Here is a 57,671-nt window from a genome sequence, read left to right as displayed (position 1 = left end):
CGCAGAGGGCGCCGGCCGGGATCATGGCCAGGCAGAGCAGCCACCAGTGTGATCCGCCGAGCCCGACCGGGATGGTGCAGAGGCTCAGCGCGGCCATGAGGGCGAGCGGCGAGAACGGGCGGTGCACCGCACCGTACGCGAAGCCGCCGACCAGCGAGGCGACCGCCCATATGGCGAGGACGGCGCCGGTCCAGCCGGCCTCGCCGCTCTCCCGGAGCACCGCGACCACCGCGACGTCGGTGCCGCCGAGCACCAGGGTGGCGGCGAGGCTGACCGCCAGCACGGCCAGCAGCCGGGGCGTCACCCATTCGTGCCGGGGCACCCGGCGGGGCGGCGCCGACGCGTCCGGTACACCACCGGTGGGCGGGTTGAGCAGCCAGAACGCGATTCCGGCGGCGACGATGCCCGCGCCGACCAGGTAGAGGGTGGTCCGGGCCGAGATCGCGGTGACCAGCGCCACCGCCAGCGCCGGGCCGACCATGAACGACAGCTCCACCGACATCGAGTCGAGGGCGTACGCCGGCCGGCGCCGCTGCTCGGGCACCAGCGCGGCGACGGACTGGCGGACCACCGAGAAGATCGGCAGGGCGAGCGAGCCGGCGACGAAGGCGGCCGGCAGCAGCAGCAGGTACGGCAGCGACGGCGCGGTGGACCAGAACACCGCCTCGGCGACGCCGGTCAGCACGAGCACCGGCCGCAGCCCGCGGCGGTCGACCAGCCGGCCGAGCAGCGGGCCGCCGATCGCCGCGCCGACCGTGATCGCGGCGCCGACCAGCCCGGCGGCGGCGTAGCCACGGCCGAGATCCTGGACCACGTAGAAGGTCAGGGTCACCCCGGTCGCGGTGAGCGGGATGCGCGCGAGCACCGCCACCAGCAGCAGCGACCGTAGACCGGGCAGGGCGAGCGCCTCCCGGTAAGGCTTCAGGTTCACGATGGTCCGTACCTCCGGCGCCATCCTCGGCGTCGGGTACGACAGCCGCCAACCAATTACCGCGTCATGCGGCCCTGATCACAGGCTCCCCACGCAGGGTGACCCCGGCGCCCTCCATGGCCCGCATCGCCAGGTCGGTGGTGTCCGGGGCGACCCCGGCGGTCAGGTCCAGCAGGACGCTGGTGTCGAAGCCCTCCCGCGCCGCGTCCAGCGCGGTCGCCCGGACGCAGTGGTCGGTGGCGATGCCGACCAGTTCGACCCGGTCCACCCCGTGCCGGCGCAGCCAGTCGGCGAGGCACTCGCCGTCCGCGGCGTGCCCCTCGAAGCCGGAGTACGCGGCCGCGTGCTCGCCCTTGTGGAAGATCTCCTCGACCCGTCCGGTCTCCAGGTCGGGGTGGAACTCGGAGCCGGCGGTGCCGACCACGCAGTGCCGGGGCCAGGTGTCCACGAAGTTCGGCTGGTCGGCGAAGTGCCCACCCGGGTCGACGTGGTAGTCCTTGGTCGCCACCACGTGGTCCCAGCGGCCCGGCTCGGCGGCGAGCAGCCGTGAGATGCCGGCGGCGACGCCGGCCCCGCCGCCGACGGCCAGCGAGCCCCCCTCGCAGAAGTCGTTCTGCACGTCGACGATGATCAGCGCGTTGCCCACCGGTTCTCCCTTCCTGACGCCTCGGCCCGGGTCGGGCCACCCTCAGTCCGCGGGTACGACGGTGACCGGGATCGCCGGGTCGCCCGCGGACAGCTTCAACCCCTCCCAGGGGATGGAGATCAGGCACTGCCGCAGGTGCTCCCGCGACTCGTCCAGCGTGGGCAGCTCGACCGCCTCGCCGCCCACCAGGTACGACCGCTGGAGCATCCGGTCGTTGGGCTGCCGGTCCGGCACGCCCTGCGGGACGATGACCTCCTCGGTGGCCGTCCCGGTCGGCTTGTGCCGCCGCACGGCGACCTTGCGGCCGCCGATGGTGGCCTTCTGCTCCGAGCGCTTCACCACCGGCCGGCCGTCCACCTCGACGAGCTTGTAGACCAGCCCGACGGTGGGCGCGCCGGAGCCGGTGACGACGGCGGTGCCCGCGCCGTACATGTCCACCGGCTCGGCCGCGAGGGCGGCGATGGCGTACTCGTCCAGGTCACCCGAGACGATGATCTTCGTCTCGGTGGCGCCGAGCGAGTCGAGCAGCTCCCGGGACTGCTGGGCGATGACCGCCAGGTCGCCGGAGTCGATCCGGATCGCCCGCAGGTCCGTCCCGGCCACCGCGATCGCGTTGCGGATGCCCTGGCTGATGTCGTACGTGTCGACCAGCAGCGTCGTGTCCTTGCCGAGCGTGGCGACCTGCGAGGCGAACGCGGCCCGCTCGTCGTCGTGCAGCAGCGTGAACGCGTGCGCGGCGGTGCCCGCGGTGGGGACGCCGTAGCGCCGGCCGGCTTCGAGGTTGGAGGTGAACCGGAAGCCGGCCAGGTAGGCGGCGCGGGCGGCGGCCACCGCGGCCCCCTCGTGCGCGCGACGGGAGCCCATCTCGATGAGCGTACGGCCGCGGGCGGCGGTCACCATCCGGGCGGCGGCCGCGGCGACCGCGCTGTCGTGGTTGAGGACGGAGAGCACCAGCGTCTCCAGCACCACGCACTCGGCGAACGTGCCGCAGACGGTGAGGATCGGCGAGTTGGGGAAGAAGAGCTCGCCCTCGGCGTACCCGTCGATGTCACCGGTGAAGCGGTAGTTGCGCAGCCACTCGGCGGCCGGCTCGTCCACCACGCCGGTGCGGCGCAGGAAGTCCACCTCGGCCTCGTCGAACCGGAAGTCGCGGATCAGCTCCATCAGGCGCACCGTGCCGGCGACCACCCCGTACCGGCGGCCGGCCGGCAGCCGGCGGCTGAACACCTCGAAGACGCAGCGGCGGTCGGCGGTGCCGTCCCGCAGGGCCGCGCTGACCATGGTCAGCTCGTAGTGGTCGGTCAGCAGCGCGGGGCGAAGGGTGCTCACCGCCCCAGCCTAGGGTTTAGCCGGCGTCGCCGCCTTCGTGGCCCGGGATCGCCCGCAGCGCGGCGCCCAGGTCGGCCCGGTTGGTGACGCCGAGCTTGGCGTAGATCCGCTGGAGGTGGTTCTCCACCGTGCGGGCGGAGAGGTAGAGCCGCTCCGCGATGGCCCTGCTGGTCGCCCCGTCGGCCGCGAGCCGGGCCACCTGCCACTCCCGCTCGGTCAGCACCGGGGCCCCGGCCCGCAGCGCCGGCGTACGGATCACGTCGCAGCGCGCGAGCAGCGTGGCGAGGCGTTCGCGGGCCTCGGCCGCGGCGGCCGGCCGTTCCCGGCGCAGCCGGTGGAGGGCCGTGGCGGTCGCCTCGGCGGCGAACACGTGCAGTTCCAGCTCGCTGAAGTCGTCGGCCACGGCGAGCAGGTCGGCCGGCGTGCCGGCCATCGCGGCCCGGGCGTGCCGGGCCAGCAGCGGCGGCAGGTCCCCGTCGACCCGTTCGGAGAGCTCGGCGAGGCGCTGGGCGACCGTGCGGCGGCTGCCGTCGGAACAGGTCGGGCCGACCGGAGCGGACGCCTGGTCCAGCCGCACCAGGTCGTGCAGGACGTGTACCTCGTGGCCGGCGAAGCCGTCCGCCCGCAGCCGGTCGACCAGCTCGGTCAGCTGCTTGACCGCCCCCGGCAGGTCGCCCGCCGCGGCGAGCACCGCACCGCGGGCCTGTTCCAGCCAGGGGTAGAGCACGGCCATGCCCGGCGCCTGGGTGCGGTCCGCCTCGGCCATCGCCTCGGCGGCCTGCGCCGCGTCGCCGCGCAGGGCGGCGGCCTGGGCCCGTTCCGCCTGCGCCAGCCCGGCGTACACCCTGCTGGTGGCCAGCACGGCGCACGCGCCGAGGCTGGTCCGCAGGGCGGCGTCGCTCTGGCCGCGCAGTCGGGCGGCGTACGCCTGGAGGATGGCGAGGTAGCCGGTGCCGAGCCGGAAGTCCCCGGCGCCGGCGAGGTCGGCGAACTCGTCGGCCACGATGGCATCGATGCCGGCGAGGTCGCCGGCGAGGGTGAGCCGGGTGCCGCGGGCCAGCTCCAGGGCGAGTTGCAGGTACGGCATGTCGGCCCGCCACCGGGCGGCCTCGGAGTGGACCTGGGCGATCGCGGTGTCGCTGCGGCGCAGCTGCCCCTGGGCGGCCTGGAGGTAGGCGATGGTGCAGCGGGCCAGCTCGCGGGCGGCGATGCTGGCCGCCGGGCGGTCCAGCACGCCCTGGCTGAGGCGCAGCGCGGTGGGGGTGTCGAGCCGGTGCAGCCGCATGATCGCCTCGAACGCGCGGACCCTTGCCTGGTCGGCCGAGTCGGTCAGGTCGGTGGCCCGCGCCGCGATCTCCTCCACGGTGGACTCCTGGCTGAGCCCCCAGTAGGTGACCATCCCGCGTACGGTCAGCCACCGGCTGAGCCGCTGGCCGTCGCCGGAGCCGGGGGAGACCGCGTCGAGCACCTCGATCGCCTCCTCGGGCCGGTCGGCGAACATCAGGATGGTGGCCAGCAGCTCGGCCGCGTCGAAGCCGCCGCCGGCGTCGAGCGCCGCCCGGGCCAGCCGGGTCGCCAACGGCACGTCGTAGCGGCTGAACGCCTGCACGGCCGCGTCGAGCAGCAGCGCCGCGTCCTGCGCGGTGCCCGAGTCGAGTCGCCACACCGCCACCCGGAGCAGGTCGTCGCGGCGTCGCTTGCCGACGCTCTCCAGCAGCTCGGCGAGTTGGGCCTGCAGCCGGCGGGTCCGGCTGACCGGGCAGCGGCGGCGCATGACCTCGCCGTAGAGGGGGTGCGCGAGCCGGACGTTGGTCCGCCGGTCGTGCTGGATCACCGAGATCAGGCCGCGTTCCTCGGCCGTCTCCACGTCGGCGCGGTCCATCGCCTGGTTGAGCAGGTGCAGGCCGAGCGGCTCGCCGAAGGCGACCAGCTCGACCACCGACCGGACGCCGGGGGTGAGCTGGCCGATGCGGGTGTCGATCAGGTCGGTCAGGTTCGGCGCCAGCTCGAGCCGGCCGGTCCACTTCCAGATGCCGTATCTGCGGGTCAGCTCCTCGCTGCCGGAGGCGGCGTGCACCAGCTCGCGGAGCAGCAGCGGGTTGCCGGCGGAGAGCCGGCCGAGCCGGTCGGCGGAGCCGGCGTCGACCGGGCCGTCGAGGATGGCGGCGAGCAGCCCGGCGGTCTCCGCGGGCGCCATCGGGCTCAGCTCGGCGTGGTCGACCAGGTCGTCGGTCCAGAGTGCCCGGATCGGCAGCGGGATCTGCTCGCCGTTGCGGAACGTGCCGATCACGGTGGCGTTGTCGGCGCGGGCCACGAGGTGCACGAGCGCGGCCGACGGCGGGTCGAGCAGGTGCGCGTCGTCGATGGCGAGCACGATGCGCCGCCCGACCGCCTGCTGCTGGAGCACGTCGAGCGCCCAGCGCAGGATGCCGGCCGGCGACAGGCCCTGCGGCTGCTCGGCCGGGAGCACCTGCACCAGGCCGCCGAACGGCAGCGCGGCGGTGGTGGCGCTCGCCGCGATCGACCAGATCGCGTAGCGGTCGGTCGGCAGCGCCGACACACCCTCACGCAGCAGCCGGCTCTTCCCGATGCCGGCGTTTCCGCTGAAGAAGAGCCCTCTGCCCTCGGTGCCGGTCACCGCCGACAACAGACGGTTGAGCTCATCCGTACGGCCGACGAACTTCCACCGACTCATCCAGGCAGCATATCCATCGAAATCGGTCCGCGCGCATACCGTCACGCAGCGAAGTTGAGTAATCTCGCGATTACTGGTGAGTATCCGATGTGTTCCGCCAGGGTCCCGGGTCGCTCGTAGTCTTCCGGCATCCGGGTTACTTCACCGGAGTTGTCACGCGGCCGGCGCCTGCCGGTCCCTGCCACGGGAGGCTGCCCTGATGAAACCGGGTCCTCTCCCCTCGGTCGACGTTCCCGACGATCTGCCCGGGCCGGGCGACCTGCCGCGGGGCGCGCCCCTGCCCACGCGGCTCGGGGTGAGCCACCCCGGCTCGGAGGAGTCGCTCGGTGTGCTCACCGTCGGCCCGGCCGGCGCCGGCCGCCGGGACGTGCTCGCCACCCTGCTCGGGCTCGACCCCGCCCTCCTCGGCGTGCCGGACGGCAGCTGGCTGGTGCTCCGCCACGCCACGCGGCCCACGCGGGCGGCGTACGTGCCGGGCTACCGCCAGCCGCACGCCTACGGGGCGGACCGCACCGCCGCCGGTCCCGCGCTGGCCCGCCCGCCGCGTCGGGTCGAGCTCGCCATGCCTGAGCCGCTGCTGCGACATTTCAACCTGGTCGACACGCCGGACACCGGAGCGCTCGGCGTCGCCGGGGCCCGCGTGCTGATCGAGGCGGCCGGCCGGGCCGGCTGCCTGCTCTTCGTGATCGCCGCCGACCAGGCGTTCACCGCCGCGGAGCTCAGCCTGCTCGCCGAGGTCGCCCAGACCCCGGTCGCGGTCTGCTTCGCGGTCACCCCGGGCCCGACCGGCTGGGCCGGACCCGACAGCACGGCGCGGACGGAGGACGCGGGGGCGTCCGTCCCGCCGTCCGGGGCCGGGTCCCCCTCACCCGGCCCCACGGTGGACCCCGTCGTCGTCACCGTGGAGGCGCACCGCGCGGCCCTGCTCGCCGCCGTCCCGGCGCTGGCCGCGGCGCGCTGGTTCGCGCCGCACCGCGTCGAGGAGGCGGCCGACCTGCGGCGCGCCCTGGTCGGCTGGGCCGCCGACGAGGGGCTGCGCCGGGCCAGCTCCGACCCGCCGGTGCTCCCCGGCGAACACGGCCGGGTGAACGTGGTGGCCGAGCCGGGCGACTGGTCCGAACGGCTCGACCGGTTGACCCGCTCCTGCGCCCGGCGGATCCGCCAGCACCTCGCGCTGGAGTTGGCGAACACCCATCTCCGGGTGGTCCAGGAGATCGTCTTCGGGGTCGGCTGCGCCGGCCTGCCGCAGCTGCTCGACGGCGAGATGGAGGCGCTGTCCCTGCTGGCCACCGCCCAGTGCGACCAGGCCGTGCGGGGGATCATCGAGGAGACCACCGCCCAGGTCGTCGGCTCGCCGCTCCCCGAGGGCGTGCACCGCCGGGTCTCCCACGCCATCCGCTGGTCGCTGACGGAGGACCGGGCCGGCCGGGAGCTGGACCGGGTGCTCCTGGTCACCAGCACCGCCGGGGTGGCCGGGCTGACCGGCGACGGGGCGCTCGACGCGCTCGCCGGCTACCCCAGCACCGCCCGCACCGAGGTGCTCCCACCGGTCGCGGTCGCCCTCTCCGGTGGCTGCTGGCAGCACTGGCGCAGCCCGGGCAACGACGATCCCAACGGCGCGCGGGCCTGGGCCCAGCGTGCGCTGCGGGAGGTCGAGCTGGAGCTGTCCCGGGAGATCTCCCGGCGGTTCGAGGTGATCCGCCTCTCCCTGGGCGCGGTGCTTTCCGATGCGGTCGACCACGGCATCCTGCTCGCCTGAGGGCGCCCCCGCCGCCCGACCCGCCGGGCCCGCCCGCCCACCCCTCGGGCGCGGTCCCGGCGGGTCCGGGCCGCCCGCCGGCCGCGATCCGGGCGCGGACGGCGTTCCGGTTCCTCGGTTCCCGGAAACCGGTGGCACGATGGGGGGCATGGCGGCTCCGCAGGTTGCACCGGTCGAGACGCCGGCCACCGAAGAGGTGCCGGTCTCGGACCGGCAATGGGTGACGATCGTGTGGGACGATCCGGTCAACCTGATGACGTATGTGACCTGGGTCTTCCAGAAGCTCTTCGGCTACAGCCGGGAGAAGGCCGAGAAGCTGATGCTCGACGTGCACCACAAGGGCCGCGCCGTTGTGTCCACCGGCGCCCGGGAGCGGATGGAGCACGACGCGTCGCAGCTGCACGCGTACGGCCTGTGGGCGACGGTGGACCGCTCGTGAGCATGTTCCGCCGCCAGGGCGCCCGCTACGTCGCCACGTTCGCCGTCGACGAGGCGCGGGTGCTGCGTAAGGTCGCCGGAGAGGTGGTCGGCCTGCTCACCGACGGGTTCGACCACTCCGACCCGGTGGTCGGCCGGCTCTTTCCCGAGGTCTACCCGGACGACCCGACCGGCGCCGCCGAGTTCCGCCGTTACACCGAGGGCGACCTCAAGACCGCGAAGATCGACCAGGCCGGCGCCATCCTGGCCGCGCTGCCGGACGAGGCCGGCGGCGAGGTGCGGCTGGACGCCGAGGCCGCCGAGGCGTGGCTGCGGGCGCTGAACGATGCCCGGCTCGCGATGGGCGTGCGGCTGGAGATCAAGGACGGCACCGACCTCGGCGAGGAGCTGGACGACGCGGTGGCCGAGGACCCGACCTCCAGCCGGGTGTTCCAACTGTCGGTCTACGCATATCTCGGCTATCTCCAGGAGTCGCTGCTCAACGCCCTGATCGACGAGGCGTGACCGCGGCCACTTCGCCAGCTCAGCCCGCCAGGCGTTAGGCTGGAGCGCGTGCTGAGCATCGACCGGTCGATCGTCGACGCGATCGTGGCCCACGCCCGCCGGGACCACCCGGACGAGGCGTGCGGCGTGGTCGCCGGCCCCGCCGGCAGCGACGCCCCGACCCGGCACATCCCGATGGACAACGCCGCCCGGTCGATGACGTTCTACGAGTTCGACTCGATGGAACAGCTACGGGTGTGGCGCGAGATGGACGACCGGGACGAGGAGCCCGTCGTCATCTACCACTCGCACACCGCGACCGAGGCCTACCCGTCCCGCACGGACGTCGCCTTCGCCGGCGAGCCGGGCGCGCACTACCTGCTCGTCTCCACCCGGGAGCCCGACACCGAGGAGATCCGCTCCTTCCGGATCCAGGACGGCGTGGTGACCGAGGAACCGGTCCGGATCGTGGACGCGGCGGTCGACCCGCACGCCGTCCAGTCCTACATGTTCGGGCAGAGCCCCGCGACGGTCGACTACGAGTGTTCCGGCCGCTGATCCCCAGGCCGTAACACCCGTCCACGTCCCGTCACCGAGGCACACCCGACAAGGAGCACGACATCATGGCCATCGAGGTTCGCATCCCCACCATCCTGCGCAGCTACACCGGCGGCGCGAAGGTCGTCGAAGGCGCCGGCGACACCCTGAGCGACCTGCTCACCGACCTGGACTCCCGGCACAGCGGCCTGCGGGCCCGGCTGGTCACCGAGGCGGGCACGCTGCACCGCTTCGTCAACGTCTACGTCAACGACGAGGACGTCCGCTTCCTCGGCGCGCTGGACGCCAAGCTCAGCGACGGCGACAGCGTCACGATCCTGCCGGCGGTCGCCGGCGGCGCGTTCGGCTTCGCGGCGGCAGCCGCGATTGCCTCCGCCGCCCGCTGAGGCGGCCGCCATGGCGCGGTACGACAGCCTGCTCGACGCCTGCGGCGGCACGCCTCTGGTGGGCCTGCCCCGGCTCTCGCCGACGGTGCCCGAGGGGGCGCCGCCGGTGCGGCTGTGGGCGAAGCTGGAGGACCGGAACCCGACCGGCAGCATCAAGGACCGGGCGGCGCTGTTCATGGTGCGGGCGGCCGAGGAGGCCGGCCGGCTCCGGGCGGGTGACACGATCCTCGAACCGACCAGCGGCAACACCGGCATCTCGCTGGCCATGGTGGCGAAGCTGCGCGGCTACCGGCTGGTCTGCGTGATGCCGGAGAACGTGTCGACCGAGCGCGTCCAGCTCCTGCGGATGTACGGCGCGGAGATCATCTTCTCGCCGGCGGCCGGTGGCTCGAACCAGGCGGTGGCCACGGCCAAGCAGATCGCCGTCGAGCATCCCGACTGGGTGATGCTCTTCCAGTACGGCAACGAGGCGAACGCCCGGGCGCACTACGAGACGACCGGGCCGGAGCTGCTGCACGACCTGCCCACGATCACCCACTTCGTGGCCGGCCTGGGCACCACGGGCACGCTCATGGGCACCGGGCGCTACCTGCGGGAAAAGGTCGAGGGCATCCAGGTCGTCGCCGCGGAGCCGCGCTACGGCGAGCTGGTCTACGGGCTGCGCAACATCGACGAGGGCTACGTCCCGGAACTCTACGACGCGACCGTGCTCTCCCGGCGGTTCTCGGTGGGCACCCGGGACGCGGTGCTGCGTACGCGGCAACTCGTCGAGGTGGAGGGGATCTTCGCCGGCTTCTCCACCGGGGCGATCCTGCACGCCGCACTCGCGGTGGCGCACGAGGCGGTCCGCGACGGCCGCCGCGCCGACGTGGCCTTCGTGGTCGCCGACGGCGGCTGGAAGTACCTCTCCACCGGGGCGTACGGCGGCACGCTGGCCGACGCCGAGGACGCCCTGGAGGGGCAGCTCTGGGCCTGAGCCCGAGCGGCGGACGGTCGGACGGGTCGGAGTCGTCGGCGGCTCCGGCCCGTTTCCGTGTCCGCCCTCACGCTGCGCGACGGGTGCCGGCCCTGGGGCGCTCCGCCCCGACCGGTGGGCGCGGTGTCACGTTGGTGACAACTTCCCGTGGATGATTCTTGCCTTCCCGTACGCCAGCGTAGGCTGCGCAGCGTGACGTACGCGTCGGTGGAGATCATGTGCCGAGCGACGACCGGCGTGGCGACTACGCACCGTGACGGCGAGACAACCCGATGCGACTGACCGTCCTGGGCTGCGCGGGTAGTTTCCCCGGACCGGAGTCGCCCTGCTCGGCCTACCTGGTCGAGGCCGACGGTTTCCGGCTGCTGGTCGACTTCGGTTCCGGCTCGCTGTCCAGCCTCCAGCGCTACGCGGGTCTGCACGCCCCGGACGCGATCCTCCTGACCCACCTGCACTGCGACCACATCCTCGACGCCGTGACGTACGTCGTGGTCCGCCGGTACGCCCCGGACGGCCCCTACCCGGCCCTGCCGGTCTACGCCCCGTCCGGCGCGCCGGACCGCCTGTCCGCCGCGTACGGCGACGACGGCACGATGGACGACGTCTACCAGTTCTACGGCCTGCAGCCCGGCACCTTCCCGATCGGCCCGTTCACCGTCACCGTCGACCGGGTCAACCACCCCGTCGAGACGTACGGGGTGCGGCTGGAGCACGGCGGCCGGGTGCTCTGCTACTCGTCCGACACCGCGCCGTGCGACGCGCTGCTGCGGCTCGCCCAGGACGCGGACGTCTTCCTCTGCGAGGCGAGCTACCTCGACGGCGTGGAGAACCCGCCGGACCTGCACCTGACCGGCCGGGAGGCCGGCGAGACGGCCACCAAGGCGGGCGCCGGCCGGCTGCTGCTCACCCACCTGGTGACGGCCTGGGGCAGCGAGGCGCACACCGTCGAGTCGGCCGCCTCCGCGTACGCCGGGCCGCTCGAGGTGGTCCGGGCCGGCGCCAGCTACGAGGTCTGACCCGCCCCGGCGCGGTGCGCGTCCGCTCTTGCCGCATTGTTCGCCAACCGGTCAGCGGCCGGTCGTCTGATGCACCCGTGGCACCCGCACGGTGTGGGCATGCGGATCGCCATCGTGACCGAGTCGTTCCCGCCGGACGTGAACGGCGTCGCGCACTCCGTCGTCCGGACGGCCGAACACCTGGTCGCCCGGGGCCACCACCCGCTCGTCATCGCGCCGGCGCCGCCCGGCGCCGCCCGGCACGACACCGGCGCGTTCCCGTACCCGGTGGTGCGGATCCCCAGCGTGCCGCTGCCCCGCTACCAGGGCTTCCGGCTCGGCGTGCCGACCACCACCCGGCTGGCCGGTGAGCTGCTGGCCCACGCGCCGGACGTGGTCCACCTGGCCAGCCCGTTCATCCTCGGCGGCCGGGCCGCCACGCTCGCCGCGCGGCACGGCCTGCCGACGGTGGCCGTCTACCAGACCGACGTCGCGTCGTACGCGCGCGCCTACCGGGTCGGCTGGGGCGAGGCGGCCGCCTGGCGGCGGCTGCGCGAGATCCACAACTCGGCGGGGCGGACCCTCGCCCCGTCCACCCGCGCCGCCGCCGACCTGATCGCCAACGGCATCCAGCGGATCTGGCTGTGGGGGCGTGGCGTGGACGCGGAACGGTTCCAGCCGGCGAAGCGGTCCGCGGAGCTGCGGGCCCGCCTGGCTCCGAACGGTGAACTGCTGGTCGGCTACGTCGGCCGGCTGGCCCCCGAGAAGCGCGTCGACCTGCTCGCGGCGACGTCCCGGCTGCCCGGCGTCCGGGTCGTGGTGGCCGGCGACGGCCCGGCCCGCCGCCAGCTGGCGCGGGCGCTGCCCGACGTGACCTTCCTCGGCGTGCAGCACGGCGAGGAGCTGGCCCGGCTCTACGCCAGCCTGGACCTGTTCGTGCACACCGGCCCGCACGAGACCTTCGGCCAGACCGTGCAGGAGGCGCTGGCCAGTGGCGTTCCGGTGGTGGCGCCCGCCGCCGGCGGGCCGATGGACCTCGTGGACTCCGGGGTGACCGGCCTGCTGGTGCCTCCGGCGGACGAGGGCGCGCTGGCCGAGGCGGTGGCCGAACTGGGCGCCGACGAGGCGCGCCGCATCGCGTACGGGCAGGCGGCCCGGGCCGCCGTGCACCGGCGCAGCTGGGCCGCGGTCGGCGACGAGCTGATCGGCCACTACCGGGCGGTCCGCGCCGGAGTCGCCGCCCTCGACCTCCCCGCCGCGTCGTGACCGCACCCGTACCGGGCGGCGGACAGCGGATCGTCCGCCTCGCCAACTTCGTGACCCCCCGCTCCGGCGGGCTGCGCACCGCGCTGCACCATCTCGGCGAGGGCTACGCCGCCGCCGGGCACGAACCGGTCATGGTCATCCCCGGCCGGCGGGACGGCGACGAGCGGCACCCGTGGGGACGGGTGATCACGCTCGCCGGTCCGGAACTGCCGCGCAGCGGCGGCTACCGGCTGCTGACCGCGCGACGCCGGCTGGCCCGCCTGCTGACCGACCTCGCGCCGGACCGGCTGGAGGTCAACGACCGGTTCACGATGCGCTGGACCGGCGCCTGGGCGCGGGCCCACGGCGTGCCCTCGGTGATGGTCTCGCACGAGTCCCTGACCGGCCTGCTCGGCCAGTGGGGCGTGCCGGACCGGCTGCGCCGCCCGGTCGCCGACCGGTTCAACCGGGGCAGCGCCCGGGCGTACGACCGGATCGTCTGCACCACCACGTGGGCCGCGGAGGAGTTCCACCGGATCGGCGCGCGCAACGTCGACCTGGTGCCGCTCGGGGTCGACCTCGACACCTTCGGACCGGGCCGGGCCGACCCGGCACTGCGCGAGCGGTACGCCGACCACACCGAGCTGCTGCTGGTGCACTGTGCGCGGCTGTCCCCGGAGAAGCGGCCGGAGCTGGCCATCGAGGCGCTCGCCGCGCTCCGCCGGGCGGGCGTGCCGGCGGTGTTGGTGATGGCCGGGGACGGCCCGTTGCGGCCCGCGCTGGTCCGCCGGGCCGCCGGGCTGCCGGTCACCTTCACCGGCTTCCTGCCCGACCGGCTCACCGTCGCCGCGCTGCTGGCCAGCGCGGACGTGGTGCTCGCGCCGGGCCCGGTGGAGACCTTCGGCCTGGCCGGCCTGGAGGCGCTGGCCAGCGGCACGCCCGTGGTCGTCAACGCCGCCAGCGCGCTGCCCGAGGTGGTCGGCTCGGCCGGGTTGGCCGCGTACGGCTCGGGAGCCGCCATCGCCGCGGCGGTGACCCGGCTGGTCGCGCGACCGGAGGCGGAGCGACGTCGGGCGGCCCGGGCGCGCGCGGAGGAGTTCGGCTGGCCCGCGGCGGTGGCCGGGTTCCTCCGGGTGCACGACGCCGACCCGGTACGGCCGTCCGCGACGACCTGACCACGCCGGCGGGTCGGGGCACCCCGGCGCGGTTGGATCACCCCACCGCATAGGGTGCAGGCATGGCACGACCCGACGGGCGAGGGCCCGACCAACTCCGACCGGTGACCCTGACCCGGGGCTGGAGCACCCATCCGGAGGGCTCGGTGCTCGTCGAGTTCGGCGCGACCCGGGTGCTCTGCACGGCGAGCGTGACCGAGGGGGTGCCCCGCTGGCGCAAGGGCTCCGGCCTCGGCTGGGTCACCGCCGAGTACGCGATGCTGCCCCGCGCCACCAACACCCGCTCCGACCGGGAGAGCGTCAAGGGGCGCGTCGGCGGGCGTACGCACGAGATCTCCCGGCTGATCGGCCGCAGCCTGCGCGCCTGCGTCGACCTCAAGGCGCTCGGCGAGAACTCGATCGTGCTCGACTGCGACGTGCTGCAGGCCGACGGCGGCACCCGGACCGCCGCCATCACCGGCGCCTACGTGGCGCTGTACGACGCGGTGACCTGGCTGGCGCAGCGCAAGGCGCTGGCCGGTAAGCCGGAGGCGGTGATGCACCGGTCGGTGGCCGCGGTGAGCGTCGGCGTCATCGCGGGCGAGCCGCGACTGGACCTCTGCTACGAAGAGGACGTGGCCGCCGAGGTCGACATGAACGTGGTCTGCACCGGGACGGGCGAGTTCGTCGAGGTGCAGGGCACCGGTGAGGCGGGCGTGTTCGCCCGCGAGCAGCTCGACGCCCTGCTCGACCTCGGCGTCCTGGGCTGCGCGGACCTGGCCGAAGCCCAGCGGAAGGCGCTCTCATGAACAAGGTGCTGCTCGCCACCCGGAACCGCAAGAAGCTGGTGGAGCTCCAGCGCATCCTGGACGGCGCGCTCGGCGCGCACCGGATCGCCCTGCTCGGCCTAGACGACGTCGAGGAGTACCCGGAGCTGCCGGAGACCGGCCTCACCTTCGGGGAGAACGCGCTGATCAAGGCGCGCGAGGGGTTCCGCCGCACCGGCCTGCCGACGATCGCCGACGACTCCGGGCTGGCCGTCGACGCGCTGAACGGCATGCCCGGCGTGTTCAGCGCCCGGTGGGCCGGGCGGCACGGCGACGACCAGGCCAACTTCCAGCTGGTGCTGGACCAGATCGCCGACCTGCCGGATGACAACCGGGGTGCCTCGTTCGTCTGCACGGTCGCCCTGGTGCTGCCCGGTGGCAAGGAGCACCTGGTGGACGGGCGGCAGTCCGGCCGGCTGCTGCGCGGCCCGCGCGGCGACGGCGGCTTCGGCTACGACCCGATCTTCCTCGGCGACGGGCAGACCCGGACCAACGCCGAGCTGACGCCGGAGGAGAAGGACGCGGTCAGCCACCGCGGCAAGGCGCTGCGTGAGCTGGCCAAGCTGGTCGCCAAGGTCCTGCCGCCCGCCGCCTGATCCACCCGCGCGTCCACGCGAAGGAGCGGCCGTCCCCTGCGGGACGGCCGCTCCTTTTCCACGGAAGCGGGTGGGTCAGCCGAGCGGGCCGATCTCCCGCTCGATCGCGGTGCGCAGGTCGGGGCCGCGCAGCACCTCCCGGGCCGCCTCCATCAGCGGCGCGAGGTAGACGTCCGGGCCCGGCTCGCCGGCGATCCCGCCGAGGGCCGCGACCGCGGCCCGGCCGGCCGGCGACGGGGTCAGCGGGGCGCGCAGCTGCAGGCCGCGCACCGCGGCCAGCAGCTCGACCGCGAGCACGCTCGTCAGGTTGTCCAGCACCGTACGCAGCTTCTTCGTCGCCGCCCAGCCCATCGAGACGTGGTCCTCCTGCATGCCGCTGGTGGGCAGCGAGTCCACCGAGGCGGGCGCGGCGAGCCGGCGGTTCTCCGCGACGATCCCGGCTGCGGTGTACTGGGCGATCATCAGCCCGGAGTTGACCCCGGCGTCGGGGGAGAGGAATGCCGGCAGGTCCCGGGACCGGGTGACGTCCAGCAGCCGGTCCACCCGCCGCTCGGCGATCGCCCCCACCTCGGCGGCGGCGATGGCCAGGAAGTCGGCGGCGAAACCGAGCGGCGCGCCGTGGAAGTTGCCCGTCGACTCGACCCGGCCGTCCGGCAGCACCACCGGGTTGTCCACCACCGAGACCAGCTCGCGGGACGCCACCGTCCGGGCGAACTCCAGCGTGTCCCGGGCCGCGCCGGCGACCTGCGGCGCGCAGCGCATCGAGTACGCGTCCTGCACGGCGTGCGCCAGGTCGTCGCGGTGCGAGTCCATCACCCGCGAGTCCTGCAGCAGGCGGTGGATGTTCGATGCCGAGGTGGCCTGTCCCGGGTGCGGCCGGATGGCGTGCAGCTCGGGCAGGAACGGCCGTTCTGAGCCGAGCATCGCCTCGATGGCCAGCGCGGCGGTCACGTCGGCCATGGCGAACAGGTGGGCGGCGTCCTGCAGCGCGAGCAGCAGCATGCCCAGCATGCCGTCGGTGCCGTTGATCAGCGCCAGCCCCTCCTTGGCGGCCAGCTCGATCGGCTTCAACCCGACGCGACGCAACGCGTCGGCCGCCTCGATGCGCTCGCCGGCCGGGCCGAGCACCCAGCCCTCGCCGAGCAGCACCAGGGCGCAGTGCGCCAGCGGCGCCAGGTCACCGGACGCGCCGAGCGAGCCGTGCTCCGGCACCCACGGGGTGATCTCGTGGTTGAGCAGGTCGACCAGGGCCTCGGCGACCAGCGGCCGGACCCCGGAGCGGCCGAGCGCCAGCGAGCGGACCCGCAGCAGCATCATCGCCCGGACCACCTCGCGGGGCATCGGCGCGCCTACCCCGGCGGCGTGCGACCGGATCAGCGCGTGCTGCAGCTCGGCGCGGCGCTCCGGCGCGACGAACGTGTTGGCGAGGGCGCCGAAGCCGGTGGAGACGCCGTAGACCGGGCGGCCGGCGGCCTCGATGCCGTCGACGATCGCCCGGCTCGTCGCCATGGCGTCCACCGCGGCCGGGTCGAGCACGACCTTGGCGGTGCCGCGGGCGACGGCGAGCACGTCGGCGGGGGAGATCCCGCTGGGCAGGATGGTGACGCTCATTGCACTACTCCGTTATGCAGGACCTGGCGGATCAGTGGCACACCGGGCCGGTAGGCCAGGTGCAGGTGGGACGGGGCGTCGAGGACGATCAGGTCGGCCCGGGCCCCGGGGCGCAGCACCCCGATGTCGTCGCGGCGCAGCGCCCGCGCGCCGCCGGCGGTGGCGGCCCAGACCGCCTCCGCCGGGGTCATCCGCATCTCGCGGACGGCCAGGGCGATACAGAACGGCATCGACGAGGTGTACGACGAGCCGGGGTTGCAGTCCGTGGCCAGCGCCACGGTGACGCCGGCGTCGAGCAGCCGACGCGCGTCTGGATACGGCGACCGGGTGGAGAACTCGGCGCCCGGCAACAGGGTGGCGACGGTGGTCGATTCCGGCCCGGAGAGCCAGTCCATCGTCGTGGACGCCAGCGCGTCGACGTCGGCGTCGCTGAGGTGGGTGCAGTGGTCGACGCTGGCCGCGCCCAGCTCCACCCCGAGTTGGACGCCCGGGCCGGGGCCGAGCTGGTTGGCGTGCACCCGGACGCCCAGCCCGGCCGCCTGGCCGCAGGCGAGGATCGCCCGCGCGTGGTCGACGTCGAACGCGCCCCGCTCGCAGAACACGTCGACCCAGCGCGCGTACGGCGCCGCGGCGGCCAGCATCGGCCCGCAGACCAGGCCGACGTAGTCGTCGGGGCGGTCGGCGTACTCGGGCGGGACGACGTGCGCGCCGAGGAAGGTGGTCTCGGTGGTGACCTCGGCGGCGATCCGCAGCGAGCGGGCCTCGTCGGCGACGGTGAGCCCGTACCCGCTCTTGATCTCGATGGTGGTGGTGCCCTGCCGCAGCGCCTCGCCGCGCAGCCGGCGCACGGTGGCGCGCAGCTCGTCGTCCGTGGCGGCGCGGGTGGCGCCGACCGTGGTGCGGATGCCACCGCCGGTGTACGGCTGTCCGGCCATCCGGGCGGCGAACTCGGCGGCGCGGTCGCCGGCGAAGACCAGGTGGGCATGGCTGTCCACGAAGCCGGGGAGGACCGCGGCGCCCTCGGCGTCGATCCGCCGGTCGGCGGCCGGCGCGTCCCGCGACGGGCCGATCCAGGCCACCTCGCCGGCCTCCACCAGCACCGCGACCCGCCGGCGCAGGCCCAGCGGACCACCCTCGCCGGCACCGGACACGTTGGTGACCAGTTCGCCGATGTTGTCGACCAGCAGACTCACGATGTCACCGCTCCAATCGCGGCGCGCAGGTCGCGCGCCACGTCGACCCTCAGGTGCCGGCCGTCGGCGACGACCGTCCGGCCGTCCACCACCACGTGGCGGACATCCGCGGCGGTCGCCGCGAAGAACACCCCCGCCGCGGGCACCCCGGCCGTGCGGACCCCGTCCCAGGCGACGGTGACCAGGTCGGCGCGGGCGCCGGCGGCGAGCCGGCCGGCGTCGGTCCAGCCGAGCGCGGTGTGGCCGGCGGCCGACGCCGCGCCGAGCAGGTCCGACCCGGTGAAGTTGCCGCGCCGGCGGGTGCGCAGCCGCTCGTCCAGCTCCATCGCCCGGGCCTCCTCGAAGAGGTCGACCACCGCGTTGCTGTCGCTGCCCAGACTGAGCGGGATGCCCGCGTCGGCCATCCGGCGGGCCGGTCCGAGGCCGTCCGCCAGGTCCCGTTCCGTGGTCGGGCAGAGGCAGACGCCGGTGCGGCTGTCCCCGAGAAGTGTCAGGTCGGCGCTGGTGGGGTGGGTGGCGTGCACGGCGGTGGTGGCCGGGCCGAGCACCTCGCGGTCGGCGAGCAGCCGGGTGGGGGTGCAGCCGTGCGTCGCCCGGCAGGCGTCGTTCTCCGCGGGCTGCTCGGACAGGTGCACGTGCAGCGGCGCGTCGCGGTCCCGGGCCCACCGCGCCACCGTGCTGAGCTGCTCGGCGGGTACGGCCCGCACGGAGTGCACCGCCGCACCCACGCGGGCGTGCGCGCCGGCCGGGTGGAACGCGTCCGCCCGGTCGGCCCACCGCACGGCGTCCCCGTCGCCGAAGCGCAGCTGCGGGCCGACCAGCGGCCGGCCGTCCACGGACGCGGTGAGGTAGCACGTGTCCAGCAGGGTGATCCGGATGCCGGCCTCGGCGGCGGCCTCGACCAGCGCGGCGCTCATCGCGTTGGGCTCGTCGTACGGCGTCCCGCCCGGCCCGTGGTGCAGATAGTGGAACTCGCCCACGCAGGTGATCCCGGCCAGCGCCATCTCGGCGTACGCGGCCCGGGCCAGGGCCAGGTACGAGTCCGGGTCGAGGCGGCCCGCGACGGCGTACATCTGGTCGCGCCAGGTCCAGAAGTCGCCCCGGCCGCCGTGGGTGCGCCCGCGCAGCGCCCGGTGGAAGGCGTGCGAGTGCGCGTTGGCCAGCCCCGGCAGGGTCAGCCCGGGCAGCCGTACCGCGTCGGCGAGCACCTCGACCCCGGCGTCGGGGGCACCGCCGCCGATCAGCGGGGTGACCGTAGTGAACCGGCCGTCCTCCGCCTCGATCAGCACGTCGGCGGTGGGCTCGTCGTGGTCGGGCAGCCACGCGTACTCGGCCAGCCAGCGGGTCGCGGTCATGCCCCGCGCTCCCTTTCGAGCTGAGTCGTCTGCGTCATCACCCGATCATCGCGGCATCGGGTCGCCGGTCGCGTCACGCCGGCCGGTGCGGCGGCGGTCAGCACGCCAGCTCCTCGAGCACCCGGGCCAGCGCGGCCACCCCGGCGGCGCAGTCGTCGTCGGTCGCCGACTCGGCCGGGGAGTGCGACACCCCGGTCGGGTTGCGGACGAAGAGCATCGCCGTCGGGAGGTACGCGGCCAGCACACCAGCGTCGTGCCCGGCGCCCGTCGGCAGCACCGGCGCGTCCAGCAGCTCGGCCAGCCGGCCGGCCAGCCCGCCGTCGAAGGCGACCAACGGGGTGGCCGACTCCTCGGTCAGCGTCACCCCCGTGCCGTCGCGCCGGGCCCGCTCGACCGTCTTGTCCCGTACCGCCTCGACCAGGCCGGCCAGCGTGTCCGGCTCGGCCGCCCGGGCGTCCAGCCAGCCGGTCACCCGCGACGGGATCGCGTTGGTGGCGTTCGGCTCCACCGACACCCGGCCCACGGTCGCGTGCGCGCCGCGCAGCCGGGCCTCCTTGTTCGCCGCCAGCACGGTGAACGCGTACGTCAGCATGGGGTCGTGGCGGTCGGCCATCCGGGTAGTGCCCGCGTGGTTGCCCTCGCCGGTGAAGTCGAAGCGCCACCGCCCGTGCGGCCAGATCGCGCTGGCCACGGCGACCGGCGCGGCGGTGTCGGCCAGGGCGCGGCCCTGCTCGACGTGCAGCTCCACGAAGCACCGGAACCGCCCGAGCAGCTCCGGGCGGGCGCCCGCCGGCGGGTGGCCCAACGCCTCGGCGAAGCCGACGCCGTCGGCGTCGCGCAGCGCCGCCGCCCGCTCCGGCGTCAGCGCCCCGGTGAGCAGCCGCGACCCCAGGCACGGTACGCCGAACCGGGCACCCTCCTCCTCGACGAACGCCCCGAGCACCACCGGCCGGGCCGGGGTGACGCCCGCGGCCCGCAGCTCGTCGACGGCGAGGAACGCGCTGACGATGCCGAGCGGCCCGTCGTACGCCCCGCCGTGCGGCACCGAGTCGAAGTGGCTGCCGGTCAGCACGGCGTCGCCGGCGTCCGGGTCGCCCCACCAGGCGAACAGGTTGCCGTTGCCGTCCTCGGTCACCGGCAGGCCCCGGCGCCCGGCCTGCTCCCGGTACCAGTCGCGCAGACGCAGCTCCGGCTCGGTCAGCGCGTACCGCAGGTAGCCACCGCTGCCCGCGTCCCGCCCGACCGGCGCGATCTCGTCCCAGAGCGCGCGGAACCGCTCGGCGAGGTCCCCGGCCACCGTCAGCCCTCCGCCATCGGGACCCGGACGCCGGTCCGCTCCGCGACCTCGCGGGCCGCGTCGTAGCCGGCGTCGACGTGCCGGATGACGCCCATCGCCGGGTCGTTGGTCAGCACCCGCTCGATCTTCTGCCCGGCGAGGGCGCTGCCGTCGGCGACGCAGACCTGACCGGCGTGGATCGAGCGGCCCATGCCCACCCCACCGCCGTGGTGGATCGACACCCAGGACGCTCCGCTGGCCGTGTTGACCAGGGCGTTGAGCAGCGGCCAGTCGGCGATGGCGTCGGAGCCGTCGGCCATCCCCTCGGTCTCCCGGTACGGGCTGGCCACGCTGCCGGTGTCGAGGTGGTCGCGGCCGATCACCACCGGGGCGGACAGCTCGCCGGAGGCGACCATCTCGTTGAACCGCACGCCGGCCTTGTCCCGCTCGCCGTAGCCGAGCCAGCAGATCCGGGCCGGCAGGCCCTGGAAGGCGACCCGCTCGCCGGCCAGCCGGATCCACCGCGCGAGCGACTCGTTCTCCGGGAACAGGTCGAGGATCGCCCGGTCGGTGGCGGCGATGTCGGCCGGGTCGCCGGAGAGCGCCGCCCACCGGAACGGGCCCTTGCCCTCGCAGAACAACGGCCGGATGTACGCCGGCACGAAGCCGGGGAAGTCGAAGGCCCGCTCGAAGCCACCCAACTTGGCCTCACCGCGGATCGAGTTGCCGTAGTCGAAGACCTCCGCCCCCGCGTCCAGGAAGCCGACCATCGCCTCGACGTGCTTCGCCATCGACGCCCGGGCCCGGTCAGTGAACTCGGCCGGCTTCGCCGCCGCGTAGTCCCGCGCGTCGGCCAGCTCCACCCCCTCCGGCAGGTACGACAGCGGGTCGTGCGCGCTGGTCTGGTCGGTGACGATGTCGATGGCGACGCCCCGGCGCAGCAACTCCGGGAAGACGGTGGCGGCGTTGCCGACGACGCCGACGCTCAGCGCCCGGCCCTCCCGCTTCGCGGCGAGGGCCCGCTCCACGGCGTCGTCCAGCGAGTCGGCGACCTCGTCCAGGTAGCGGTCGTGCACCCGGCGGTCCAGGCGGGTGCGGTCCACGTCCACGATCAGGCAGGCGCCGCCGTTCATGGTGACCGCGAGCGGCTGCGCCCCGCCCATCCCGCCGCACCCGGCGGTCAGCGTCAACGTGCCCGCCAGGGTGCCATTGAACCGCTTCGCCGCCACCGCGGCGAACGTCTCGTACGTGCCCTGGAGGATGCCCTGGGTGCCGATGTAAATCCACGAACCCGCGGTCATCTGCCCGTACATCGTCAGGCCGAGCTGCTCCAGCCGGCGGAACTCCGGCCAGGTTGCCCAGTCGCCGACCAGGTTGGAGTTGGCCAGCAGCACCCGCGGCGCCCACTCGTGCGTCCGCATCACCCCGACCGGGCGGCCGGACTGCACCAGCATCGTCTCGTCGTCGCGCAGGTCGGTGAGGGTACGCACCAGCGCGTGGTACGACGGCCAGTCCCGGGCGGCCTTGCCGGTGCCGCCGTAGACCACCAGGTCGTCGGGGCGCTCGGCCACCTCCGGGTCGAGGTTGTTCATCAGCATCCGCAGCGCGGCCTCCTGCGGCCAGCCGCGGGCGGTGCGTTCGGCGCCACGGGCGGCGCGGACCGGGTGGGACATCTCGGTTCTCCTCTCAGCCGAGGAACAACTGTCGGCGGGCGGCGGACGCCTCGAACGCTTCCAGCCGGCGCTGGGTGTCGGCCGGGGCGGCGTCACAGATGGCCTGGAGCAGCACCATGGCCAGCGTCATCGGGGCGGTGTGCAGGTCGAACACCAGGTCGGTGCCGACGGCGGCGGGGAGCAGCACGTCGGCGTGCTCGGTGGCCGGGCTGACCGGGGAGTCGGTGATCGCCACGACGGTGAGCCCGGCGGCCCGGGCCTCGCGCAGCGTGTCCAGGGTCTCCCGGGGATAGCGGGGGAGCACGAAGGCGAGCAGGGCGCCCGCCCCGGCCGCGGCGGCCTGCTCCAGGCGGTCGGTGAGCAGGCTGCCACCGTCGTCGAGCACCCGGACATCTGGGTGCACCTTGGCGGCGAAGTAGGCGAAGTACGCGGCCAGCGGCGCGGCGGCGCGCAGGCCGAGCACCGGCAGCGGACGGCTGGCGGCGAGCAGCTGCCCGACCTCGGCGATCCGGTCCCGGTCGGCGAGCTGGCCGGCCAGCCGGTCCAGGTTGCCCATCTCGGCGCGTACCGCCTGCTGGAGCTCGTTGCCGGCGTCGGCCGGACCGTCCGGCGCGCCTGCGGTCAGCTCGCGCAGCCGGCGGCGCAGCGCGGGGTAGCCGTCGTGGCCGAGCGCGACGGCGAACCGGGTCACCGAGGGCTGGCTGACCCCGGCCAGATCGGCCACCTCGGCCGCGGACAGGTACGCCACGGTGGGACCGTGCTGCACCAGGCAGTGCGCGATCCGGCGCTGGGTGGGGGTGAGCCGGACCCCGTGGAACAGGTCGAGCACCCGCTCGGCGGGCGCGGCGACAGCTCCTTCATTCACGCCGCGACTCTATGCATGAAAACTTTCAGGGGCAAGACCTGCGCGCTTCGTCATGCCCCACTGACCCCTTGTGAAAAGTGGCCGATGTCTATACGGTCCATCTGCCTTGTCTCGCTGCCACGGGGGTTGTCTTGACCGCGCTGTCGCCGCATGCCGTCTTCCTACGGACCGAACGGCTCGTTCGCACCTCGCTGCGACGGATCGCCAGCGCGGTGGTGATCGTGCTGGTGGGGACGCTGCTGTATCCCGCGGCACCCGCCTCCGCGGACCTCGGCGCCGACCGCAAACGCGCCGTCTCGTACATCCTGATGGGTGGCCCATCGGTCCGGCGAGCGGCCGAAGTGGCGTTGCTCGGCACCGATGCTGACGTCCGCGCCTTCCTCGAATCTGGCCGGCTGGAGGCCCAGCAGGCCGACGAGCGGGCCGCAGCGCGAGTCCTGGCCAGCATGGACGGCCCGGCGATGCGCGCGGCCGCGCTGCAGGCGTTGGCCGGCTCGGCAGAGGATGTACGCACCTTCGTGAACGGCGGTTGGGAGTCCGCCTGGACGTCGGACGAGCGGGTGCGGGCGTACCGGTTGGTGGAGTCCGGTGGCCCGACGATGAAGTCCGCGGTCCAGCAGGCCCTGGCGGGGACGCCCGAGCAGTTGACGGAATTCCTGGCCAACGGCCGCGACGCGGCGGCGGCGGCTGACGACCGGCTGCTGGCGACGCGCATGTTGACTGGCGGGTCGAGCAACAGCGGCCCGGTGCTGGACACGGCGGCGTCGCAGGCGCTGGCCGGCTCCCCGGAACAGTTGCGGGAGTTCATCGAGTCCGGCCAGTTCGTGGCCCGGGCTCGGGACAAGGAGCTGGCCTCGATCCGGAGCCTGACCGAGCAGGCGAAGGAGGCCAGCGAGACGACCTCGCGGGAGGCGCTGGCGGCGACCGAGGCGTCGAACCGGGCGATCGCTGCCGCGGAGGAAGCGAAGAAGGCGGCCCAGGAGGCGGCGGCGGAAACCGCAGCCGCAGGCGGTGCGGCGGCGAAGGCGTCGGCGGCAGCGGCTCGGGCGGCGGATGCCGCCGAGGGCGCGGCCAACGCGGCGCGCGAGGCCCTCGGTGCGTCGAACGCGGCGATGCGGGCGGCCCGGGTAGCCGCGGACGCGGCACGGAAGGCGACGACGGCGGCGTCGTTGACGGCGCAGGCGGCCTCGCGGGCGCAGCGGGCGGCGGCGGACGCGCGGACGGACGCGGGTAAGGCGGCGGCAGCACGGCAGGCGGCGCAGGCGGCACGGGACGCGGCGGCGAAGGCGCGGGAGTTGAACGCGGTCAAAGCCGAGCGGGACCGGGCTCTCGCGCAGGCCAAGGCGGCGTCGAACGCAGCGAAGAGCGCGAGCGTGAATGCCGACGAGGCGGCGGCCGCCGCCAACAGCGCCAGCAATCACGCCGGCGTGTCAGCGGCGGAGGCGCAGCGGGCGCGCGATGCGGCGGCGAGAGCGCAGCGGTTGGCGGCGGCGGCGTCGCGGGCCGCGGATCGGGCGTACGCGTTGGCGCAGGCGGCGGCGAAGGCGTCGGATGAGGCGTTCGCGTTCGCGCGGCGGGCGGCGGATCATGCGGAGGCTGCCGCTGCGGCGGCGGAGGCGGCGGCTGCGGCGGCGGGTGTAGCCGCGGCGGCGGCGGCTGAGTCGGCGAAGCACGCGGCGGCAGCGGTGGAGGCGGCGAACACCGCGGTGGAGGCAGCCAACCAGGCCGTCGAGTTGGAGCGCCTCGCGCGTGAGGAAGACGCTGCCCGGCTGGCCGAGGCCACCGAGCAGAGTGTCCAGGCGGCACAGGACGCCTTGGCGGAGGAACAGGCGGCCAACGCCGACGCCGGTGCGATCGCCACGTGGAACCGGAAGTTGCTGTGGGACACCGCCGAGGAAGACCGCGTCCAGCCGGCCACCCGGCAGCTGCTCAACGAGGCCACCGCCCCGGGCGCCGCACCGGAGGTCGTACTGGACAAGGGTCGGCGCGCCGCGGCGGCGCTGCTCGGCACCGGCGGCGAGTGGACCCGGGAAGCGGCAGGTGATGCCCTGGCCGGTGGTGAGGTAGAGCTGCGGTCGTGGTTGGCCGATGGTCGGCGGGTCGCAGTGGGGCAGGACGACCGGGCGCGCGTGTGGCATCTGGTCGATACGCTGCCGGACGGGAACGAGAGGACCGCGGCGCAGGCGGCGCTGGCCGGGGATGACGCTGCAGTGCAGCAGTTCCTGCGCACGCGCAACCATGCGGGTAAGTTCGCGTCGGATCGGCAGGCGATCTACCGGATTCTGGAGACGGCGGGGCCGACGCTGAAACTGGCGGCGGAGAAGGCGCTGGCCGGCACTGGTGCGGACATGCACAAGTTCCTGCGGGAGGGGCAGTACCCGGCCCGGACGGCGGATGACCGGCTCGAGGTCTACCGGGCGATGGACGCCGGCGGGCCGCAGGTGAAGGCCGCCGGGCAGGTCGCTCTGGCGGGGCCGGCGTCGTACATCTCCTACTTCCTGGCGGCGTCGCGGTATCAGGCGGCGCAGCGGGACAATGAGCAGGCCGCTCACGTCAACGCGGTGCGGACGCTGATCGCGGAGGCGCAGCAGTACGCGCAGAGCGCACTGGCGGACGCGGCGGAGGCGAAGCGGGTCGCGGCGGTCGCGGCAGGCAAGGCCGCCGAAGCGCAGACGTACGCGCAGCAGGCGGCGGCGTCGGCCCAACGGGCCGCCGAACACGCGGCGAGCGCCCAGCAGTCCGCCACCGCCGCCAAGGCCTCCGCCGACCAGGCTGCACAGTCCGCCGTGACCGCGCGCAACGCCGCGAACTCGGCGCAGGCCAGTGCCAGCGCGGCCGCTCGGTCCGCGGCCACCGCCACCGCGGCCGCCGGCCGTGCCGCAGACGATGCCGCGGCCGCCCACCAAGCGAAGCAGGAGGCACGTGCGGCCGCTGTCGCGGCAGGTAAGGACGCCATCGCCGCTGACCTTGCCGCCAAGGAAGCGGTGACGATCTACAACACCAAGCTCAAGGAGTGGGAGGCGCAACGGCGTAGCAACGCGCCCGGAAGCGGGCCTGGCGGCACCGGCTCGGCTCTCGACGACCACAAGACCTGGGGGTGCCTGGGAGGCGTCCCGGACACCTCGGCCCGGTGTCTGTACGTCTACAAGGACTTCGTCCATGCGATGGTCGACAAGGAGAAGTGTGGGGCGCCCGCGAACAGTGGTGGCCCGGGCTGCGAGATGCTCGACGACCTCAAACAGTTCGTGGTCGAAAACCCGAATCTCGTCATGGACATGCTGCAGTTCGTCCTCGGGCTCTGCGGGCTCGTTCCCGGCCTTGGCGAGGCGTGTGACCTCGCCGATGCGGGGATTTCCTTCGCCCGGGGCGACTGGGTCGGCGGCTTCCTGTCGCTGGGCGCCTCCCTGCCCGGCATCGGCTACCTGGCGAGCGGGCCGAAGCTGGCCCGTTCAGGCGACAAGATGCGCAAGGTCTTCATCGTCATCGAGACGCTCGGCAAGGCCTGCAAGAAGGCGGGGGCCAGCTTCGTCCCCGGCACCAGGGTCGTCCTGGCCGACGGCGAACGTGTCGCCATCGAAGACGTGCGCGCCGGGGATTTCGTCCTCGCGGCGGACCCGATCACCCAGCACGTGGTCGCCAAGCGTGTGTTGGCGACGATCTCCGGTCAGGGACTGAAGAGCCTGGTCGACATCACCCTCGACATCGACGGCGACGAGGGCTCCTCCACGGGCACCGTGACCGCGACCTTCAACCATCCCTTCTGGTCAGTCGAAGCCGGTGCGTGGACACATGCCGAAAAGCTCACCGTGGGACAGCACGTGCAGGATGCGCAGGGCAGACCGGTGCGGGTCGAGGCGGTCGCCCGGCGGTCCACGGAGGCAGTCGTCCGCAACCTCACGGTCGACGGTTACCAGACCTACTACATCGACGTCACCGGCGTCACCGTCCTCGTCCACAACGCGGGTTGCGACGAATGGGCTGCCGAATTCCAAGCCAGGGTCGGCGGCGAAATCAGGACGATCAATCCCCCGGAGGGCGTAAACTTCCTCGGCGATTACAAGCTGGAGCCTCGCGAGAGTTGGGGACACCACACGTTCGTCGTGAAGGACGGCAGGGTCTACGACCAGTACACCGAGGCGATGGGCGGTATGCCGATCGAGGAATGGAAGCGTCAGTGGACCTATTGGGAATACATCGACTTCGGGTTCTGACGGTCCATGGCTGATTCTCTCCGCACCGTCGTCGAGCAGCTTGAGCGGCACCCCAAGATGCTGGTGGTCGGGGGCACGTACGCCGAGGTGTGTGCCTTTCTGCAGGGTTGGGACAGGGGTGGCGGCACGGTACTGATACCCGGCTTTCGGGAATGGCTGGTCCGCCGGGGAGCGCCGCGTCCCGAACTGGCCTGGCCGCTGATCGTGCTGTGCGATCTCTATCCACAAGGCCGACTTCCTCTGTTGTCCGAGTTGACGGGCGAGGAAAACCGCCGAGCGATTGGCATTCTGGCGGAACTGCTCAGGACGTATCTCGACGACGACGGGTCGGGCCACCGCCGAGATTGCGGCCGGCATCCGAACGGGGGCGGTGCCGACGCATAGCGGGGCCCCATGACGACCCACGGTTCCGGTACGGTGGCCCCGCCGGTGCATTCATATCGATGGCCGCCTTCCGAGGTGGCGCGAGTCGCCCTGCTCCGTCAACGTCCGCCGGGCGTTGGGTGTTCATGAGATGGGAGTACGAATGAAGGTCATGGCAGGAGTCGGCGCGGCGGTCGTGCTGACCGGTGCGGCCGTGTTCGTGGCGAACTCGGGTTCGTTCGCCGCTGACACCCCACCATCGATCGAGGAGGACTTCAGCCACCCGGGCGCCGAGCGCATCCTGCTGGAGCACGGCTTGAAGGTGTTCAAGGGTGACGGTCACATCTGGTTCGACACCTCGCGTTCCTACGAGACGGGCGAGCAGTGCCCGGTCGGTCAGATCCAGGTCGAGAAGCACCTCGACGTGGAGCCGTACGGCGTCTGGTACTGCTTCAAGACCAAGGGCACGCAGGGCTACCTGACTCTGGAGGTCCCCGGGACGTTCGGCGTCCGTGGTGGGAGCGAGCCGCTGGAGGCGACCGCGAACCTGCCGGAGGGCCCGAAGACCTACCAGATCGAGCCGAACAAGCCCGTGGCGATCAGCCCCGGCACCGGTGGCGATTTGCCGGAGGCCATCCTCGTCGAGCTCCGGCTCGCCGGAGCCGCGTCCTAACAGGACAGCAACGAAGGGGGAGCGGGTCCGGCAGTCGCCGGCCGCTCCCCCTTCGCGTGGTGCCTGAAGCCCCGCCGGGGCAGCGGACCCGCTCGATGTTTGACAGACTGTCCCCTGCCGCTCATCGGTAGAAGTGTGTCGATGTGGGCCGGCGTTGCTGGCTGCAATCTGTGTCGTTGAGCCGTCTTTCTCATACGGGGGTTCCGTGATCCGTCGCGTCCTTGATCCGGTGCTGCGCCGCCCGAGGCGGCTGTCCCGTCCGTCGCGGCGCGTGGCGACTGTCGTCGCGCTCGTCATGGTCGGGCCGTTCCTTCAATCGGCGCCGGCGTCCGCCGAGGAGAGCGATCTCCGGGCCTATCGCCAGACCGCGGCCGATTACATGGTCTCCGGCGGCCCGTCCGTGCGCCGGGCGGCCGAGGCTGCCCTGCTGGGCTCCGATCAGGACCTCCAGGCGTTCTTCGACTCCGGGCGCCAGGTGGCGCAGGAGGCTGACGAGCGAGCCGCGGCGCAGGTGCTCACGTCGATGGACGGTCCGGCGGTGCGGGCCGCGGGGCTCAGAGCGCTGGAGGGCTCGGCCGCGGAGGTGCGCGCGTTCGTCAACGGTGGCTGGCAGGAGGCATGGCCGGCCGACGAGCGCCTGCGGGTCTACCGCGCCCTGGAGTCCGGCGGACCGACGACGAAGGCGGCGGCGCAGCAGGCGCTCGACGGCTCAGCGCAGGACGTCGCAGACTTCCTGGCCTCGGGCCGGGACGCGGCGGCCTTCGCCGACGACCGGCTGGCCGCGACGCGCATGCTCACCGGCGGACCGAACAACAGCGGCCCGGTCCTCAACACCGCGGCGCAGCAGGCGTTGTCGGGATCGCCGGAGGAGCTCGCCGAGTTCCTGGTGAGCGGACAGTTCGTGGCCCGGGCGCGGGACGCGGAGCTGGCCTCGATCCGGGCGTTGACCGAGCAGGCCAGGCAGGCCGGTGAGGCGACCGCCAAGGAGTCGCTCGCCGCGGAGGAGTTCTCGGCGCGGGCAGCGAACGCCGCGGACGAGGCGAAGAAGGCAGCCCAGAAGGCGCAGGCGGAGGCGCAGGCGGCTGGTGGCGCGGCGGCGAAGGCCTCGGCCGCGGCCGGGCGGGCGGCGGATGCCGCGGCCGGTGCGGCGGACGCCGCCCGGGTGGCGGTAGCGGCGTCGAACGCGGCGATGCGGGCGGCGAGGACCGCCGCGGACGCCTCACGCCGGGCGGTGACGGCGGCGTCGTTGACGGCCCAGGCGGCGGCGCGGGCGCAGCGCGCCGCAGCGGCGGCCCGGGCGAACGCCGGCGATGCCCGGGCGGCCCGGGAGGCGGCGGAGGCAGCCCGGGACGCGGCGGCGAGGGCACGCGAGCTGCTGATGGCGAAGGTCGAGCGTGACCGCGCCCTGGCGCAGGCCGAGGCGGCCTCGGTGGCGGCGAAGGCCGCGGGCCGGAACGCGGATGACGCCGCGAACGCCGCCGACGCGGCGAGCCGACAGTCGGGCGTGTCGGCGCAGCAGGCGCAGCGGGCGCGAGACGCGGCGGCGAGAGCCCGGGCGGCGGCGGCGACGGCGTCGCGCGCGGCGGCTCGGGCCGAATCGCTGGCGCGGTCGGCGGCGCAGGCCGCGGCGGATGCCTTCCGGTTCGCGGAGCAGGCAGCAGTGCACGCGGAGAACGCCGAGAGGTCGGCGTTGGCCGCCGCGATCGCGGCGGAGAACGCGCAGTATTCGGCGGCCGAGTCGGCCAAGGCCGCGGCCGCGGCCGTGGAGTCGGCGAACGTCGCGGTAGCCGCGGCCACCAGGGCGGGGGAGCTGGAGACGCTCGCCCGTCAGGAGGACGAGGCGCGGTTGGCGGAGGCCACCGAGCAGGGCGTGCTGGCCGCGCAGGAGGCCCTGGCCCAGGAACAGCAGACCAAGGCCGCTGGCGGGGTCCTGGCGGCGTGGAACCGCAGCCTGCAGTGGGACACCGCTGAGGAGCTCCGGGTCGATGCAACGACCCGCGCCCTGCTGAACGAGGCTGCCGCACCGGGTGTTCCGGCCGGCGAGATGGTGGACAAGGGCCGCCGCGCAGCTGCCGCACTGACCACCACCGGCGGCGAATGGACCAAGTCCGCGGCGCTCGACGTCCTGGCCGGCGGCGAAGTGGAGATGCGGACGTGGCTGGCCACCGGCCGCAGGGCCGCGAGCGGTCAGGACGACCGGTCCAGGGTGTGGCACCTGATCGACACCCTGGCCGACGGGCCGGAGAAGACGGCCGCGCAGACCGCCCTGGCCGGTGACGACGCCGCGGTGGATGCGTTCCTGCGCACGCGCAACTACAGCGGGAAGGTCTTCAAGGACCGGCAGGCGATCTACCAGATCCTCGAGACCGCCACCGCCGCCGGCCACGTGAACCTGAAGGCAGCCGCGGAGCAGGCTCTCGCGAGTGGCGGGGCCGCCGCACACGAGTTCCTCCGCACCGGGCAGCACACCGCGCGCACTGCCGACGAGCGGCTCGAGGTGTACCGCGCGATGGACACCGGAGGGCCGGAGGTCAAGGCGGCCGGGCAGGTCGCACTCTCCGGGCCGCCGTCCTACATCTCCTACTTTCTGGCCACGTCCCGTTACCAGGCGGCGCAGCGGGATCTGGAGCAGGCCGCCCATGTGGCGACCGTGCGCAAGCTGATCCTCGAAGCGCAGCAGTACGCACAGAAGGCGCTGGAGGACGCCGCCCGCGCTCAGGAAGCAGCACTCGACGCCGCGGGCTCGGCTGCCGAGGCGGATGCCGCCGCCAAGCGGGCCGACGACGCGGCCAAGCTGGCCGAGACGCACAGGAACAACGCGCGGCTGTCGGCCGAGGCGGCCCAGAGATCCGCCGATCAGGCGGCGCAGTCCGCGCAGACGGCTCGCAACGCGGCCAACTCGGCGCAGGCGAGCGCCAACAACGCCGCCATCTCGGCAGCGACGGCGAGCGCGGCCTCCCGCCGTGCGAGCGCGGACGCCGCGGCCGCGTCGGCGGACGCCAGGGATGCACGCGCCGCGGCCACGGCCGCCGGCAAGGACGCCGCGGCCGCCGACGCCGCCGCCAAGGAAGCCTCGGCCATCTACGCCACCAAGTTGAAGGAGTGGGAGGCACAGCAGCGCAGCACGGCAGCGGGGAGCGGCCCTGGCGGCAACGGGACCGCGGCGGACAGCCACAAGACCTGGGGCTGCCTGGTGCCGGAGTCGGCCATGTCGCCGCAGTGCGTCAACGTCTACAAGGACCTGGCCGGAACGCTGACGAACCCGGCCAAGTGCAGTGCGCCGGCGAACGCGGGCACGCCCGGCTGCTCCATGCTCAACGACCTCAAGGCCTTCGTCGACGAGAACCCCGGGCTGATGTTGGACATGCTCCAGTTCGTGCTGGGCATGTGCGGCCTCGTCCCGGGGGCCGGCGAGGTCTGCGACGCCGCCGACGCGGCGATCTCCTTCGGCCGCGGCGATGCGGTCGGTGGCCTGCTGTCGCTCGGCGCCATGGTCCCCGTGGTCGGGTGGCTCGCCTCCGGCGCCAAGGCGTTGAAGAACGCCGACAAGCTGCGCGCCGTCAAGAACATCGTCGAGCAGCTCATCAAGTGCGGGAGCAGCTTCACCCCCGGCACGGCGGTGCTGCTGGCCGACGGTACCCGCCGGCCGATCCAGCAGGTCCAGGTCGGCGACAAGGTTCTGGCCACCGACCCGGTCAGCGGGGTGACGGCGGCGAAGGCGGTCACGGCGCTCATCGGTAGCGCCGGCCTCAAGCAACTCGTCGACGTCACGATCGACACGGACGGGGCCGCGGGTGACGCGACAGGGACTGTCACGGCGACGCACAACCACCCCTTCTGGGTGCGCGATCTCGACTCATGGGTCAGGGCGGAATCCCTGCGGCCGGGGCAGTCGATCCGTACGTCCGCAGGCACCTGGGTGCAAATCGAGACCGTCGCGGAACGGACCGAGGACTCCCGGGTCCACAACCTGTCCATCGCCGACCTGCAGACCTACTACGTCGTTGCCGGTGACACACCCGTGCTGGTGCACAACGCCGGATGCCCGCCCGCGATCGGCTTCAGCGCGGACACCGTCGCCACCGCCTACGAGGGAATGCGGGGCGAAGGCGGACACGCGATGCGTCGGCTCGTCGGCGACATCATCCCCAACACAGGGAGCAACGAAGCGAAGAGGCAGGCGTTCGAAAACCTGACCTCGTCGATCCTGACCAACCCGCAGAAGACCTTCGACTGGACCCTCGGTGGCACCGGTGGCATCCGGAACAAGGGCTTCATCGGTGAGGTCAACGGCAAGACCGTCGTCCTGTTCGTGGCGAAGGAGGGCCAGTACGCAGGTAGGGTCACGTCCTCGAAGGTCGTCACTCCCGAGGACCTGAGGCTGTGGGGTATCTGTGGCTGCTGACCTGGCATCCGGGCTGCGTTTCGCCGCGCAGCCGGTGGTCAGCGTCTTCGTGCCGGGCACTCCCGCCGTGTCGCCGAACTTCGAGTTCGGCGGCACGGCACCGGCCGAGGTGCAGACGTATTCACTTGAGCGGGACGACCCGGGTCCGTTCCCGTACACCTGCGTCACCGAATACGACCTGGTCTTCGACGAGCTGCCGGCCGACCTCCACACCTATCTGACGCACTGCCTGCGCGCGGCGTGCACTGCCGGGGACACGGTGGTCTGGCTCGGATTCGAGGGTTCGTTCCACTTCGACGACATCCTCACCGATGCGATAGCGCCGCAGATCTACGGCGTGTGCGCGCCCGGCGTCGAGCCGGTCGTGGCCCCGGACCTGGAAGCCCTCAGGACGCCGTCGTGGCGGTCGGTGATCGGTTCGTTCCGGAGCCGCCTTCAACCGCGATGAGCACGCGATCTGTCCGACCTGAACGGACCGGCCCGGCGGTGGCCACAGCGGCCCCCGCCGGGTCCTGCCGTCGTGGCCACGAGAGGCTCCCGGCCCGGGTGGCGGAAGGGGCGGGCGACTGCCGGCCGTCGTCCGCCGCACATCTGGCCCCGTGGGCAGGTGATCGACCAGCCGGTTCACCGACCTGTCGGTCGGCCGACCGGCGGGCCGCTGCAATGGCGGCGGCTCTGTAGGATCCGCAAGGCGGTTGAGCGGAGGAGTGGCATGCAACCGGAGAGCCCTTACAGGTACACCCACATGCTGGGCTCATGCCAGGTCGGTAAGGCCTGGGCCGCCGTGGACGGGCAGGGCCGGTTCGCGACGGTGGCGGTCCTGGACGGGGTGGCGGCCTCCGACCAGCGTTGGCGGGAAGCCTTCGCCAACGCGGCGAATGCCCTGGCTGACGCCGAGGACGGCCACGCCTTCGCCAGCGCCGACTTCTCGGCGGCCCACCCGTGGGTGGCCTACCCGGCGGCGGAGGGGGACGCCCCGCGGCGTCTCTTCCAGAGCCTCGGTCTGGACTACCAACCAGTGCCCGACACGCCGGTGTCGGCGCCGCCCACGTCCGCCGCCCCCGCGGTGTCGGCGCCACCGGTGTCGGGCGCGCCGAATCAGGTCAGCGGCCCGCCGCAGCCGGTCTCCGGTGCTCCCGAGTTGGTGTCCGAGATGCCGCAACTACCGTGGGCGGTGCACGCGACCCCGGTCTCCGGGCAGCCGGTGTCCCCGTCCCCGCAGCCGGTGTCGGCCGCGCCGACGTCACCCGCGACGCCGGCCGCCGAGGCACCCGCGCCCGTACCCGCGCCGCGGTCGCCGGTCGCCCAGACCAACACGGCTGCCTCCTTCCAGGACCCGTTCGCCACCCCCACTCGCCGCATCAAGCCCTCCGAGCCCCGCCGCAGCCGGACCGGGCTCTGGGTGGGGGTCGCCGCACTGGTCCTGGTGCTGGTCGCCGGCGGCGGGGTGGCCGTCTGGGCGGTGTCGGGCAACGACACCGAGACGCCGCAGAGCGCCCCCACGACCAGCACCCTGCCGCCGGCGTTGCCGACGACGCCGCCGCAGTCGCCCGGCCTCGAACCGCCGAAGGCCGGCAGCTGGCCGACCCAGTGGCCGCGCTTCAACGAACGGGACACCGTCCGGACGCTGACCGAGCTCGACGGCCTGGGCTTCCCGGTGAAGGTTCCCACCACCTGGCAGTGCACGCTGGCCGGGCGGACCGAGGGGTTCGTCAAGTACCAGTGCGGCACCGCCGCCACCGGTAACCAGGCCGTCGGCGGCGAGGTGATCGTGCGGGACTGCCCGCAGCCGTGCAACGACCAGTGGCAGAACGCCATGCGCGGTGTCGAGGAGGCGTGGGGCGCACAGTGGATTCGCAGCGGCCAGTACGCCAGCTACGCCGAGCAGATCATCGAGATCGACGGCCAGCAGCGGCACGGCTTGGTGGTCGTCGCCTACTTCCGTAGTGGAGAGTCCGGCGCGCTCGACCGTCAGGTCGTGATCCGGATGACCTCGCCGGTGCCGGAGGCGTACCAACTGCGTCGCTTCGCCAGCTACATCCGGGACGTGGTCGTCTTTTGAGTGCACTGCAGGACGGGACGCCGACGCGCGTCGCCGCGCCCGACGCCGCGCTCCGGCCCCTCGCCGACCACTCCGTCGCGCTGATCCACGAGTGGTTCGGGGCGACCGGCGGATCCGAGCAGGTCTTCCTCAGCATGGCCGAGGTCGTGCCGCACGCGGATCGGTTCGTCCTCTGGAAGGACCACGACGCGACGGTGGACCAGGAGATCCACGAGTCCTGGCTGGCGAAGACCCCGTTACGGCGCAGCAAGGCCCTGGCGCTCCCGGTCATGCCGCTCACCTGGCGGACCCTGACCCGCAAGGTGTACGACGTCGTCCTGTCGTCCAGTCACGCCTTCGCCCACACCGTGAAGATCGGCGACCCGGACCGGACCCGCCACCTGAGCTACGTGCACTCACCGGCCCGCTACGTCTGGAGCCCGGAGCTGGACCAGCGGGGAGCCAATGCCGTGCTCGGGCCGATGCGCGCCGTGCTGCAGGCCGGCGACCGGCGGTTGAGCCGCCACGTCCACAGCTACGCGGCGAACTCCCGGGAGGTGCAGGCCCGGATCCGCCGGTACTGGGGGCGGGACGCCCGGGTCATCAACCCGCCGGTGGAGGTGGACTACTTCGGGTCGGCTCCGCCGGAGGTACGCGACCGGGACCGCCGCTATCTGCTGGGCGTCGGCCGGTGGATCCCGTACAAGAACTTCGATCTGATGATCGAGATCGCCGCCGCGGCGGGCCTGCCGCTGGTCATCGCGGGCAGCGGGCCCGAGGAGGAGAACCTTCGCCGGCTCGCCGCCCGCGTCGACGTGCCGGTCGAGTTCGAGGTCCGGCCGACGAGGGAACGGCTCCGCGAGCTGTACTGGGGCGCCGCGGCGCTGCTCTACCCGGCGCTGGAGGACTTCGGGATGATCCCGGTGGAGGCGCAGGCCTGCGGCACGCCCGTGGTGGGCTGGGCCCGGGGCGGGCTGCTGGAGACGGTGGTGACGGGTGAGACCGGATTCCTCCTCGACGCCACCGACCCGGCCGACTACGTGGACCCGATCCGGCGCGCGTCCCGGTTGTCCGCGTCGGCGGCGATGACCAACGCCCGACGGTTCACGCCGCAGGTGTTCCAGGCGAACATGGCCGCCTGGTTGACCGAGCAGGCGTAGCCGGGCCGGCTATTGGCTTCGGCCAGGTCCTCACATACTCTTGCCGAGCTCAGGGCACTGCGAGCTGGAGATGACTTCATGGTGACGGCGTCCGTGCCGGAGCACACCCGACTCGGCGAGGGGCCGCCGGCCAATGTGCTGATGTTGGGCACCGCGGAATGGGACTCTCCGATCGCGACGAACCAGCACTACGTCGCCCGTGAACTCGCGCGGACCACGAACGTGACGTTCGTCGAGTCGTTGGGGCTGCGCCGGCCCACGCTCCGGCGGGACGACGTCGTCCGGATGGCCTCGCGGGTGCGGCGGGCGATGGGCGACCGGGAGACCCCGGCGCACCGCCCCCGGCCGGCCGGAGCGCACATCGTGTCCCCGCTCGTGCTGCCGGTGCACCGCACGCCGACTCGTCCGCTCAACCGGGCTCTGCTGCGGCGTGCCACCGGAGCCTGGCTCACCAGCCAGCGTCCGCGCGTGCTCTGGACGTTCACGCCGGTCACCTACGGGCTGGAAGCGGCAGCGGACGTCGTCATCTACCACTGCGTCGACCTCCTGGCGACGTTCCCCGGTGTCGACGGCGTCGCCGTGGCCCGCGGTGAGCGGTCCCTGTCGTCGCGCACCGCCGTCGCCATCGCAACCAGCACGGCGGTCCAGGACCACCTCGTCGCCGCCGGCTTCCCCCGGGTCGAACTCCTGCCGAACGTCGCGGACGTCTCGGTCTTCGCGGCCGCGAGCCGGCCGGCGGCCGAGCGCCGACCCGCCGTGCTCTTCTCCGGGAACCTGACCGTCCACAAGCTCGACCTGCCGCTGCTCGAGTCGATCGCCATCGCCCTGCGGGGCCACGGCGAACTGCTGCTGGCCGGTCCGCTCGCCGCCGGTGGGGGCAGCTTCGACGCGGAGCTGCGCCGCCTCGAGAAACTCGGCGCCCGCCACCTCGGCGTCCTCACACCCGCCCAACTCGCCGAGGTGGCCGGCACCTGCGCCGTCGGCCTCATCCCGTACGCGATCAACGACTACACCCGCGGGGTCAGTCCCCTGAAGTGCTTCGAATATCTCTCCTCCGGCCTGGCGGTGCTGAGCACCGGGCTTCCGGCGGTGACCGAGCTGGCGCGCACCAACCCCCACGTGACGGCGGCCGAGGCCGGCGACCTCGTCGCTCGCCTGCCCGAGCTGCTCGGGCCGGTCAGCGACACCGTCCTGGGCGACCGGATGGCGAGCGCGGCGGAACACGGCTGGGAGGGCCGCGGCGCCGTGCTGCGCGAACTGTTGGACACCGAGCTGACCCGGCAGGGCCATGAGCCGCGTTGACTCCTCCCGGGCGGCCCGGTCGTGACGCGCGTGCTGGTCGTCAGCGTCGAACCGCCCTGGCCGGCGCAGCACGGCGGCCGCCTCCGCACCGCCCGCGTCGCCGAGGCGCTCAGCGGCCACGCGGAGGTGTTGGTCGCGTTCCCCGACCACGGCACCCGTCAGCCGGACGCCCCCGTCGCGACCCGCCCGCTGGCGTGGTCGGCGCCGTCCGCCGTCCGCACCCGGGCGTCGGGCCGGCCCCACCTGGGCGGGCACTACATGGTGCCCATCGCTGACGCCCTCGACGCGCTCTGCGCCGAGTTCCGACCCGACGCCGTCTACTGGTCCCACTCCTACCTGGCGGCGTGGGCGCCCCCGTCGTCCCGTCGGGTGCCGCAGGTCGTCGAGTTCGCCAACATCGAGAGTCGACGCCTCCAGACCCTGGTGACCTCGGCACACGGCTGGCAGCGGATGGCGCGGCGCGCCGAGGCGACCAAGGCGGCCTTCTGGGAGCCCCGGGTTGCCGCCCGTGCCGCGCTCTGCGTCGCGCTCTCCCCGCCGGACGCGGACGTGCTGCGCGGCTGGGCCCGCGACGTCGTCATCACCCCCAACGGGGTCGACGTCTGGCCGTACGATCCCTCGCCGTCCGACGGGTACGCCCTCGCGCTCGCCTCCTACGACTACGAGCCGAACGTGCTGGCGCTGCGCACGCTGGTCCGGGACGTCTGGCCCCTGGTCCGGGCCGCGCTTCCCGCCGCCCGGCTGGTGGTCGCCGGCCGGCGCAGCGAGGCGCTGGGCCCGGAGTTCGCCGCCGCGCCCGGGGTGGAGGTCCTCGGCACGCTCGACGACGTCGCGGACGTCTACGCCGGTGCCGCGCTGACCGTCGCCCCCGCCACCACCGGCGGTGGCTCGCAGCTCAAGCTGACCGAGTCGATGTCGCGGGGCCGCTCCGTGGTCATGAGCACGTTCGCGGCGAACGGCCTGCCCGCCGCCGTACGCGGTGCCGACGCCTACTGGGTGGCCGACGACCCGGACTCCTTCGCGAAGGCGGTCGTCGTCGGGCTGCGGGACACGCCGGCGCGGCACGCCCGGGAGCGCGCGGGATGGCAGCGCTGCGCGGCGCTCGGCTGGCCCGAGACGGTCCGCGAGCTGGTCGACGCCATCTCGACCCTCGCCGCGCGGACGGCCACGTCGTGATCCGGCGGGTCCACCTCATCGAGTCGGGCGGCCGGGGAGGCGTCTTCAACCACACCGTCGACGTCGCCGCCGGCCTGACGGACCTCGGCGTCGACGTGGTCGTGCACACCGCCGACGACTGCGACGCCGCCCCCGCCTCGGTGCCGCTGTGCCGGTGCGTCACCTGGCACCGCGCCTCGCCCAACCGGGTCGTCCGCCAGGCCCGGACGTCGGCGCGCTACCTGCTGCGCACCCTGCCCCACCTGCGCCGGGTGATCGGCTCGCAGGACGTCGTCCACCTCCAGGGCATGTTCGCGCTCACCCCGGAACTGATCTCGGTGGCCCGGCTCCGCCACGCGGCGGTGGTGACCAGCCCACACAACACCTTCGTCCGGTCGAACGCCCCCGGGGGCGGCCGGGCGCTGCGCAGTGCGCTCGAGGACGCCGACCGGGTCCTGGTCTACTCGGACGCGGATCGGCAGCGCCTCGTCGCCCGGGGCGTCGGGAACGTCGCCCAGGTCCCCCTCGTGCAGTGGACGCCACCCGCGGATCCGGCGCTCGTCGAGCGCTGGCGTGCCGCGCTCAAGCCGGACGGCGGCACGCTCGCCCTGCTGCCCGGTCAGGTCCGGGCCGACAAGAACCCGGAGCTGTTCGTCCAGGCCGTGGCGCGGTTGCCCGGCTGGCGAGGCGCGGTGGTCGGGGAGGACCTCGGCCCCGGCCGGCAGGTGGACGCGCTGATCGACCAGATCGGGGCGGCCGTCACCACCGCCTACCGCTACCTGGACGTCGCCGAGTTCACCGCGCTGGTCGCGGCCGCCGACGTCGTCGTCGCGCCGTACCAGATCGCCAGCCAGTCCGGGGTCGTCGCGGTGGCGGCCCGGCTGGGCGTGCCGACCGCGGTGGCCCCGTGCGGCGGCCTGGGGGAGGCGGCGACCGCCGTCGCCCGGGACACCAGCGCCGAGGCGATCCGCGACGCGATCGTCGCCGCGTACGAACTCGGCGCGAAGCCGGTGGACACGGCGGACGCGGCGAGTCGCTTCCTGCACGAGTACACCGTCGCGCAGCAGGGCCGGACCACCGGCCGGACCCGCACCCGCTGAGAAGAGGACCGCATTGTCCACGATGACCGTCACGATGGTCTCGGTCTCGGAGACCGCCGGTGGCGCCGAGGCGCACACCGTGGCGCTCGGCCGGGGAATGCGGGACCGCGGCCACGACGTCGTCCTCTACGGCCGCTGCCCCGGGTGGGAGGAGCAGGGGCTCAGCCGGACGGAGATCGGGCTCGGGCCGAAGTGGTCGCGCCGGACGATGGCAACCGGGCTGCTGCGGGTGCCCATCGAACGGCGCCGCACGCGGACCATCACCGACTCCTCGCTCTACTACCTGCAGTTCAAGCGGGAGCAGATCGCCCTGACCGCGCCGCTGTCGCGCCGCGCGCCCGTGGTCTGGACCGAGCACGGCCGGTGGATGGGCGGCTCGGCCGGTCGGCTGCTGCTCGCCGGCTACGTGCGCGCCGCCGAGCACGTCTCCCGGGTGGTCTGCGTCAGCGCGACCGTGGCCAGCGACCTGGCGCCGGTGGTCGGCCGGGACAAGCTCGTCGTGGTGCCCAACGCGATCGACACCCGGCGCTTCACCGCCCCGTCGCCCGAGACCCGGGCGGCGCTGCGCGGTCGGCTGCTCCCGAGCCACTTCCAGGACCGCCGGGTCGCGATCCTCGCCGCGCGGCTGCACCCCGCCAAGCGCCACGACCGGGCCGTCGCGGCCGCGCTGGCCAGCGGCAGCGCCCTCGTCGTCGTCGGCGACGGGCCCGACCGTGAGCGCCTGGAACGGCTCGGCGCGGGCAATCCCGACGTGCATTTCACCGGGCACCGGGAGGACGTGCCGGACCTCCTCGCGGCCAGCGACCTCTACCTCTACTGCGGGGCGGAGACCGACGGCACGCCGACCGCGGTGCTGGAGGCGGCCGCCTGCGGGCTGCCCGTCGTGGCGTTCCGCGGGGATCCCGGGACCGAGCTGATCCCCTACTGCGGTGGCCTGGTGATCGACGAGCCGTCGGACCTGACGGCCGAGAAGGTGTCGACGGTCCTGGAACTCCGGGGCGCTGGCGTCGGCTACGTCGAGCAGCAGCACGGCCGGCAGAAGTGGCTCGACGCGTACGAACAGATTTTCGAGGAGTGCCGGTGACCTCGCCCGGGGAGACCACCACCGAGCCGGAAGACCGGGCCGTCACGCCGGCGACCGCCGCGCCGCTGGAGAGCGACGCCACCGGGCCGGCGGACCACACGCGCTCAGCCCGCGGGCTCAGCACGGCCACCGCCGTCTCCTTCGGCCTCCGGCTGCTGGGCCTGGTCGTGGGCATGGCGACCACCTCCGTGCTCGCCCGCTACCTGAACCCCGAGGGGTACGGCGTCTTCGCGCTCGCACTCACCCTCGGCACCGCCGCGGCGCAGGTCGCCGACATGGGCACGACGATCACGGTGAGTTCCCGGATCGCGCGGGAGAAGGCCGCTGCCGGCCGCATCCTGAGCACCGGCCTGGTCATCCGGACGTCGGTGGCGCTGATCGCGACCGTCGGGCTGCTCGCCGCCGCGGCCGGCGGACTGTTCGGCGAGTCCAGCCCCGTGGTCAGTGTCGTCGCCATCGCCACGCCGCTGTCCGCGGCGGCCATCCTCACCGCCGGGGCGACCGCCCGTTTCCGGCCCGAGGTGTCGTCCGTCCTCGCGCTCGTCCAGGGCGTCCTCTGGCTGATAGCGGTCGTCGTCATCGCGCGTACGGGCGGCGACGTCGTCCTGCTCGCCTGGTTCTTCGTCGCCGTCGTCACCCTGCAGACCTGCGTCGGTGTCGCGATCAACCGGCGACTGGTGCCACTGGGCCGGCCGTCCTTCGCGGAGGCCGGCCGGATCTTCGCGCTGAGCTGGCCGCTGGCGATCAGTTCGCTGGCGGTCATGGCCTACTACCGGCTCGGCTCGGTGATCCTGTTCCACCTCCAGGGCGCGGCCGAGGTGGGCTACTACTCCGCCGCCTACAAGTTCCTCGACGTCGCCCAGCTCGGGCCGGCCATGCTGGTGGCGCCGCTCCTGCCGATCGTCGCGACGAGCCTGACGATGGACGCCCACCGCCGAAACCTGATCTTCAGCCTGGCGACGCGCACCGGCGTCGTGATCGGCGTGGGTACGGCGGTCCTGCTGATCGCGCTCGCCCCCGCGCTCGTCGCCTACCTCTATGGCGAGGACTTCGGCCCGGCGGTCACGCCCCTGATCCTCCTCGCGGTCGCCTTCGTCGGCGTCACCCTCGGCTACGTCGGCACGACGATCTGCTCCGCGCTGGGCGTCGTCCGGCCGATCGCGGTGCTGACCGTCTCGGTCGCGGTGGTCAACCTCGCGGCGCAGTTCTGGGCCTGCGCCCGCTGGGGCGCCACCGGCGCGGCAGCGGTCGCGGCGGGGACGGAGTTCGTGATCGGCGTCGCGACGTGCCTGCTGGCCGCCCGGACGATGACCGCACGGCTGCCCGTACGGCAGATGGCGAGCGTCCTCGTCGCCGGTGCCGCCACGATCCTGGTGTTGTGGCTGGTCCGCCTCCCGTGGCAGGTCGAGGCGGTGTCGGCCGCGGGCCTGTTCGGTGGGGCGGTGCTGCTCTCGCGGGCGATCACCACGGCCGACCTCAGGCGGGTGCTGTCCCGCAAGGCCCTGTGACGACGTCGACGTCAGTAGGTGGCGCCGGTCTCCACGTGCTGCCAGGTCAACCCGGCACACACCACCGGCCCCGTCCCGCACGACAGCCGGGCGTTCGTGTTCGTGGCCCGGCTGCCGTCCGCGCGGACGAGCGCGCTGACGTCGACCGCCAGCTCCGGCGCGTACGAGACGAGCGAACCACCGGCGGCGACCGCCGCGCCCCGGGCGCCGGGCGCGGCCCGTAACCCGGAGCCGCGGATCACCGCGGCGCCGGAGCCGCGCACGTTCACCACCCCGCCGACGGTCTCCTCCATGCTCACGTTCGACAACTGCAGCTCGGTGCGGGTGTTGAGGTCGAGCAGCCAGGCCATGCCGATGGTCCGCGTCTCGGCGAGCGCCACCTGCGACAGCGTGTGCGTGCCCGCGACGGCGGTGACCAGGCCGCCGCCGACGATCCGCAGCTCGGCGAGGGTCGCCCGCCGCACCGTGGCGTCCGCCGCCCACAGAGGCAGGTCGAGCAGGTGGCTGTCGGCGGCGGCCGCCATGCTGACCGCCCGGACGGTGAGGTCGTCCACCACCCCGGCGACCTGGGTGACGGACGCGCCGGCGGTGGTGCCGGCGGACGTGCCGGCGACGGTCACCCGGTCCACCAGCAACCGTCGGATCGTCGCCGTCGGGCCCACCGCCACGAGAGGCACGGGGCCGAGTTGCTCGACGTCGACGTCCTCGACGGTGAGCGCGCCGATGGTGGCGGGTCTGAGCGGTGCGACGCGTACCGGTGGCTGGTCCCGGCCGGGACCCTCGATCCGCACCCCCCGGACGTGCACCCGACCCACCGACGAGCCGTTGACGTGCACCACGCCGCCCCGCCCGGGGAGCGTCGTCGCCGCGACCCGCTCCACGACCAGCTCGTCGACGCGGCCGCCGGTGGTGCGCCAGTCGGCGGTGTCGTCCCCGATCCAGACGACGTTGTTGCCGGCCAGGCCCGTGACGCCCCGGACGGTGGTCCGCAACGCCGCCGTCTCCGGTGAACCGCCGAGCACCTTGACCAGCGCCGCGAGCGAGGCCGCGCTGACGTCCTCGATGACGGTGTCGGTCACCGGCCCCCAGACGTCGTCGTAGGCCTGCCAGTCGCGCGGGGTGATGGCGACGGTGTCGTCCCCGGTCGTCCCGCGAATGCCGGAGATCCGGGTACGCGCGGCGGGCCCCTGGATGTGCACGCCGTCGGAGTGCGTGGCGAACCTGATCCGGGCGACCGTGGTGTCGGTGACGTCGCCGAGGGAGATCGCGTACTTGTCGCTGGCGGTCTCCACCGCCAATCCCTTGAGCGTCAGGCCGTCCACCCGTCGCCACCGCAGGCTGTGCAGGTTGGGGCCGGCCCCGCCGACGCCGTGCGCACGCACCCAGGTGCCGCCGACCACGCTGATGTCCCGGTCTCGGCCACCGCCGGCGAGCGCGGCGTTGACGAGCAGGTTGCAGGCGCTGCCGGCCGCCAGGGTGACCCGGCAGCCCGACATGATCAGGGTCGTGCCGCTGTGCACCACGAGGGGTGCGCTGACCTGGTAATGGGCGCCGCGCGGCCCCCGGACCAGGCCGCCGGCACCGGCGAGGAGGGCCGCGTTGAGCGCGGCCGTGTCGTCACCCCCGGACGGGGCCGGCAACAGCACGGCGCCCGCCGAGAGCGGGGTGTCGCCCGCGAGGAGCAGCCCGCCGGCGAGGGCCAGGCCGCCGCTGGCGGTGAGGAAGGTGCGACGGGTGATCATGTGCGGCTCCGGGGGCGATCCGGGCATGACCCTACCGGGTGGCCGCTATCGACTGCGAGTACGGAGATCTGCCGCCATTTCCACTATCCGGTGGAAACCGACGGACATCGTCGTACGGTCCGGGCGATCCTTCGATCGCCTTCCCACCACGGTCTTCGCGGGCCAGCTTCCGATGGCGCCGGCGCTCTCCCTGCCTGATACTGTGTGCCGCGACGGCCGCCGCCGTGATGTTCGAACGACCACATTGCACGGCCGCTCTGGTCACAGGGTCGCGCCAACTGTGGTCGTCCCGCGACTGCCACGGCAACCGGCTCGGCGTTGTTGTCAGCAGGGTTCTGTGTCAGCGAGGGCCGACCGGAACCCGTTCCGGGGCAAAGGCAGCGATGGGTTCCAGAGGGACTTTGACGGATTCGGGCACGGACGGCGCGGACACCCTTCCTCCCCGACAACCCCCTGGCCGACCCGACAACGACGCGGAACGCCCACCTCGTCTGTCCCGGGTTCCCGGCTGGGCATCCGCTGTCGTCGACCCGATCGCCGCCACCGCCCGGCAGCCGATCGGCCTGGCGTCGTTGGTGTTCGCGGCGCTCTCCGCCCTGTACATCGCCTGGACGTTGCGGTCGCCTCTCGGGGTCGTGTTCGCGATCGTGCTGCCGTTGCTCGTGCTCCGCCTCCCCGTGACGGGCATCGTGCTCGTGGCGGTCGTCGCGCAGGAGATCAAACCCAACGGGCGCTTCGGTGAGCTGACCACGTTGGGCTACCAGGCGTTCATCAGCCCTGGGAAGACCCCGATGGTGCTGCCGCTCGCGGTGACGGCGGCACTCGCGGCCGCGGCGCGCTGGTGGCCGCCGAAGGGCTTCCGCCTCCGCTCGACCGGCGGGCTGCTGCTCGGCGTGGCCGTGGCGCTCGTCGTCGTCTCCGTCGGGAGCGGCCTGCTGCACGGGCAGTCGGTCTTCTCCGCCGTCAACCAGAACGCCCGCCCCTTCGTCCTGCTGGTCCTGGGCCTGCTGATCGGCATGAGCCTGCGGTGGTTGCGGGACGACCAGCGGTCGCTGCGGATGACGGTCGGCGCGGTGCTGGCCGCGCTGCTCGTCGCGGCGGCCGTCGCGATTCCCCTCGGCGAGACCGCCGACGACCGACTCAGCGCCTACTTCGTCTACTACGACTCGGCGCTACCCGCGATCGCGGCGGCGGTCTTCATCGGGCTGCTCGGACACGACGGTTGGCGCTGGGACTGGCGACACGTGACGGTGCTCGCCACCACCCCCCTGCTCGTCCTGATCAGCTTCCGCCGGAGCGTGTGGCTCGCGGCCTTCGCCGCCTTCGTCGTCGTTCTCGTGCTCACCTGGCGGCGGTGGCGGCGCATGACCCGACAGCTCGCCGTCGCGGCGCTCGTGGTGGCGGTGATCGTGCTGGCCGCCCCCGGCTTCGCCGCGGACCTCGGGCTGCGCAGCGTGGGCAGCTTCGACCTGGGCAACGGCGACACCACCGCGAGCAAGCCGAGCCCGAGCAACAAGCCCAGCCCGAGCAGCGTGCCGAGCGCGAGCAACAAGCCCAGCGCGAGCAGCCTGCCGAGCGCGACGGGCAACCCGAGCGCCGGCGGCGGACCGGGCGCGACCGGCAAGCCGAGCGCCGGCGGGGGACCGGGCGCGACCGGAAAGCCGAGCGCGACCGCCAAGCCCAGCGCGACCCCCAAGCCCAGCGTGAGCAGCGGATCCAGCGCCGGCGGCGGAACCGCCCCGAGCGGGAGGCCGAGTGCGACCGGCGCGCCGAGCGCGCGGCCGAGCGCGACCGGCGGTCCGAGCGCCGGTGGCGTGGCCGCGCGGCCGTCCACGGCGGCCACCTCCCGGCCGCCCTCGCCCACTCCCGCGCCGGAAAGCGCCAAGCACCAGGCCGAGTCGACGAGCGGGCACATCAGCGACCTCCGCCTCGGGTGGGACTACGTACGGGCGAACTTCTGGACCGGAGTCGGTCCACAGTCGCCCCAGCTGGCGGGGATGGCCGCCGCCGACGCCACCCGCGTGTACGTACACAACGAACTGCTCCAGGACTGGCTGCGCTACGGCCCCGCGGTGCCCCTGCTCGTGGTCGTCTTCCTCGTGGCCGCCGGTCTCGTGGCCCTGCGGGCCGTCCGCGACCCCGCCAGCGACGGCATCGTCCGATCCGCGGCCGTGTTCTGCCTGATCGCGCCGCTGTGTCTGATGACCGCGCCGTTCCTGTCCGAGACGAGCCGCTGGCCGCTCGTGGTCGGCCTCGCCGCGGGAATCGTCGCACCGCTCGTCCTGGACCGGGACCGGCACGGTCGCCGGACCGAGCCGACCCCCTCGGCGTCGAGCCCGTCACCCGCCCCGGCTGAGGTCGAGGGAAGGGCAGCCGAATGACCGACCCGTCGCCACGGGCGCTGCGGCTCGCCCTGTGGGCCCAGCGCCAGGCCCACGTCGTCCCGGCGCCGCTGCGCCGGCTGGCCGGCGGCACCCTCCGGCGCCTGACCAACCCCGGTGCCCGCACGTCGCTGCCGAGTGAGGACTGGTCGGTCCCGCTGGTACCCGGTCGAGGCGCGGGTGACCTGGAGGCGCTCCGACCGGCCCCCGCCCAGGCGCGACCGTCGCCGCCACCGCCCCGCGTCGACGTCACCGAGCCCACCCGGGTGCGCTGCGCCATCGCGGCGGGCGTCCTCGACGTCGGGGGAGCGGAGGAGGTCGCCGCGTTCCTCGCCCGGCGGCTCCCCGGCCACGGATTCGAGACCGCGGTCGTCTACGCGGACACGCGCCTGCCCGGCCAGGAGGGCGAGGGCGGACGGCTCGCCCGCGCCCTCGCGGCCGAGGGCGTCACGACGCAGCAGCTGACCCCCGGGAACGCCGCCGACTGGATGCGGTCGTGGCGACCCGACGTGATCAGCGCGCACAACGCCCGCGACTGGCTGCTCGACGTGGCCGGCGAACTCGGCGTGCCGTGGGTGGAGACGCTGCACGACATGCACCGCTTCTACCACCCCCACTCCTGGGAGCCGGAACGCGAGCGGGCGCGGGCAATCTCCGCGCAGGTCGCGGTCAGCGACCTCGTCCGCCAGCAGTACCTCCGCCGCAACCCGAGCTATCCCGGCGACCACGTGGTCACCGTGCCGAACGGCGTGGACGGCTCCCGCGTCCTGCCGGTGGACCGGTCGCAGGCCCGCGCGGCGCTCGGACTGACGGATGAGTTCCTCTTCGTCTCGCTCGCCCGGTACTGCCTCCAGAAGAACACGTTCGGCCTGGTGACGGCCTTCGGCGACGTGGCACGCGAGCACCCGGACGTCCACCTTCTGGTGGCTGGGCGCGCGAACGACGACCCGCTCTACTACGAACAGACCCGGCAGGCCGCCGCGGCCCTGCCGGACGCCGGCCGCGTCCACCTCCGCGGTCACTGCGCCAACCCGTCGGCCCTGCTGGCGGCGGCGGACGCCTTCGTCCTCGACTCCTTCTTCGAGGGCTGGTCACTGTCCTCGATGGAGGCTCTGATGGCCGGAATCCCCGTCGTGCTCACCGACGTCGGCGGGGCGCGGGAGCAACTGGCGAACGGCCGGCGGGGACACCTGGTCGCCAACCCGGCCGGAAACGCCGAGCTGGTGGACTGGCAGGTGATCAACGAACTCCGGTACCGGCCGCAGGGCAACCGTGCCGAACTGGTCTCGGCGATGTCGTCGATGGTCCGTGAACGCGCGGCCTGGGCGAACGCCCGCCAGCGGTTGCACGACGAGGCGGTGAGCGAGTTCTCACCGGACGAGTCGCTGGCCGGGCACGCGGGCGTGCTGCGCGCCGTGGCGCTCGGTACGCCCCTGCCGGCGCACGCCCGGCAGTCTCAGGTCGGCTGACGGACGCGACGCTTCCGGGCGCGCCCGCCTCGGCGACGGTCAGGGGGACGCCGGTCAGCGGCCGCCGCCCCGCAGCACCTCCGCCACCGTACGCAGCACGACCTTGATGTCGAGCCAGAGCGACCAGTTCTCGATGTAGTAGTTGTCGAACCGCGCCCGGTCGGAGATCGGCGTGTCACCGCGCAGCCCGCTGACCTGCGCGAGCCCGGTGAGCCCGACGGGTGCCCGGTGCCGCATCGCGTAGTTGGGGTACTCGACCGAGAACTTCTCCACGAAGTACGGCCGCTCCGGGCGCGGCCCGACCACGCTCATCTCGCCGCGCAGGATGTTCCAGAGCTGGGGCAGCTCGTCCAGCGACGTACGGCGCATGAACCGCCCGACCGGCCCGACCCGCCGGTCGTGCGCGATCGACCAGTTCGTCTGTGACTCGTGCTCGTTGACGGGACGCATCGAGCGGAACTTGATGACGTTGAACGGCTTGCCGTACCGGCCGATCCGCTCCTGCTGGAAGAACACGCCCCGGCCCCCGTCGAGGAACGTGGCGAGCGCGCAGAGCAGGAGCACCGGGCTCAGGACGACCAGCGCCGTCGCGGCGAAGACGACGTCGGAGGCACGTTTGATGGCCCAGCGCGGCCCGGAGAGCTTGGTGTCACCGATCTTGACGATCGGAATCGCGCCGATGTGGTCGGGATAGCTGCCGAGCGACCGCGAACCCCACAGGCGCGGCACCGCCCAGAGGTCGCAGCGGGAGCTGACCGGACGAAGCAGGATCTCCATCAGGGTCGACTCGGAACAGTCCGGGTCGGCGATCACCATGACCTCGCACTCGGACAGGCGGGTGAGCTGTTCGAGGTCGTCGAGCGTGCCGATCAGCGGGACTCCGCTGCTGCCCTGGCGCGACGTGGCGTCGACACAGCCGACGAACCGCAGGCCGTACTGCGGGTAACGGCGCAGCAGCCGGGCGAGCTCCAGGCCGATCGGTCCACTGCCGACGATGATGGTGTTGTGCTCCACCCACCGCCGCTTGCGCGCGACGATGGTGAGCGACCTGCTGACCGCCCGGCCGACGATCACCAGCCCGGCGGAGAGCGCGACACCGCGCATGAACCCGCCCACGTAGTGCACCGAGTCGTGCCGCTCGGCGGCGATGATGGCCACCACCGCGGCGGACGCCAGCAGCCGCCCGCCGATGCTCGGCAGCTCGTCCAGGATGCCGACGTGCCGGCGGGCCCGGTAGAGCCCGCCGGCTGCGAAGAACGTCACCGTGAGGGCGGCGTTGGCCAGCGTGCCGCGCCAGTAGTTCTGGCTCAGCAGCAGGGGCGTGAGCAGCGCGACGACGTCGATCGGAGCAGTCAGCATCCAGGCCCGCAGCCCGCGGGTGTTCTTCGAGGCCCGCGAGCTGGCGTACGGAAGGACGGCGGTCGTGTCGAGACCAGCGCGCGTCGCCGCCTTCTCCGGTGCCGGTGCGGCGGAGGGGAACGCCTCGGGTATCCCCTCGTCGCCGTCCGCGTCGTGTGGCGCCACCGTCCGAACAGGCCCGTCGCCGAACTCCAGCTGCGGCGCGCCCGGATAACTGAGTGCCGGTTGCCTCGACATTCTGATCCTCCCCGTGAGCCCCCCGACAATGCCGACAGTCAGGGCGCGCTCGCAGGTTACGACCGAGTCAGTTTCGCCGCCAGAGCCGGCACGACAAACCTGTCTCCTACTTTGCGGCGGACAGGATGTCGGGGACCGAGTCCCGACGCACCGCGTCGAAGACCCGCTTGGCCTTCGGCTTGTCGGCGAGGACGACGCTCTCGCTGCCGATGCGGCCCGTCCCCTTCGTCGGGCAGGTGAAGAACCCGAGGTTGCCGCTCCTCAGGTGACGAAGCTCCGTCGCCAGGTCCACCAGGGACAGGGACTGGTCCACCGCCACCGCGTCCGCCGTGGCCTTCACGAACGAGTTCAGCTTGGCGGGGTTGGTCACCACGCCGCCGGACACCGCCTTGTCCAGGATGGCCTTGATGACCTGCTGCTGGTGCTTAATCCGGGTGAAGTCGCCGTCGGCGAAGGCGTAGCGCTCACGGGCGTAGTCCAGCGCCGCGGCACCGTCCATCGTCTGCTTGCCCTGAGCGAACTCGCGACGGCCATCGGGGTTGAGCGAGTGGGTCGAGGTGAACGCCTTGTCCACAGTGATCTCTACGCCGCCCAGCGCGTCGACGATCTCCTTGAAGCCGGCGAAGTCGACCATCGTCACGTGGTCGATGCGGACCCCGGTGAACTCCTCCACCGTCTGGACCATCAGCGGGACACCGCCCCACGCGTACGCTGCGTTGATCTTGGCGTCGGTGCCGCCCCGGCCCTCCTTCGACTTCGGCACGTGCACCCACGTGTCGCGCGGGATGGAGATGAGCTGCGCGCTCGACCGGTCCTTCGGCAGGTGGGCCAGGATGATCGTGTCCGACCGGGAACCCGACGCGTTCTCCGGGTCGCGCGAGTCGCTGCCCAGGATCATGATGTTCATGGCGCCCGTCGCCACCACCTGCGGGCGGGACTCCTCCGGCACACCCTCGAACGCGTCCACCCGCTCGATGCCCGAGTTGATCGAGCGAACGTACAGGCCGCCCGCCACCACACCGGCGCCGGCAAGCACCACCAGGACGATGACGGTGATCAGGGCGATCCGGCCCCACCGGCGGCGGCGCGGGCGGGGCGTGGCCTGCTCGCCGTCGTCCGGTTGCCCAGAATCGACTGCCGGCCCGGTGTTCGTCGACAGGTGAAGCTCTGCGGTCTGGTCTGCACGGGGCATGGTCGCGATGCTACTGATTCGCATTTCGGCCCGCGTACCCTCGTCCGGCCACAACCGGCCACCGGTCCGTCGGAGAATGCCCCCGTGGGTAAACGAAAGTTGCCCAGGCATCGGTCATCTTCACCTGGTATGAACTCAGCGTGGACGCCACCAAGCTGCGTCGGGCCATCGCCCGTACCCCCCTCGCCCCCGTCGCCGCCTTCCCCAAGCGGCTGGTCTCGGTCGCCCGTCACGACGCCAAGGTGCTACGCACCTCGGCGCGGTGGCTGGTCACCTCCCGGGAACACCACAACTACACGTACGACCTGACAAAGCTCAGTCGCCAGCACCTGGCCTGGTTCGTCAGCGTCGTCTGCGACGTACCGGTCAAGCAGGTCCGCGGCTACTTCGCCGAGATCGAGTCGGACGAGGCCCTCCGAGCGCACATCGAGCAGACCACGGCGGCCGCCGCCCGGCGCGGCCTGGCCGACCGGCGGGTCCGCTACGCCCGCCGCATCGGCTGGTACGCCATTGTGCGCGCCACCCGCCCCACCCACGTCGTCGAGACCGGGGTCGACAAGGGGCTCGGCAGCTGCGTCCTCGCCTCGGCCCTGCTGCGCAACGCCGCGGAGGGCCAGCCGGGGCGACTCAGCGCGTTGGACATCAACCCCGAGGCCGGCTACCTGGTCCGCAGCGGACGGTGGTCCGAGGTGGTCGACCTGGTGATCGGTGACTCCATCGCCTCGATCGGCGCGTTCGACCGGCCGGTCGACCTCTTTCTGCACGACAGCGACCACAGCCGCGAGCACGAGAAGCGTGAGTTCGACGCGGTCGAGCCGAAGCTCGCCCCTGGCGCGATGCTGCTCACCGACAACGTCACCACCACCAACGTCCTCGCCGAGCACGCCGAGCGCACCGACCGCCGGTTCCTCGCCTACCGGGAGACGCCGGCCAACCACTGGTACCGCGGCGACGGGATCGGCGTGGCATGGTGAGTCTTCGCGGCTGTCTCCGCCTCACTCTCCCCTTCTTTTCGGTGACGGTGATCTATACGGTCTAGCGGTCCTGTCTCGCATCCACGGGGGTTGCAGTGACCGTACGGTTGATGCACGCTGCTCAAGCTAGGCAAGATCGCCCCGTCCCTGGGCTGAGGCGAATCGCCGCGACAGTGGTGTTAATCCTCGCCGCGATGTTCCTTCAGCCGGCTGTGCCAGCTATGGCCGACGACGAGATCGACCCTCCTTGGGACCCCCAGCTGGCCCGGGAGGGTGTCGTCTACTACCTAACCGAAGGGACTCCGTCGGTCCGGCGCGCCGCTGCCGCGGCGATCCTCGGCACTGACGAGCAAATCACGGCATTCCTCGCCGGGGGCGTCAAAGAGGCACACGCCGCTGATGCACGCGCTGCAGCGCAGTCGTTGGCGGGGATGGACGGTCCGGCGATGCGTGCAGCGGCACTGCACGCCTTGGCGGGGTCGACCGAGGATGTGCAGGCCTTTGTCGACGGTGGGTGGGAGACGTCGTGGGCGTCGGATGAGCGGGTGCGGGCGTATCGGCTGGTGGAGTCGGGTGGTCCGACGGTCCAGGCGGCGGCGCAGCGGGCTCTGGACGGGACGCCGGAGGAGCTGACGGAGTTCCTCGCGGACGGTCGGGATGCGGCGGCGTACGCGGATGACCGGTTGGCGGCGACGCGGATGTTGACCGGTGGTGCGAACAACAGTGGTCCGGTGTTGAACACGGCGGCGTCGCAGGCGTTGGCGGGTACGGCGGAGGAGCTGCGGGAGTTCATCGTCTCGGGTCAGTTCGTGGCCCGGGCCAGGGATGCGGAGCTGGCGTCGATCCGGAGTCTGACGGAGCAGGCGAAGGACGCCAGCGAAACGACGTCGCGGGAGGCGCTGGCGGCGACGGAGGCGTCGAACCGGGCGGCGGCCGCCGCCGAGGAGGCGAAGAAGGCGGCGCAGACGGCCGCGGCGGAGACGGCTGCCGCCGGTGGGGCTGCGGCGAAGGCGTCGGCGGCGGCGGGTCGGGCCGCGGATGCCGCGGAGGGCGCGGCGGAGGCGGCCCGGGAAGCCGTTGGTGCGTCGAACGCGGCGATGCGGGCGGCGCGGGTGGCCGCGGACGCGGCGCGGAAGGCGACGACGGCGGCGTCGTTGACGGCGCAGGCAGCGTCGCGCGCACAGCGGGCGGCTGCCGATGCACGTACGGACGCGGGCAAGGCGGCGGCGGCACGCCAGGCGGCACAGGCGGCTCGGGACGCGGCGGCGAAGGCACGGCAGCTGGACGCGGTCCGCGCGGAGCGTGACCGGGCGTTGGCGCAGGCCAAGGCGGCGTCGAACGCGGCGAAGAGTGCGAGTACGAACGCGGATCAGGCGGCCGCGGCGGCGAACTTGGCGGCGGGGCACGCCGGGGTGTCTGCTGCGGAGGCGCAGCGCGCGCGGGATGCGGCGGCGAGGGCACAGGCGCAGGCGGCCGCGGCGTCGCGGGCCGCGGATCGCGCGTACGCGTTGGCGCAGGCTGCGGCGAAAGCGTCGGACGAGGCGTTCACATATGCGGCGCGTGCGGCGGCCCACGCGGAGGCGGCCGCGGACGCCGCAGAGGCGGCGGCCGCGGCGGCTGGTGTGGCCGCGGTGGCTGCTGCGGAGTCGGCCAAGCACGCGGCTGCGGCAGTCGAGGCGGCGAACACGGCGGTGGAGGCAGCGAACAAGGCCGTCGAGCTGGAGCAGCTGGCCCGCCAGGAGGACGACGCCCGACTGGCCGAGGCCACCGAACAGGGCGTGCAGGCTGCCCAGGAGGCACTCGCAGCCGAGCAGGCGGGAAACCATGCCGTCGGTGACGTGGTGGCGTGGAATCGGAAGCTGTTGTGGGACAGCGCGGAGGAGGATCGCGTGCACCCCACCACGCGGCAACTGCTCAACGAGGCGACCGCGGCGGGCACCCCTACTGAGCTGGTCCTTGACAAGGGGCGCCGCGCCGCACTCGAGTTGCTGAGCACGGGTGGCGAGCGGACCAAGGCGTCTGCCGCCGAGGCGCTCAAGGGTGACGAGGTGGAGTTGCGGTCGTGGCTGACGGAGGGCCGTCGCCTCGCGGCGGGTCAGGATGATCGGGCGCGAGTGTGGCATCTGATCGACACGCTGCCGGACGGGAACGAGAAGACGGCAGCACAGACGGCGCTGGCCGGGGATGACGCGGCGGTGCAGCAGTTCCTGCGGACCCGGAACTACGCGGGTAAGTACTCGGCGGACCGGTTGGCGATCTACAAGATCCTGGAGACCGCTGGGCCGACGCTGAAGGCGGCGGCGGAGAGGGCCCTGGCCGGCACAGGCGCGGATATGCACAAATTCCTGCGGGAGGGGCAGCACCCGGCCCGCACGGCGGACGAGCGGCTCGAGGTCTACCGGGCGATGGACGCCGGTGGGCCGCAGGTGAAGGCCGCTGGTCAGGTGGCCCTGGCCGGTCCGGCGTCATACATTTCGTACTTCCTGACCGCGTCGCGGTATCAGGCGGCACAGCGGGACCAGGAGCAGACCGCCCACGTTGCCGCGGTGCAGGCGCTTATCGCAGAGGCGCAGCGGTACGCGCAGAGCGCGCTGTCCGACGCGGCGGAGGCCAAGCGGGTAGCGGCAGTCGCGGCGGGCAAGGCGGCCGAGGCGCAGACCTGGGCTCAACAGGCGGCGGCGTCGGCCCAGCAGGCCGCGCAGCACGCGGCCAACGCCCAACAGTCGGCAAATGCCGCGAAGGCTTCCGCGGACCAGGCGGCCCAGTCCGCCACCACCGCCCGCAACGCCGCCAACAGCGCGCAAGCCAGCGCCAACCAGGCCGCTAAGTCAGCGGCAACGGCAACCGCGGCGTCGGAGCGCGCCCGCCGGGACGCGGCCGGCGCGGCGCAAGCCTCGCGGGACGCGCGCAAGGCCGCGATCCAGGCGGGCAAGGACGCCGTCGAGGCTGACCGTGCGGCTCGTGAGGCCGAGCAGATCTACAACACCAAGCTCAAGGAGTGGGAGGCGGCGCAGCGCAGCACTCAGCCAGGCAGCGGTAGCGACGGTAACGGCACAGCGCTTGAGGATCACATGACCTGGGGTTGCTTCGTGCCCGAGCCCCAGATGACCAGGGAGTGCGCGAAGGTCTATGTTGACTTCGCGGACGCGCTGATGCGCCCGGGCAAGTGCAGCAATCCCGCGTTCAACGTCGGGCCGGGCTGCGAGATGCTCACGGACGTCCAGGAGTTCGTCAAGGACAATCAGGAACTGCTCCTCGACATCACTCAGCTTGTCCTGATGCTTTGCGGTCTTGCGCCGGCGTACGGTGAGCCGTGTGACGCCGTGGACGCCGGCATCTCTCTGGCCCGCGGGGACTACGTGGGGGCCTTCCTCTCGGGAGGAAGCGCCGTGCCGATCTTGGGCTACATCCCGGCCGCCATCAATATGGGCAGGCTCGCCGATCGGTTCCGCGACACACTGAGGGTGTTCGGTGAACTCAACAAGAGTTGCAAGGTACCGGGCAACAGCTTCATGCCAGGGACGCCGGTCCTGATGGCAGACGGTAGCCGGAAGGCCATTGAGCGGGTACTAGTGGGCGACTCCGTAATGGCGACGGATCCCGTTGCCGGCGTCACGGGCGCACGCGTGGTCACCGCGGCGATCACCGGCTCGGGGGCGAAGATCCTGGTCGACGTGACCGTGGACACAGACGGCGCGGCCGGCTCGGAGACGGCTGTGATCACCGGTACCCACAACCATCCCTTCTGGGTTACCGATTCCCGGGCCTGGAAGGACGCGCAGGACTTGCGACCAGGCTCGATGCTGCTCACGGCGGACGGGAACGAGGTCGAGGTCGAGAGGGTCTCGACCAGATCGGAGCGGACCACGGTTTACAACCTGACCGTGGCGGGCCTGCACACCTACTACGTGTTCGCCGAGGACACACCTGTGCTCGTTCACAACTGCGGGAAGGTGGACCTCGATCACGGTGTCTACGGTGCTCACCCGAAGGATCACATCGGCAAGAGCGATGACGACCTCGTCCATCGCGCCCAGAACGACCCGAAGGTACCCGGCAAGGCGTCGAGTCTTGCTGCGGACAAGGCTCAGGCGATCATTGACGAGATGGTTGAGCCCCAGCGGGATTCCTTGACCAAGTGGGCGGGCAAGCAGGCTGTCGTGCCTGGGAGCGAGCGGCAGATCACCAAGACCTTTCCTTATCCCGTCGGTCGGGTGGCGTTCAAGGACGGTACGGTGAGGGACGCCTTCAAGGTCACCTTGATCATCAAGAAGGTTCCCGAGGCGCACAAGGGTGGTAAGTGGGTGCTGTATACCATTGTCGCCGAATAGGCTGGGGCCTGTCTCGATGCTCGGCCTGATCGGAGGTTGATTTGAAACCGGACCACCGGCTGGCCATGACGCTAGTCGGCCTCGTGCACCAAACTCAACTTGCGATCGGGGAATACGGGCGACAGATCTGGCTCAGGTATGACTACGTGGCAGGCGGAGTTCACCTTCCTTACTTACTCACGCACGCCACGGACCAGGAATCGTCGGTGGACATCCGAAGTTCTCTCGAGGTGTCCTCGTCGATCAATGCTGGACAGTCCAACGTATTCGTGGTCCGCCTCGTGCTGACCTTCCGGATTGATGAGGTGCGAGTCGCATCCCTCGTCGAAGCTCATCTCGACGAATCGGTGGGAAGGTTCGAGCCGGGCTCGCACGTGCTGTATGAGAGGAGGTCGGACGGCTTGGACGTCGAAGAGGCGATGACGGCCGCGAAGTCGCACATCGATTCCTTGTATGGCATTGAGGATTACCCGGTCACGCTGGGCTTGGCGACGTGAACGTTGCGGACATGTACCGCACGGGTGGATGCCCGCAACATTCACGTCGTTGCTGACGGATAGCCGTTCGAACTCGGCCATGACAGGGTGGCGTGATGCGGCTGAGCGCGATCCACACCTACCCGGTCAAGGGCTCACACCGGCTCGACCAGGAGACCGCGACGGTGCTGCCGTGGGGCCTGGCCGGCGACCGGCGGTGGATGGTGGTCGACGCCGACGGCGTCGGCGTCACCCAGCGGGAGAGCGCCCGCCTGGTCGGGCTGCGCGCCGTGTCCCGCGATGGTGGCCTCGTGCTGCGCGCCGACGAGCGGCCCGACCTCGACGTGCCCGAGCCGGCCGAGGGTGACCCGATGCCGGTGCGGACGTTCCGCAGCCGGAAGCAGCCGGTCCCGGCGCTGGCCGCCGGGCCGGCCGCCGACGCCTGGATGAGCGCCCTGCTCGACCGGCCGGTCCGGCTGGTCTGGCTGGCCCGTCCGACCCGGCACCTCCCCGCCGACGACCGGGAGCACGACACCGGCGACCGGGTCAGCTTCGCCGACGCGTACCCGCTGCTGCTGGCCAACGCCGCCTCCCTGACCGCGCTCAACGACTGGCTCGCCGAGGCCGGTGAGGAGCCGGTGCCGATGACCCGCTTCCGACCCAACCTGGTGGTGGACGGCGCGCCGGCCTGGGCCGAGGACGGCTGGGTGGGCCGGCCGCTGCGCGTCGGTGGCGTGCCGTTCCGTGCCGCCGGGCCGTGCGACCGGTGCGTGGTCACCACCGTCGACCAGGAGACCGGGGTACGCGGCCGGGAGCCGCTACGCACGCTCGGCCGGCACCGCAACGTCCGGCAGAAGCTCCTCTTCGGACTGCACCTGGTCCCGATGGACACCGGGCCGGTGGCCGTGGGCGACCCGGTGACCGTCGAGGGCTGACTCGGGCCCGTGTGGCCGGTGGCCGATCGCGCAGTGTCGCGGGCGGCCGCTGATCGGGCCGAATTGCCGACGGCAGCCGATCGGGCCGTGTCCCCGGAGGCCGTTGATCGGGCTGGGTCGCCGGCGGCGGCTGATCGGCGTTGTGGCGGCGGCTGATCGGGCCTTGTCGGCGGCGGCACGCCGATCGATGATGGTGACACGGCGTGCCGGAGGTGACGAGATGACGGTGCTGCACCAGCCCCGGGTGGCGTGGGACACGGCCCGGGTGTTCGTCGGATCGGTGTACGACGAGGACCTGTTCACCTGGCTCAGCGCGGAGGTCGGCGAGCTCCTCGGCCCGGCCGACCGGGCGGCCCTCGGCGAGACCCGGGAACGGTTGCGCGCGGCGACCGACCAACTGCCCGGCCTGCTCGAGGCCGGCCGGTGGCGGGTCCGGCTGGAGGACGTGCTGCGCGGCCGGCCGGAGCTGGCCGAGCCGCTGCGATCGCTGACCGCGGTCGCCGCCGGCGTGCTGCGGGAGCGCGCCGGCGGGCCACTGCCTTAGCTTCCGCTACGTGGGGAGGCTCACCCGGCCTCGCCGGA

The 57,671-nt window shown here is 73.2% G+C and carries 43 protein-coding genes (1 of these 43 running past the window's edge); 30 read left to right on the top strand and 13 right to left on the bottom strand.

Going from position 1 to position 57,671, the window contains the following annotated elements; genetic code table 11:
* The 4 genes in view from O7603_RS15485 to O7603_RS15470 are tightly spaced (at most 42 nt apart) and all read right to left on the bottom strand, a layout consistent with a single transcriptional unit that may run on beyond the window.
* Window positions 1–955, bottom strand: partial view of an MFS transporter gene (locus O7603_RS15485; protein ID WP_281576409.1) — the 5' portion only. The gene continues 293 nt to the left of window position 1, outside the view; 955 of the gene's 1,248 nt are visible here — the first part of the coding sequence; its start codon is at window positions 953–955; its stop codon lies beyond the left edge, outside the window.
* A gap of 40 nt (window positions 956–995) precedes the next feature.
* On the bottom strand, window positions 996–1,577 hold the full coding sequence (locus O7603_RS15480; protein ID WP_281576408.1) for an isochorismatase family protein: 582 nt from the start codon (window positions 1,575–1,577) through the stop codon (window positions 996–998).
* A 42-nt stretch (window positions 1,578–1,619) separates the two neighbouring features.
* Entirely contained in the window at window positions 1,620–2,906 is a 1,287-nt protein-coding gene (locus O7603_RS15475) for a nicotinate phosphoribosyltransferase (RefSeq protein ID WP_281576407.1), read from the bottom strand.
* A 16-nt stretch (window positions 2,907–2,922) separates the two neighbouring features.
* Window positions 2,923–5,601 carry a LuxR family transcriptional regulator gene (locus O7603_RS15470; protein ID WP_281576406.1) on the bottom strand — a complete coding sequence of 893 codons (2,679 nt, stop codon included), beginning with the start codon at window positions 5,599–5,601 and terminating at the stop codon, window positions 2,923–2,925.
* Window positions 5,602–5,800: 199 nt separating this feature from the next.
* Between O7603_RS15470 and O7603_RS15465 the strand changes: the two genes are divergently transcribed.
* The 11 genes from O7603_RS15465 (at window position 5,801) to rdgB (ending at window position 15,018) form a co-directional block, all read left to right on the top strand.
* Window positions 5,801–7,360 (top strand): hypothetical protein, encoded by a 1,560-nt coding sequence (locus O7603_RS15465; protein ID WP_281576405.1) that lies wholly within the window; start codon window positions 5,801–5,803, stop codon window positions 7,358–7,360.
* Between the two features lie 148 nt (window positions 7,361–7,508).
* Complete coding sequence (gene clpS / locus O7603_RS15460; RefSeq protein ID WP_091591611.1) at window positions 7,509–7,799, top strand: ATP-dependent Clp protease adapter ClpS; 291 nt, start codon at window positions 7,509–7,511, stop codon at window positions 7,797–7,799.
* Between the two features lie 2 nt (window positions 7,800–7,801).
* Window positions 7,802–8,302, top strand: coding sequence for a DUF2017 domain-containing protein (locus O7603_RS15455; protein ID WP_281576706.1), 501 nt, complete (start codon window positions 7,802–7,804; stop codon window positions 8,300–8,302).
* Window positions 8,303–8,350: 48 nt separating this feature from the next.
* Complete coding sequence (locus tag O7603_RS15450) at window positions 8,351–8,839, top strand: M67 family metallopeptidase (RefSeq protein ID WP_281576404.1); 489 nt, start codon at window positions 8,351–8,353, stop codon at window positions 8,837–8,839.
* Between the two features lie 65 nt (window positions 8,840–8,904).
* Complete coding sequence (locus O7603_RS15445) at window positions 8,905–9,225, top strand: MoaD family protein (protein ID WP_281576403.1); 321 nt, start codon at window positions 8,905–8,907, stop codon at window positions 9,223–9,225.
* Between the two features lie 10 nt (window positions 9,226–9,235).
* Window positions 9,236–10,201 (top strand): pyridoxal-phosphate dependent enzyme, encoded by a 966-nt coding sequence (locus O7603_RS15440; protein WP_281576402.1) that lies wholly within the window; start codon window positions 9,236–9,238, stop codon window positions 10,199–10,201.
* Window positions 10,202–10,473: 272 nt separating this feature from the next.
* The gene (locus tag O7603_RS15435) at window positions 10,474–11,217 is read left to right on the top strand and encodes an MBL fold metallo-hydrolase (RefSeq protein WP_281576401.1); all 744 of its coding nucleotides are present in this window, start codon (window positions 10,474–10,476) and stop codon (window positions 11,215–11,217) included.
* A gap of 99 nt (window positions 11,218–11,316) precedes the next feature.
* Window positions 11,317–12,462, top strand: coding sequence for a glycosyltransferase family 1 protein (locus tag O7603_RS15430; RefSeq protein ID WP_281576400.1), 1,146 nt, complete (start codon window positions 11,317–11,319; stop codon window positions 12,460–12,462).
* A complete protein-coding gene (locus O7603_RS15425; RefSeq protein WP_281576399.1) occupies window positions 12,459–13,616 on the top strand; it encodes a glycosyltransferase in 1,158 nt (385 codons plus the stop codon). The genes O7603_RS15430 and O7603_RS15425 overlap by 4 nt, the downstream gene beginning before the upstream one ends.
* 62 nt (window positions 13,617–13,678) lie before the next feature.
* Window positions 13,679–14,404, top strand: a complete 726-nt coding sequence (gene rph / locus O7603_RS15420) for a ribonuclease PH (RefSeq protein ID WP_281576398.1) — start codon at window positions 13,679–13,681, stop codon at window positions 14,402–14,404.
* Window positions 14,401–15,018 (top strand): RdgB/HAM1 family non-canonical purine NTP pyrophosphatase, encoded by a 618-nt coding sequence (gene rdgB, locus O7603_RS15415; protein ID WP_281576397.1) that lies wholly within the window; start codon window positions 14,401–14,403, stop codon window positions 15,016–15,018. Before rph ends, rdgB begins: the two co-directional genes overlap by 4 nt.
* Window positions 15,019–15,093: 75 nt before the next feature.
* Here the strand turns inward: rdgB and hutH are convergent, their stop codons facing one another.
* The 6 genes from hutH to O7603_RS15385 all read right to left on the bottom strand — a co-directional run bounded on the left by hutH (window position 15,094) and on the right by O7603_RS15385 (window position 22,991).
* Window positions 15,094–16,629 (bottom strand): histidine ammonia-lyase, encoded by a 1,536-nt coding sequence (hutH, locus tag O7603_RS15410; RefSeq protein WP_281576396.1) that lies wholly within the window; start codon window positions 16,627–16,629, stop codon window positions 15,094–15,096.
* The gene (hutI, locus tag O7603_RS15405; RefSeq protein WP_281576705.1) at window positions 16,626–17,825 is read right to left on the bottom strand and encodes an imidazolonepropionase; all 1,200 of its coding nucleotides are present in this window, start codon (window positions 17,823–17,825) and stop codon (window positions 16,626–16,628) included. Before hutI ends, hutH begins: the two co-directional genes overlap by 4 nt.
* Window positions 17,819–19,177, bottom strand: a complete 1,359-nt coding sequence (locus tag O7603_RS15400; RefSeq protein WP_281576395.1) for a formimidoylglutamate deiminase — start codon at window positions 19,175–19,177, stop codon at window positions 17,819–17,821. The genes hutI and O7603_RS15400 overlap by 7 nt, the downstream gene beginning before the upstream one ends.
* A 97-nt stretch (window positions 19,178–19,274) precedes the next feature.
* Window positions 19,275–20,474 carry an allantoate amidohydrolase gene (locus O7603_RS15395; protein ID WP_281576394.1) on the bottom strand — a complete coding sequence of 400 codons (1,200 nt, stop codon included), beginning with the start codon at window positions 20,472–20,474 and terminating at the stop codon, window positions 19,275–19,277.
* A 2-nt stretch (window positions 20,475–20,476) separates the two neighbouring features.
* Window positions 20,477–22,126 carry a urocanate hydratase gene (gene hutU, locus O7603_RS15390; protein ID WP_281576393.1) on the bottom strand — a complete coding sequence of 550 codons (1,650 nt, stop codon included), beginning with the start codon at window positions 22,124–22,126 and terminating at the stop codon, window positions 20,477–20,479.
* A gap of 13 nt (window positions 22,127–22,139) precedes the next feature.
* Window positions 22,140–22,991 carry a MurR/RpiR family transcriptional regulator gene (locus O7603_RS15385; protein ID WP_281576392.1) on the bottom strand — a complete coding sequence of 284 codons (852 nt, stop codon included), beginning with the start codon at window positions 22,989–22,991 and terminating at the stop codon, window positions 22,140–22,142.
* Window positions 22,992–23,122: 131 nt separating this feature from the next.
* Between O7603_RS15385 and O7603_RS15380 the strand changes: the two genes are divergently transcribed.
* The 12 genes from O7603_RS15380 to O7603_RS15325 all read left to right on the top strand — a co-directional run bounded on the left by O7603_RS15380 (window position 23,123) and on the right by O7603_RS15325 (window position 41,993).
* Window positions 23,123–27,202, top strand: a complete 4,080-nt coding sequence (locus O7603_RS15380) for a polymorphic toxin-type HINT domain-containing protein (RefSeq protein WP_281576391.1) — start codon at window positions 23,123–23,125, stop codon at window positions 27,200–27,202.
* Between the two features lie 6 nt (window positions 27,203–27,208).
* On the top strand, window positions 27,209–27,586 hold the full coding sequence (locus O7603_RS15375) for a hypothetical protein (RefSeq protein ID WP_281576390.1): 378 nt from the start codon (window positions 27,209–27,211) through the stop codon (window positions 27,584–27,586).
* 142 nt (window positions 27,587–27,728) lie between these two features.
* The gene (locus tag O7603_RS15370) at window positions 27,729–28,238 is read left to right on the top strand and encodes a hypothetical protein (protein ID WP_281576389.1); all 510 of its coding nucleotides are present in this window, start codon (window positions 27,729–27,731) and stop codon (window positions 28,236–28,238) included.
* Window positions 28,239–28,443: 205 nt separating this feature from the next.
* The gene (locus O7603_RS15365) at window positions 28,444–32,643 is read left to right on the top strand and encodes a polymorphic toxin-type HINT domain-containing protein (RefSeq protein ID WP_281576388.1); all 4,200 of its coding nucleotides are present in this window, start codon (window positions 28,444–28,446) and stop codon (window positions 32,641–32,643) included.
* Window positions 32,633–33,091 (top strand): hypothetical protein, encoded by a 459-nt coding sequence (locus tag O7603_RS15360; RefSeq protein WP_281576387.1) that lies wholly within the window; start codon window positions 32,633–32,635, stop codon window positions 33,089–33,091. Before O7603_RS15365 ends, O7603_RS15360 begins: the two co-directional genes overlap by 11 nt.
* 297 nt (window positions 33,092–33,388) lie before the next feature.
* The gene (locus O7603_RS15355) at window positions 33,389–34,705 is read left to right on the top strand and encodes a hypothetical protein (RefSeq protein ID WP_281576386.1); all 1,317 of its coding nucleotides are present in this window, start codon (window positions 33,389–33,391) and stop codon (window positions 34,703–34,705) included.
* Window positions 34,702–35,844 carry a glycosyltransferase gene (locus O7603_RS15350; protein WP_281576385.1) on the top strand — a complete coding sequence of 381 codons (1,143 nt, stop codon included), beginning with the start codon at window positions 34,702–34,704 and terminating at the stop codon, window positions 35,842–35,844. Before O7603_RS15355 ends, O7603_RS15350 begins: the two co-directional genes overlap by 4 nt.
* 78 nt (window positions 35,845–35,922) lie before the next feature.
* Entirely contained in the window at window positions 35,923–37,146 is a 1,224-nt protein-coding gene (locus O7603_RS15345; protein ID WP_281576384.1) for a glycosyl transferase family 1, read from the top strand.
* Window positions 37,147–37,167: 21 nt separating this feature from the next.
* The gene (locus O7603_RS15340; protein ID WP_281576383.1) at window positions 37,168–38,322 is read left to right on the top strand and encodes a glycosyltransferase; all 1,155 of its coding nucleotides are present in this window, start codon (window positions 37,168–37,170) and stop codon (window positions 38,320–38,322) included.
* On the top strand, window positions 38,319–39,401 hold the full coding sequence (locus tag O7603_RS15335; RefSeq protein ID WP_281576382.1) for a glycosyltransferase: 1,083 nt from the start codon (window positions 38,319–38,321) through the stop codon (window positions 39,399–39,401). Before O7603_RS15340 ends, O7603_RS15335 begins: the two co-directional genes overlap by 4 nt.
* A 22-nt stretch (window positions 39,402–39,423) precedes the next feature.
* Window positions 39,424–40,485: a glycosyltransferase family 4 protein gene (locus O7603_RS15330; RefSeq protein ID WP_281576381.1), complete on the top strand. Its 1,062-nt coding sequence runs from the start codon at window positions 39,424–39,426 to the stop codon at window positions 40,483–40,485.
* Complete coding sequence (locus O7603_RS15325) at window positions 40,482–41,993, top strand: flippase (protein ID WP_281576380.1); 1,512 nt, start codon at window positions 40,482–40,484, stop codon at window positions 41,991–41,993. The genes O7603_RS15330 and O7603_RS15325 overlap by 4 nt, the downstream gene beginning before the upstream one ends.
* Before the next feature lie 11 nt (window positions 41,994–42,004).
* Here the strand turns inward: O7603_RS15325 and O7603_RS15320 are convergent, their stop codons facing one another.
* On the bottom strand, window positions 42,005–43,735 hold the full coding sequence (locus tag O7603_RS15320; protein WP_281576379.1) for a hypothetical protein: 1,731 nt from the start codon (window positions 43,733–43,735) through the stop codon (window positions 42,005–42,007).
* Window positions 43,736–44,370: 635 nt separating this feature from the next.
* Here O7603_RS15320 and O7603_RS15315 point away from each other — a divergent pair.
* On the top strand, window positions 44,371–46,116 hold the full coding sequence (locus tag O7603_RS15315) for an O-antigen ligase family protein (RefSeq protein WP_281576378.1): 1,746 nt from the start codon (window positions 44,371–44,373) through the stop codon (window positions 46,114–46,116).
* A complete protein-coding gene (locus tag O7603_RS15310) occupies window positions 46,113–47,585 on the top strand; it encodes a glycosyltransferase (RefSeq protein ID WP_281576377.1) in 1,473 nt (490 codons plus the stop codon). The genes O7603_RS15315 and O7603_RS15310 overlap by 4 nt, the downstream gene beginning before the upstream one ends.
* A gap of 54 nt (window positions 47,586–47,639) precedes the next feature.
* Here the strand turns inward: O7603_RS15310 and O7603_RS15305 are convergent, their stop codons facing one another.
* Both O7603_RS15305 and O7603_RS15300 read right to left on the bottom strand, forming a co-directional pair.
* On the bottom strand, window positions 47,640–49,181 hold the full coding sequence (locus O7603_RS15305; protein ID WP_281576376.1) for a sugar transferase: 1,542 nt from the start codon (window positions 49,179–49,181) through the stop codon (window positions 47,640–47,642).
* 106 nt (window positions 49,182–49,287) lie between these two features.
* Window positions 49,288–50,373 (bottom strand): LCP family protein, encoded by a 1,086-nt coding sequence (locus O7603_RS15300; protein ID WP_281576375.1) that lies wholly within the window; start codon window positions 50,371–50,373, stop codon window positions 49,288–49,290.
* A 140-nt stretch (window positions 50,374–50,513) separates the two neighbouring features.
* On the opposite strand from O7603_RS15300, the gene O7603_RS15295 reads away from it, so the two are divergent.
* From O7603_RS15295 to O7603_RS15275, 5 genes are all read left to right on the top strand, one after another.
* The gene (locus O7603_RS15295) at window positions 50,514–51,347 is read left to right on the top strand and encodes a class I SAM-dependent methyltransferase (RefSeq protein ID WP_281576374.1); all 834 of its coding nucleotides are present in this window, start codon (window positions 50,514–50,516) and stop codon (window positions 51,345–51,347) included.
* A 221-nt stretch (window positions 51,348–51,568) separates the two neighbouring features.
* A complete protein-coding gene (locus O7603_RS15290; protein ID WP_281576373.1) occupies window positions 51,569–55,678 on the top strand; it encodes a polymorphic toxin-type HINT domain-containing protein in 4,110 nt (1,369 codons plus the stop codon).
* A 206-nt stretch (window positions 55,679–55,884) separates the two neighbouring features.
* The gene (locus O7603_RS15285) at window positions 55,885–56,175 is read left to right on the top strand and encodes a hypothetical protein (RefSeq protein WP_281576372.1); all 291 of its coding nucleotides are present in this window, start codon (window positions 55,885–55,887) and stop codon (window positions 56,173–56,175) included.
* A 95-nt stretch (window positions 56,176–56,270) separates the two neighbouring features.
* A complete protein-coding gene (locus tag O7603_RS15280) occupies window positions 56,271–57,089 on the top strand; it encodes an MOSC N-terminal beta barrel domain-containing protein (protein ID WP_281576371.1) in 819 nt (272 codons plus the stop codon).
* Window positions 57,090–57,309: 220 nt separating this feature from the next.
* Window positions 57,310–57,633 carry a hypothetical protein gene (locus O7603_RS15275; RefSeq protein ID WP_281576370.1) on the top strand — a complete coding sequence of 108 codons (324 nt, stop codon included), beginning with the start codon at window positions 57,310–57,312 and terminating at the stop codon, window positions 57,631–57,633.
* Window positions 57,634–57,671: the final 38 nt, after the last annotated feature.

Origin of the sequence: Micromonospora sp. WMMD812 (assembly GCF_027497215.1) — a bacterium.
GTDB lineage: Bacteria > Actinomycetota > Actinomycetes > Mycobacteriales > Micromonosporaceae > Micromonospora.
This window is presented reverse-complemented; position numbering and strand designations above follow the sequence as displayed.

What these genes read in the sequence shown, in the direction of transcription:
- rph (WP_281576398.1), top strand. Translation starts at nt 13,679, where the DNA reads ATGGCACGACCCGACGGGCGAGGGCCCGACCAACTCCGACCGGTGACC.
- O7603_RS15330 (WP_281576381.1), top strand. Translation starts at nt 39,424, where the DNA reads ATGACCGTCACGATGGTCTCGGTCTCGGAGACCGCCGGTGGCGCCGAG.
- O7603_RS15320 (WP_281576379.1), bottom strand. Translation starts at nt 43,735, where the DNA reads ATGATCACCCGTCGCACCTTCCTCACCGCCAGCGGCGGCCTGGCCCTC.
- O7603_RS15310 (WP_281576377.1), top strand. Translation starts at nt 46,113, where the DNA reads ATGACCGACCCGTCGCCACGGGCGCTGCGGCTCGCCCTGTGGGCCCAG.
- O7603_RS15440 (WP_281576402.1), top strand. Translation starts at nt 9,236, where the DNA reads ATGGCGCGGTACGACAGCCTGCTCGACGCCTGCGGCGGCACGCCTCTG.
- hutH (WP_281576396.1), bottom strand. Translation starts at nt 16,629, where the DNA reads ATGAGCGTCACCATCCTGCCCAGCGGGATCTCCCCCGCCGACGTGCTC.
- clpS (WP_091591611.1), top strand. Translation starts at nt 7,509, where the DNA reads ATGGCGGCTCCGCAGGTTGCACCGGTCGAGACGCCGGCCACCGAAGAG.
- O7603_RS15280 (WP_281576371.1), top strand. Translation starts at nt 56,271, where the DNA reads ATGCGGCTGAGCGCGATCCACACCTACCCGGTCAAGGGCTCACACCGG.
- O7603_RS15435 (WP_281576401.1), top strand. Translation starts at nt 10,474, where the DNA reads ATGCGACTGACCGTCCTGGGCTGCGCGGGTAGTTTCCCCGGACCGGAG.
- O7603_RS15355 (WP_281576386.1), top strand. Translation starts at nt 33,389, where the DNA reads ATGCTGGGCTCATGCCAGGTCGGTAAGGCCTGGGCCGCCGTGGACGGG.
- O7603_RS15345 (WP_281576384.1), top strand. Translation starts at nt 35,923, where the DNA reads ATGGTGACGGCGTCCGTGCCGGAGCACACCCGACTCGGCGAGGGGCCG.
- O7603_RS15375 (WP_281576390.1), top strand. Translation starts at nt 27,209, where the DNA reads ATGGCTGATTCTCTCCGCACCGTCGTCGAGCAGCTTGAGCGGCACCCC.
- O7603_RS15275 (WP_281576370.1), top strand. Translation starts at nt 57,310, where the DNA reads ATGACGGTGCTGCACCAGCCCCGGGTGGCGTGGGACACGGCCCGGGTG.
- O7603_RS15455 (WP_281576706.1), top strand. Translation starts at nt 7,802, where the DNA reads ATGTTCCGCCGCCAGGGCGCCCGCTACGTCGCCACGTTCGCCGTCGAC.
- O7603_RS15370 (WP_281576389.1), top strand. Translation starts at nt 27,729, where the DNA reads ATGAAGGTCATGGCAGGAGTCGGCGCGGCGGTCGTGCTGACCGGTGCG.
- O7603_RS15430 (WP_281576400.1), top strand. Translation starts at nt 11,317, where the DNA reads ATGCGGATCGCCATCGTGACCGAGTCGTTCCCGCCGGACGTGAACGGC.
- O7603_RS15300 (WP_281576375.1), bottom strand. Translation starts at nt 50,373, where the DNA reads ATGCCCCGTGCAGACCAGACCGCAGAGCTTCACCTGTCGACGAACACC.
- O7603_RS15465 (WP_281576405.1), top strand. Translation starts at nt 5,801, where the DNA reads ATGAAACCGGGTCCTCTCCCCTCGGTCGACGTTCCCGACGATCTGCCC.
- O7603_RS15445 (WP_281576403.1), top strand. Translation starts at nt 8,905, where the DNA reads ATGGCCATCGAGGTTCGCATCCCCACCATCCTGCGCAGCTACACCGGC.
- O7603_RS15470 (WP_281576406.1), bottom strand. Translation starts at nt 5,601, where the DNA reads ATGAGTCGGTGGAAGTTCGTCGGCCGTACGGATGAGCTCAACCGTCTG.
- O7603_RS15305 (WP_281576376.1), bottom strand. Translation starts at nt 49,181, where the DNA reads ATGTCGAGGCAACCGGCACTCAGTTATCCGGGCGCGCCGCAGCTGGAG.
- O7603_RS15400 (WP_281576395.1), bottom strand. Translation starts at nt 19,177, where the DNA reads ATGACCGCGACCCGCTGGCTGGCCGAGTACGCGTGGCTGCCCGACCAC.
- O7603_RS15290 (WP_281576373.1), top strand. Translation starts at nt 51,569, where the DNA reads ATGGCCGACGACGAGATCGACCCTCCTTGGGACCCCCAGCTGGCCCGG.
- rdgB (WP_281576397.1), top strand. Translation starts at nt 14,401, where the DNA reads ATGAACAAGGTGCTGCTCGCCACCCGGAACCGCAAGAAGCTGGTGGAG.
- hutU (WP_281576393.1), bottom strand. Translation starts at nt 22,126, where the DNA reads ATGTCCCACCCGGTCCGCGCCGCCCGTGGCGCCGAACGCACCGCCCGC.